At 48.4% G+C, this 57,671-nt stretch carries 59 protein-coding genes (2 of these 59 running past the window's edge); 54 read left to right on the forward strand and 5 right to left on the reverse strand.

Annotated features, from left to right (window positions below; genetic code table 11):
• From AC1DE7_RS17105 to AC1DE7_RS17250, 30 genes are all read left to right on the forward strand, one after another.
• Positions 1–499, forward strand: partial view of a glycosyltransferase family A protein gene (locus AC1DE7_RS17105; RefSeq protein WP_339185834.1) — the 3' end only. It extends 614 nt beyond the left edge of the window; only the last 499 of its 1,113 coding nucleotides appear in the window; its start codon lies off the left edge, out of view; it ends in the stop codon at positions 497–499.
• Complete coding sequence (locus AC1DE7_RS17110; protein WP_047841258.1) at positions 499–1,272, forward strand: glycosyltransferase family 2 protein; 774 nt, start codon at positions 499–501, stop codon at positions 1,270–1,272. The genes AC1DE7_RS17105 and AC1DE7_RS17110 overlap by 1 nt, the downstream gene beginning before the upstream one ends.
• Positions 1,269–2,000 (forward strand): sugar phosphate nucleotidyltransferase, encoded by a 732-nt coding sequence (locus tag AC1DE7_RS17115; RefSeq protein WP_477534852.1) that lies wholly within the window; start codon positions 1,269–1,271, stop codon positions 1,998–2,000. The genes AC1DE7_RS17110 and AC1DE7_RS17115 overlap by 4 nt, the downstream gene beginning before the upstream one ends.
• A gap of 899 nt (positions 2,001–2,899) precedes the next feature.
• Entirely contained in the window at positions 2,900–3,547 is a 648-nt protein-coding gene (locus tag AC1DE7_RS17120; RefSeq protein ID WP_245838402.1) for a GT-D fold domain-containing protein, read from the forward strand.
• A 66-nt stretch (positions 3,548–3,613) separates the two neighbouring features.
• Positions 3,614–5,341, forward strand: a complete 1,728-nt coding sequence (locus AC1DE7_RS17125) for a glycosyltransferase family 2 protein (protein WP_477534853.1) — start codon at positions 3,614–3,616, stop codon at positions 5,339–5,341.
• Between the two features lie 346 nt (positions 5,342–5,687).
• Positions 5,688–6,641, forward strand: a complete 954-nt coding sequence (locus AC1DE7_RS17130; protein ID WP_477534854.1) for an aminoglycoside phosphotransferase family protein — start codon at positions 5,688–5,690, stop codon at positions 6,639–6,641.
• Positions 6,642–6,858: 217 nt separating this feature from the next.
• The gene (locus AC1DE7_RS17135; protein WP_036605813.1) at positions 6,859–7,137 is read left to right on the forward strand and encodes a glutaredoxin family protein; all 279 of its coding nucleotides are present in this window, start codon (positions 6,859–6,861) and stop codon (positions 7,135–7,137) included.
• Positions 7,138–7,460: 323 nt separating this feature from the next.
• Complete coding sequence (locus tag AC1DE7_RS17140; protein WP_477534855.1) at positions 7,461–8,804, forward strand: LLM class flavin-dependent oxidoreductase; 1,344 nt, start codon at positions 7,461–7,463, stop codon at positions 8,802–8,804.
• Positions 8,805–8,974: 170 nt separating this feature from the next.
• Positions 8,975–10,618 (forward strand): ABC transporter substrate-binding protein, encoded by a 1,644-nt coding sequence (locus AC1DE7_RS17145; protein WP_340984317.1) that lies wholly within the window; start codon positions 8,975–8,977, stop codon positions 10,616–10,618.
• Positions 10,619–10,879: 261 nt separating this feature from the next.
• On the forward strand, positions 10,880–11,812 hold the full coding sequence (locus AC1DE7_RS17150) for an ABC transporter permease (RefSeq protein WP_076253262.1): 933 nt from the start codon (positions 10,880–10,882) through the stop codon (positions 11,810–11,812).
• Between the two features lie 60 nt (positions 11,813–11,872).
• The gene (locus tag AC1DE7_RS17155) at positions 11,873–12,790 is read left to right on the forward strand and encodes an ABC transporter permease (RefSeq protein WP_143781287.1); all 918 of its coding nucleotides are present in this window, start codon (positions 11,873–11,875) and stop codon (positions 12,788–12,790) included.
• A gap of 123 nt (positions 12,791–12,913) precedes the next feature.
• Complete coding sequence (ssuE, locus tag AC1DE7_RS17160) at positions 12,914–13,462, forward strand: NADPH-dependent FMN reductase (protein WP_340984319.1); 549 nt, start codon at positions 12,914–12,916, stop codon at positions 13,460–13,462.
• 69 nt (positions 13,463–13,531) lie between these two features.
• Positions 13,532–14,404: a LysR family transcriptional regulator gene (locus AC1DE7_RS17165; RefSeq protein WP_036673424.1), complete on the forward strand. Its 873-nt coding sequence runs from the start codon at positions 13,532–13,534 to the stop codon at positions 14,402–14,404.
• A 54-nt stretch (positions 14,405–14,458) separates the two neighbouring features.
• Positions 14,459–15,520, forward strand: a complete 1,062-nt coding sequence (locus AC1DE7_RS17170) for an LLM class flavin-dependent oxidoreductase (protein ID WP_477534856.1) — start codon at positions 14,459–14,461, stop codon at positions 15,518–15,520.
• 50 nt (positions 15,521–15,570) lie between these two features.
• Positions 15,571–16,797: an amidohydrolase gene (locus AC1DE7_RS17175; protein ID WP_477534857.1), complete on the forward strand. Its 1,227-nt coding sequence runs from the start codon at positions 15,571–15,573 to the stop codon at positions 16,795–16,797.
• A gap of 332 nt (positions 16,798–17,129) precedes the next feature.
• Positions 17,130–17,990, forward strand: a complete 861-nt coding sequence (locus AC1DE7_RS17180; RefSeq protein WP_477534858.1) for a histidine racemase CntK family protein — start codon at positions 17,130–17,132, stop codon at positions 17,988–17,990.
• Between the two features lie 43 nt (positions 17,991–18,033).
• On the forward strand, positions 18,034–18,828 hold the full coding sequence (locus AC1DE7_RS17185; RefSeq protein ID WP_477534859.1) for an SAM-dependent methyltransferase: 795 nt from the start codon (positions 18,034–18,036) through the stop codon (positions 18,826–18,828).
• Between the two features lie 66 nt (positions 18,829–18,894).
• Positions 18,895–20,181 (forward strand): opine metallophore biosynthesis dehydrogenase, encoded by a 1,287-nt coding sequence (locus tag AC1DE7_RS17190; protein WP_477534860.1) that lies wholly within the window; start codon positions 18,895–18,897, stop codon positions 20,179–20,181.
• A gap of 282 nt (positions 20,182–20,463) precedes the next feature.
• On the forward strand, positions 20,464–22,092 hold the full coding sequence (gene cntA / locus AC1DE7_RS17195; protein WP_477534861.1) for a staphylopine-dependent metal ABC transporter substrate-binding lipoprotein: 1,629 nt from the start codon (positions 20,464–20,466) through the stop codon (positions 22,090–22,092).
• A gap of 13 nt (positions 22,093–22,105) precedes the next feature.
• Positions 22,106–23,038 carry a nickel/cobalt ABC transporter permease gene (gene opp1B, locus AC1DE7_RS17200; RefSeq protein ID WP_477534908.1) on the forward strand — a complete coding sequence of 311 codons (933 nt, stop codon included), beginning with the start codon at positions 22,106–22,108 and terminating at the stop codon, positions 23,036–23,038.
• Entirely contained in the window at positions 23,038–23,934 is an 897-nt protein-coding gene (cntC, locus tag AC1DE7_RS17205) for a staphylopine uptake ABC transporter permease subunit CntC (RefSeq protein WP_145151531.1), read from the forward strand. The genes opp1B and cntC overlap by 1 nt, the downstream gene beginning before the upstream one ends.
• Complete coding sequence (gene cntD / locus AC1DE7_RS17210; RefSeq protein WP_076253271.1) at positions 23,915–24,724, forward strand: staphylopine uptake ABC transporter ATP-binding protein CntD; 810 nt, start codon at positions 23,915–23,917, stop codon at positions 24,722–24,724. Before cntC ends, cntD begins: the two co-directional genes overlap by 20 nt.
• Entirely contained in the window at positions 24,725–25,477 is a 753-nt protein-coding gene (locus tag AC1DE7_RS17215; protein WP_315370484.1) for an ABC transporter ATP-binding protein, read from the forward strand.
• Between the two features lie 14 nt (positions 25,478–25,491).
• Positions 25,492–26,685, forward strand: coding sequence for a staphylopine family metallophore export MFS transporter CntE (gene cntE / locus AC1DE7_RS17220; protein ID WP_477534862.1), 1,194 nt, complete (start codon positions 25,492–25,494; stop codon positions 26,683–26,685).
• Positions 26,682–27,947: a staphylopine family metallophore export MFS transporter CntE gene (gene cntE / locus AC1DE7_RS17225; RefSeq protein ID WP_477534863.1), complete on the forward strand. Its 1,266-nt coding sequence runs from the start codon at positions 26,682–26,684 to the stop codon at positions 27,945–27,947. The genes cntE (AC1DE7_RS17220) and cntE (AC1DE7_RS17225) overlap by 4 nt, the downstream gene beginning before the upstream one ends.
• A 235-nt stretch (positions 27,948–28,182) precedes the next feature.
• Positions 28,183–29,379 (forward strand): GTP-binding protein, encoded by a 1,197-nt coding sequence (locus AC1DE7_RS17230; RefSeq protein WP_339195296.1) that lies wholly within the window; start codon positions 28,183–28,185, stop codon positions 29,377–29,379.
• A 53-nt stretch (positions 29,380–29,432) separates the two neighbouring features.
• Entirely contained in the window at positions 29,433–29,702 is a 270-nt protein-coding gene (gene rpsN, locus AC1DE7_RS17235; protein ID WP_036605831.1) for a 30S ribosomal protein S14, read from the forward strand.
• A gap of 116 nt (positions 29,703–29,818) precedes the next feature.
• Complete coding sequence (locus AC1DE7_RS17240; protein WP_127547091.1) at positions 29,819–30,154, forward strand: DUF3024 domain-containing protein; 336 nt, start codon at positions 29,819–29,821, stop codon at positions 30,152–30,154.
• Between the two features lie 206 nt (positions 30,155–30,360).
• On the forward strand, positions 30,361–30,837 hold the full coding sequence (locus tag AC1DE7_RS17245; RefSeq protein WP_477534864.1) for a DUF2975 domain-containing protein: 477 nt from the start codon (positions 30,361–30,363) through the stop codon (positions 30,835–30,837).
• 9 nt (positions 30,838–30,846) lie between these two features.
• Positions 30,847–31,080, forward strand: coding sequence for a helix-turn-helix domain-containing protein (locus AC1DE7_RS17250; protein ID WP_036605834.1), 234 nt, complete (start codon positions 30,847–30,849; stop codon positions 31,078–31,080).
• 80 nt (positions 31,081–31,160) lie between these two features.
• Here the strand turns inward: AC1DE7_RS17250 and AC1DE7_RS17255 are convergent, their stop codons facing one another.
• Complete coding sequence (locus AC1DE7_RS17255; RefSeq protein ID WP_053061415.1) at positions 31,161–32,012, reverse strand: AraC family transcriptional regulator; 852 nt, start codon at positions 32,010–32,012, stop codon at positions 31,161–31,163.
• Positions 32,013–32,193: 181 nt separating this feature from the next.
• Between AC1DE7_RS17255 and AC1DE7_RS17260 the strand changes: the two genes are divergently transcribed.
• Complete coding sequence (locus AC1DE7_RS17260; protein ID WP_477534865.1) at positions 32,194–34,266, forward strand: beta-galactosidase; 2,073 nt, start codon at positions 32,194–32,196, stop codon at positions 34,264–34,266.
• Between the two features lie 143 nt (positions 34,267–34,409).
• On the opposite strand, the gene AC1DE7_RS17265 is transcribed toward AC1DE7_RS17260, so the two are convergent.
• Positions 34,410–35,453: a substrate-binding domain-containing protein gene (locus AC1DE7_RS17265; RefSeq protein ID WP_477534866.1), complete on the reverse strand. Its 1,044-nt coding sequence runs from the start codon at positions 35,451–35,453 to the stop codon at positions 34,410–34,412.
• A gap of 237 nt (positions 35,454–35,690) precedes the next feature.
• Here AC1DE7_RS17265 and modA point away from each other — a divergent pair, with 237 nt between their 5' ends.
• The 21 genes from modA (at position 35,691) to AC1DE7_RS17370 (ending at position 53,006) form a co-directional block, all read left to right on the forward strand.
• Positions 35,691–36,563, forward strand: coding sequence for a molybdate ABC transporter substrate-binding protein (gene modA / locus AC1DE7_RS17270; protein WP_477534867.1), 873 nt, complete (start codon positions 35,691–35,693; stop codon positions 36,561–36,563).
• Positions 36,560–37,246 carry a molybdate ABC transporter permease subunit gene (modB, locus tag AC1DE7_RS17275; RefSeq protein WP_083669918.1) on the forward strand — a complete coding sequence of 229 codons (687 nt, stop codon included), beginning with the start codon at positions 36,560–36,562 and terminating at the stop codon, positions 37,244–37,246. Before modA ends, modB begins: the two co-directional genes overlap by 4 nt.
• Positions 37,247–37,518: 272 nt before the next feature.
• Positions 37,519–37,851, forward strand: coding sequence for a hypothetical protein (locus AC1DE7_RS17280; protein WP_017692504.1), 333 nt, complete (start codon positions 37,519–37,521; stop codon positions 37,849–37,851).
• Positions 37,852–38,166: 315 nt separating this feature from the next.
• Positions 38,167–38,988, forward strand: a complete 822-nt coding sequence (locus tag AC1DE7_RS17285) for a transporter substrate-binding domain-containing protein (protein WP_036673581.1) — start codon at positions 38,167–38,169, stop codon at positions 38,986–38,988.
• A 23-nt stretch (positions 38,989–39,011) separates the two neighbouring features.
• Positions 39,012–39,755: an amino acid ABC transporter permease gene (locus tag AC1DE7_RS17290; protein WP_076253280.1), complete on the forward strand. Its 744-nt coding sequence runs from the start codon at positions 39,012–39,014 to the stop codon at positions 39,753–39,755.
• Positions 39,756–39,759: 4 nt separating this feature from the next.
• On the forward strand, positions 39,760–40,470 hold the full coding sequence (locus tag AC1DE7_RS17295) for an amino acid ABC transporter permease (protein WP_076253281.1): 711 nt from the start codon (positions 39,760–39,762) through the stop codon (positions 40,468–40,470).
• Positions 40,467–41,219, forward strand: a complete 753-nt coding sequence (locus AC1DE7_RS17300) for an amino acid ABC transporter ATP-binding protein (protein WP_477534868.1) — start codon at positions 40,467–40,469, stop codon at positions 41,217–41,219. The genes AC1DE7_RS17295 and AC1DE7_RS17300 overlap by 4 nt, the downstream gene beginning before the upstream one ends.
• 121 nt (positions 41,220–41,340) lie before the next feature.
• Positions 41,341–41,628, forward strand: a complete 288-nt coding sequence (locus AC1DE7_RS17305; protein WP_017692509.1) for a hypothetical protein — start codon at positions 41,341–41,343, stop codon at positions 41,626–41,628.
• A 23-nt stretch (positions 41,629–41,651) separates the two neighbouring features.
• Positions 41,652–41,993, forward strand: coding sequence for an alpha-helical endospore appendage domain-containing protein (locus AC1DE7_RS17310; protein ID WP_017692510.1), 342 nt, complete (start codon positions 41,652–41,654; stop codon positions 41,991–41,993).
• A complete protein-coding gene (locus AC1DE7_RS17315) occupies positions 41,990–42,289 on the forward strand; it encodes a hypothetical protein (RefSeq protein ID WP_017692511.1) in 300 nt (99 codons plus the stop codon). The genes AC1DE7_RS17310 and AC1DE7_RS17315 overlap by 4 nt, the downstream gene beginning before the upstream one ends.
• A 1-nt stretch (position 42,290) precedes the next feature.
• Entirely contained in the window at positions 42,291–42,632 is a 342-nt protein-coding gene (locus AC1DE7_RS17320) for a hypothetical protein (RefSeq protein ID WP_340028451.1), read from the forward strand.
• 250 nt (positions 42,633–42,882) lie between these two features.
• Entirely contained in the window at positions 42,883–43,977 is a 1,095-nt protein-coding gene (locus tag AC1DE7_RS17325) for a CgeB family protein (RefSeq protein WP_083677493.1), read from the forward strand.
• 60 nt (positions 43,978–44,037) lie between these two features.
• Positions 44,038–45,177: a CgeB family protein gene (locus tag AC1DE7_RS17330; protein WP_047841233.1), complete on the forward strand. Its 1,140-nt coding sequence runs from the start codon at positions 44,038–44,040 to the stop codon at positions 45,175–45,177.
• Positions 45,178–45,243: 66 nt separating this feature from the next.
• The gene (locus tag AC1DE7_RS17335; RefSeq protein ID WP_288991212.1) at positions 45,244–46,869 is read left to right on the forward strand and encodes a glycosyltransferase family 4 protein; all 1,626 of its coding nucleotides are present in this window, start codon (positions 45,244–45,246) and stop codon (positions 46,867–46,869) included.
• Between the two features lie 14 nt (positions 46,870–46,883).
• Entirely contained in the window at positions 46,884–47,975 is a 1,092-nt protein-coding gene (gene wecB, locus AC1DE7_RS17340) for a non-hydrolyzing UDP-N-acetylglucosamine 2-epimerase (protein WP_127547103.1), read from the forward strand.
• Entirely contained in the window at positions 47,968–48,954 is a 987-nt protein-coding gene (locus AC1DE7_RS17345; protein ID WP_017692517.1) for a polysaccharide biosynthesis protein, read from the forward strand. The genes wecB and AC1DE7_RS17345 overlap by 8 nt, the downstream gene beginning before the upstream one ends.
• Positions 48,951–49,778, forward strand: a complete 828-nt coding sequence (locus tag AC1DE7_RS17350; protein WP_127547105.1) for a dTDP-4-dehydrorhamnose reductase family protein — start codon at positions 48,951–48,953, stop codon at positions 49,776–49,778. The genes AC1DE7_RS17345 and AC1DE7_RS17350 overlap by 4 nt, the downstream gene beginning before the upstream one ends.
• Positions 49,760–50,701, forward strand: a complete 942-nt coding sequence (locus tag AC1DE7_RS17355) for an NAD-dependent epimerase/dehydratase family protein (protein WP_127547107.1) — start codon at positions 49,760–49,762, stop codon at positions 50,699–50,701. Before AC1DE7_RS17350 ends, AC1DE7_RS17355 begins: the two co-directional genes overlap by 19 nt.
• Complete coding sequence (locus tag AC1DE7_RS17360; RefSeq protein WP_127547109.1) at positions 50,698–51,414, forward strand: glycosyltransferase; 717 nt, start codon at positions 50,698–50,700, stop codon at positions 51,412–51,414. The genes AC1DE7_RS17355 and AC1DE7_RS17360 overlap by 4 nt, the downstream gene beginning before the upstream one ends.
• Before the next feature lie 96 nt (positions 51,415–51,510).
• The gene (locus tag AC1DE7_RS17365) at positions 51,511–52,227 is read left to right on the forward strand and encodes a glycosyltransferase (RefSeq protein WP_282320348.1); all 717 of its coding nucleotides are present in this window, start codon (positions 51,511–51,513) and stop codon (positions 52,225–52,227) included.
• A 248-nt stretch (positions 52,228–52,475) separates the two neighbouring features.
• The gene (locus AC1DE7_RS17370; protein WP_477534869.1) at positions 52,476–53,006 is read left to right on the forward strand and encodes a GNAT family N-acetyltransferase; all 531 of its coding nucleotides are present in this window, start codon (positions 52,476–52,478) and stop codon (positions 53,004–53,006) included.
• Positions 53,007–53,152: 146 nt separating this feature from the next.
• Here AC1DE7_RS17370 and AC1DE7_RS17375 read toward each other — a convergent pair whose 3' ends face one another.
• Positions 53,153–53,323 carry a hypothetical protein gene (locus tag AC1DE7_RS17375; protein WP_179086550.1) on the reverse strand — a complete coding sequence of 57 codons (171 nt, stop codon included), beginning with the start codon at positions 53,321–53,323 and terminating at the stop codon, positions 53,153–53,155.
• A complete protein-coding gene (locus tag AC1DE7_RS17380) occupies positions 53,320–54,558 on the reverse strand; it encodes a glycosyltransferase family 4 protein (protein ID WP_340984330.1) in 1,239 nt (412 codons plus the stop codon). The genes AC1DE7_RS17375 and AC1DE7_RS17380 overlap by 4 nt, the downstream gene beginning before the upstream one ends.
• 186 nt (positions 54,559–54,744) lie before the next feature.
• Between AC1DE7_RS17380 and AC1DE7_RS17385 the strand changes: the two genes are divergently transcribed.
• Positions 54,745–55,104, forward strand: coding sequence for a hypothetical protein (locus AC1DE7_RS17385; RefSeq protein WP_076253288.1), 360 nt, complete (start codon positions 54,745–54,747; stop codon positions 55,102–55,104).
• Between the two features lie 218 nt (positions 55,105–55,322).
• Positions 55,323–56,852 carry a DHA2 family efflux MFS transporter permease subunit gene (locus AC1DE7_RS17390; RefSeq protein WP_477534870.1) on the forward strand — a complete coding sequence of 510 codons (1,530 nt, stop codon included), beginning with the start codon at positions 55,323–55,325 and terminating at the stop codon, positions 56,850–56,852.
• 82 nt (positions 56,853–56,934) lie between these two features.
• On the opposite strand, the gene AC1DE7_RS17395 is transcribed toward AC1DE7_RS17390, so the two are convergent.
• A protein-coding gene (locus AC1DE7_RS17395) for a glycosyltransferase family 4 protein (RefSeq protein ID WP_307720256.1) crosses the window boundary here: on the reverse strand, positions 56,935–57,671 show its 3' portion. It continues 346 nt past the right edge of the window; 737 of the gene's 1,083 nt are visible here — the last part of the coding sequence; the start codon falls outside the window, past its right edge; its stop codon occupies positions 56,935–56,937.

Below are 57,671 nucleotides of genomic sequence, written 5' to 3' on the forward strand. Positions count from 1 at the left end.
TGTGGATGGAGATATGGTCGTATCGGCTGAACAGCTTGCACCCTTTCTGTTCGCGGTTGATCGGGGACAGGATGTGGCGTTGAATAATCTGACGTCTTTGCTGCCTGCGTTTGCAGGGCAGGATGAGGTAAGCCGGATCAAAGCATATCTGAACCGAACATTAGGCAGGGCAGATCTTGGTTCCAATTCCATGACAGCCGTGCCTCATGCATTATCTCGTCGTATGATTCAGACCGTGAAGCCAGCATCACTGGCCGTTCCACCTAAGGCACAAAGTCTAGCTATTCAGCATGGAATGAACGTCTCGGCACCAAGTCAGGTGGATGTTATTCGTTCCAATCGGTTGCGTCCTGGTAACACGGGAAGTGGGAATGATGTCGCCAAATTGATCATCGGAGATCATCTGGAGGCACTGGCTACATTGCTGGGTACAGGTTGGAATCCAGCCCAGGCACATACACTCTCCCGTGTAGAAGTCGCTTACAGGAGGAACGCCTAATGACACTGACGAGTATGATTATCCCAACATACAATGGTCTGGATCTGATCAGGCCCTGCATCGATGCCATACGGCAATACTCGGGCGATCCTGCGTCATATGAAATTATCGTGGTAGATAACGGTTCGACGGATGGAACGGCTGAATATTGTGCGCTGGAGCGAATTCGATTTGTAAGGTTCCCGGACAATCGGGGGTTTCCGGCAGCGTGTAACGCTGGACTTCGTGCAGCTTGCGGGGATGAGTTGTTGCTGTTGAACAATGATGTTACGGTCACGCCCCGTTGGCTGGAGAACCTGCGAACGGCTCTGTACAGTGACGCAAGTATTGGGATCACGGGTCCTGTTACGAATTATGCAAGCGGCATCCAGCAGATTAAACTGCAGTTTCGGGACATGGAACATTTTCAGGAGTTGGCCAATTCCAATAATGTTGCGGATTCTTCAAGGTGGAGGGAAGTACGCCGGATCGTCGGTCTGTGCATGCTGATGAAACGAGATGTCGTGGAATCAGTTGGGCTGCTTGACGAGGCATATTCTCCGGGACACTATGAGGATGACGATTATTGTTATAGAGCAAGATTGCAGGGATATCGCCTGCTGGTATGTGGAGATGTTCTCGTGCACCATCAGGGAAGTGCCAGCTTCCAGAAGACAGATCCGGTAGCGTGGAAACAGCTGCTTGAGCGTAATCGTTCGATTTTTATGAACAAATGGCATGTCGATCCGCTTGAATATATGGACATATCCGATGAAGGAGGGAACGTGGAATGAAAGGTGTAATTCTTGCCGGCGGAACAGGAACTAGACTGTATCCGCTGACCCGGCTCATTAACAAACATCTGCTTCCAGTCGGTAAACATCCGATGATTATGTATGGCATCGACAGGCTCCGCCAGGCAGGCATTGATGAACTATTGATTGTGATCAACAAACATTCCGCCGGGTTATATACAGAGTATCTTGGTGGCGGAGCAGATCATGGCGTGAAGTTGACTTATCGCATTCAGGAAAAGGCAGGCGGGATTGCGGAAGCGTTGGATCTGGCAACTTCTTTTATTCTTCCTGGCGAAAAATTCGTTGTGCTTCTCGGTGATAATCTCTTCAGCGATGATCTGAAGCCTTATGTGGACCGTTATATGCAGCAACCTGCTGGTACAGCACGAGTTCTGCTCAAAGAGGTGGATGATGCACGACGTTACGGGGTGCCTGTTTTTGATTCAAAGCATCCAGAGCGAATCTCGTACATTGAGGAGAAGCCAAGCCAGCCGAAAACCTCTTATTGTGTGACGGGCATATACATGTATGACGATCATGTATTTAACCTGATTCGCAATATTGCGCCGTCTGCGCGCGGAGAACTTGAAATTACGGATGTGAATAATCACTATGCGTCTGCCGGTGGACTGGAATACGACATTTTGCAGAAATACTGGAGTGATGCAGGTACATTTGAATCGCTCCAGGAAGCAGCTGTCCGTATGAAAGGACAATTGCCCTAAAATATATGCGACTGATGCTGCCGCTGTGCGGTGCCCCATGGGAGCAGAACACTCTGCGCCGGAGCTGGAAGGATGCTCCGGCGCTTTGCGCAGCGACAATCCTCGTGCATGCCAAAGGAGGGAATGGCGTGAGAGTAGTGACACGCACCGGGGCCGCTAGGGTCTCCGTGTCGGGTAAGCCCCGGGGCATCCACCCGGCCGTATTTATGGGCAGTGGCACTCCGGCAGCAACAGATACAGGGTCTGCTGGAGTCAGAGGTGTGAAGTCAGGGAAACGGAGTACCCTGACCAAAGCGGGTACATCTGCCGGCGCATCGCATAAGGTCCGTGCAAGGAAAGCGAGCAGCACAGGCAGTGTTGTTGGCAGAGCAGGCAAAGCTGGCTCTGCGAGTGCGAGCAAAGCGGCAAAAGCCAGCCGCACCGGCAAAGGCAAAGCCGGCCTGCGCCAGGCCACTGCTGGGCGCAGGCCGGCATCCGCGCGGGGCCGGCGTGCCGCTGCCCGCGCCAAGCAGCGCACGGCGATGCGCCGTGCGCCCATGCCAGCACCGCAAGCGAGCACGCCACAGGCGATGCCTGCCAGCGGTGCTGGCCCCGCCCCGCGCCAGGCGACACACCCGAAGGGTGTCGCCCCCGCGGGGCGGGGAGGCGCTGCCGGCGCGAAGGCGGGCAGCGCGAAGGGCTTGCCGCCTCCGCCCGCGGAGCACGCAGTGCAGGCGGAGGCCGTGCCCGGCGGCTACGCCGAGGGCTACCGCGACGGCGTATTCGCCGGCGGGGAGGCGCTGGTGGCGCAGCACATCCCGCCGGATCACATTCTGCCTGCCGTGGCGGCGGCAGATCTGATCGCGGCGGGATTCCGCCAATACGCGCCCAGCCTGGCCCGGCTGTCCAGCCCGCATGAGATGGCTGGACACATCACGGCGGCGCTGGATGCGCAGCGCCCTTTGTCTGTCGTTCGCCTCGGAGATGGCGAACTGCTCACGCTGGCAGCCGATACGGTGCTGCCAGGCCACGAAGTGCAGGAGCTGGCACCGTTTCTGCCCTATGCAGGGGTGCCATGCTCAACCCCCGACATCCGCGCGATGCTTGCGGAAGCCATACAGGCCGCCGACTGGGTTGGCGTGCCGATCTCGCGGGCACCGACATTCCAGGGGCTGTTATTCCCGGTATTGCGCCACTTCGGGATCGACTGGTCCCGGTTGAAATTGACCAGCTCCACGATCAATTACAGTCTGCATCAGTCCGGCCTGGTGTTGCCCTTACTGCAAGGACGGCGGGTTCTGCTCATAGGCAGCCAGGCACCAGAGCTTGCGGCACTGCTGCATAACCGGGGGATTCATGTCACAGGCATCATTGGTTCTGTGGCGGGAGTCATGGATATTCCAAAGGTGATGCAGCAAACCGCAGAACATGCTTTTGATATCGCGTTGGTGGCGGCGGGAATTCCGGCGGTCATTCTGTGTCGGCGAATTGCAGGTGAACTCGGCAAGGTCGCTCTGGATTTTGGACATTTGGCTGACAAACTGGTAACAGGAGAGCTTCAACTCTAGTGGACCGTCCGGGGGCTGGTTATGTGCGTGTTGGCCTCACGGACAAGTGGAAATGGAGGGAGCAACATGAACACACCCGATCAACAGCGCGGGGAAGGACGTCATGGTCGTAACAACAAGGTTAATGCTCGAAATGTTGTCCGTCGAAAAGGTCACAGTCATCACAACATCACTCCAAATATCAGCACTCACAGTGACAACAGCCGCAGTGAAAACAACAGGAATGGCAGCATAAGCAGCGAAAAAAAAGCGGCCTGCCGTGCCACACAACACGATGTCTCGCGATCTGACATGGCAGTCCTGCATGTAGCAGGTCGTCGCTCAATACGGAAATCCAGACGTAAAGGCAAAAGCAGGCGCACACCCAAAGGCGCCAGGCTCTACAAACAGGGGTATACCAGAGGATACAACGAAGGTGTCCGCCAGGGACAGAGCTCGTTTGGTCTTGTTTTTGAAGGAGTTAGCATCATTATCCCCACGTACAATCAGCGGGAGTATGTGCTACAATGTGTGTCCAGTATCGAGAAACATACCCCTGCCCCTTTCGAAATCATTGTTGTGGATAATGCCTCCAAGGATGGAACTGCCGAGGCCATGCTCCGCAAAGGCGGCATGGTGAGGGTGGCATCCCTGGATAAGAACCGGGGGTTTGCCGGAGGTGTCAATCATGGGCTGATGATGGCGAGAGGACGACATATCATCGTGTTGAACAACGATACGCTCGTTACTCCAGGCTGGCTGGATAACATGATGACTTGTCTTGCCAGTGATCCGAAGATTGGTGTAGTGGGTCCGGTGACCAACTATATTGGCGGGGATCAGCAGATTCAGGTTCCGTACCGTGAGGTAGAAGAGATGTGGCCTTTTGCCGCCACACATAATCGTCCGGATGCAGACAAACATCGAATAACCGATCGCCTGGTCGGATTCTGCTGGCTGTTCTCACGGGAGCTGCTGGAACGGGTAGGTTATCTGGACGAAGGGTACGCGGTGGGCAATTTCGAAGATGATGACTGGATCATCCGGGTGAAGCTGGCAGGATACCAACTTGCGGTAGCCGGGGATGCTTTTATCCACCACTTTGGAAGTGTCAGTATGAAAGCCTTGGGTGAGCAAGATTTTGCTGTAGTGAATAAGGATAACGAGCAGTTTTATAGCCAAAAGTGGGGAGATCCCCATGCGCTGGTTGCCGAAACCTCCCGCTTGGCTAGACAACAAACCTCTGGTACCCCATCCGGTCAACAAGAGGATGGTGAAACACACCCAATGGATCCGCGTCAGCGAATCTCAACGCAGGGCAGCCAAGATCCGACATTACAGTTCAGACACAGTTATGACTTCTACCCGGAAGGTTCGTTCCTGTCCGATGCCAAAGGAGAGGTCTATACTTTAACCGGCGGTCGGCGGCGGAAGCTGAACATCCCTGTACCGCGTGGAATATCTCCTGTTCAGGTTGCCAAGCCGGATCTGCTCGCCATTCCTGCCGGAGAAGCACTGATATCAGCGGGGGACGTGCAAGGATGGCCGAGGGAATCACAACAGGTGCATACGACAGCGGTTCATGGTTCTCACCATGGATGGGCAGAAGGAAGTATTGTTGCCGCAGTGGATGCACCCGAGATTCGATATCAGATCAGTGGAGACAAGCGGAGACGATTTGTATCGGTCTATGCGGCAGAACGTTGGGGTGTACATTCTGGGCATATTATCAGCGTGTCTGCGGACCAACTGAATTCGATGGAAGAAGGCTGGCCCATTATCGCCCCACCTCAGCTCTTGAACCCAGATCTGTAATGTCAGGCGATCTGTTTATGCGAATCAGCAGCATGATGCGGAATGGAAAATGTAGCGGTACCCTGTGTAATCGCTCTGATTCATTCCGCATCCGAATATTACATATGAGATGGTAACTATATAATTTGAACCAAAGATTATTTATACTGACACTACGATGACAGAATAACCTTCCAATCGCTGTTATCCCCAGATTTTTTCGATTCCCCTTTCTCAAGGGAAAATCCGGGGATAAAGGCGAACGCTACGCTTTTTCAGGTTTTTTCTGTCCTCTCCGTTATCGTATAAATGATTAGTTCAACTTATATAGATCACTTAAAGTATAGAGATTGAGGGAGGATGCGGGATGAAGAATTCTGTAGTCAGACAAGCCGAACAGATTGCCAGTGAGTTTCTGCTGGAACCAGTAAAATGCTCACATCATATCATCGGTAAAGGCTTTGTTAATCAGGTCTGCTTGGTGGAGACAGCAAGTCATAAAGTGGTTGTACGCATGAACGATCCAGATACATATTCTACCTTTGTGAAAGAAAAATGGTGCATCGAACAAGCGGCGAGTGCCAGTATTCCTGGGCCAGAGACATTGTCCGTTGGGGTCAACGCTGAACATGCCTATATGATTCAAAAGTATGTGGAAGGGGACAACGGGTTGGACACAACAGTGCCCACGTCCGTGATCTGGAGGAAACTTGGAGAGTACACAAAACAGTTTCAATCCATCCCGGTGAATGGTTTTGGAAGGGAAATGCACGATCACGTACAAAACGAATTTTACTCTCCCCCTCATGCAGGATCAGATGGCAGTTGGCAAGGATATGTGCAATACAATATCAATAGTCTCACGGAGCAAGATTCATTGATTGAGCTTGGTGTCATTACGATGAAGGAATCACAGCTCGTAAGGCAATGGTTCGAACAATTGAAATTGCAAAAGTTCCGCTTTGGTTTATGCCATGGTGATCTCTCCTTGAAGAATACAATCGTAAGTTCAACGGGTGAGATTACCCTTCTGGATTGGGGGAATGCGGAGGTCACCGTCGTACCGTATGGCGATATCATTCAACTCATGCAATGCCAGCTACGGGGTGAGGGCCCTGATAAGGAAGGATTGAAAGCGTTTTTAGAAGGATATGGGACAAGTACACAAGAGCAAGAGCGCGAACTGAATCAAGCGAGCCATATGTTGTTATTGAAAGCTTTTGATACCCTGAGGTGGGCTATAGATCGAAGTCCGGATCAGATCGAGTTCTACACTGATTTAGCAAAACAAGCTTTTAACCAGGTTAGGAGGGGCCAATAGCGATTCATTCCTGTAAAATAAGCTATCTTCCAAATTTATAATTTAATCTTTCTATTTGGTTATAGGTTTATTCTATTAGCAGATCCATTGACGCAGGAAGGGTACGGGAGTACATTTAGAGCCATAATTCTTATTTAACAGATGGGAATTGAAGGTCTAGGTCGTTCATAGTTAATCGCCCAGATCTTGATCTTAAAAACAATCAGGAGGTATGTCGATGTCATCATCAACCAAAAAAGTCGTGCTGTGGAGCAAAACAGGCTGTCATTTCTGCGGGGAAGTGAAAGCATTTTTGACAGAGCGAAACCAGCCTTTTGAGAACATTGAAGTGCAGGGCAATGACGTGCTGCGTGATGTGCTTGAAGCAAAATATGGCATTCGGCATGTACCCGTTATTGAAGTGGGAGGGGACGGCAAGTTTGAAGCCTTGCTGGAACCTGATCTGGAGAAGCTGGCTGAACTTCTGGCACGAGCGGACGAAGCGGCAGCAGTCTAACGGGAGTTGATATATACCTTTGGAGCAAGCCGTTCCGGTTGCTGCATGATGCAAGATCGCATTTGTACAGTAGCCGGAACGTTCAATAAGTTATAGCTCTCTTGGGATGTAAATGGTCTTATTTACATCTTCAATGTTCATATAGAAAAAATCTATTAGTCACGCTGTTGACCCTTTTACGGGGCAGTGATAAGATTTGTGAAATTAAAACAAACCAAACTCATAGGAATAGTTAACTTTTAAGTTATTTTGCATACGTAATCAGTTCAGTTGGCCCTTGATCATTCTTTTGAAGATTCTAATCCAAGGAAGGCGGAGTGCATATGACAGCGAAACGCAGTTTGAAATTTGGAGCCATTATTCATGGGGTTGGAGGAAGCAACACCACATGGAGACACCCGGAGGTTCTATCGGATGCCAGCGTTAACTTTGGATTCTACAAACGTCAGGCACTGAAAGCGGAGGAAGGCAAGTTCGATCTGGTCTTTATCGCAGACGGTCTGTATATTACCGAGAAATCCATTCCGCATTTCCTCAATCGCTTCGAACCAATCAGTATCCTCTCCGCTTTGGCTGCCGTTACTTCACATATTGGACTGGTAGGCACCCTCTCGACATCCTATAGTGATCCGTTCACCGTAGCCAGACAGTTCGGTTCCCTCGATCAGATCAGTGATGGCCGTGCAGGCTGGAACGTCGTGACTTCTCCGCTGGAAGGTACAGCGAAGAACTATAGCAAGAGCAGTCACCCTTCGCATCCGGAACGTTATCGCATTGCCGCGGAATATTTACAGGTAACCAAAGGGTTGTGGGACTCTTGGGAAGATGATGCCTTTGTGAGAGACAAAGAGAGCGGTGTATTCTTCGATCCATCCAAGCTGCACACGCTTAATCATGAAGGAGAGTTTTTCTCCGTACAAGGTCCGCTCAATATTGCCCGTTCACGGCAAGGACAGCCGGTGATTTTCCAGGCAGGTTCATCGGAAGATGGCAAAACGCTGGCGGCGCAAGAAGCGGATGCTGTCTTTACCGGACACGATACGATTGAAGATGCACAGGCATTTTATAAGGATGTGAAAACACGGGCGGCTTCCTATGGACGTTCTGCACAGGATATTGTTATTCTGCCAGGCATCAATCCCATTGTTGGACAGACCGAAGAGGAAGCTGAACAGAAGTATCAGGAGATCGCGAGCCTGGTTACCATTGATAAAGCGCTGGATTATCTGGGACGTTTCTTCGAACACCATGATTTTTCCCAATATCCGCTGGATGAACCGTTCCCGGAGCTGAATGGCATTGGAAGCAACAGCTTCCGCAGTGGAACTGACAAGATCAAGAAGGATGCCAAAGAGCAAGGATTGACCTTGCGTGAAGTGGCTCTGCGGGCAGCAACACCACGCAGCAAATTCCTGGGCACACCGGAGCAGGTTGCTGACAAGATTCAGGAATGGTTTGAGACGGAAGCAGCGGATGGTTTCATTATTGCTTCGGAACTGCCGAGTGGATTGTCTGATTTCGTGGAACTCGTTGTGCCTATTCTGCAAGAACGCGGCCTGTATCGTACGGACTATGAACACGATACATTGCGAGGTAACCTTGGGGTACAGATTCCGGTTAACCGTTATATGGCTGCGAAGAAGCAAGTTGTATCTGATTTGGCATAACGGATAGGGAGCGAACGAGCATTTGATTTTGTCTGTTGTGTTCTCCAAACGGTAATAAAGTAATTACTACGTTTCGTACTATATTAAAACCGACTTAACTCATAGGATATATAGAGTATTGGTATAAACATCAATTTAATGACACCTGTATACACAGAGGGGGAAGCGATATGAACAGGTCTATCTCATGGATGAAATATATGGCATTGGCAACAGTATTGGTGATGGTATTATCCGGTTGCGGAGCGGCGGGAGGCAGCACGAACAGTACGGCACAGGCATCAGGTGGGGGGCAGGCCGGGCAAGCTGAAGGAGGCAACCTGACTTTTGCACTCGCCACTTCACCGGATACGCTTGACCCTCATCGCAGTGGGCTTGCCGTAACGGTACGCGCCATCCGGACGATCTACGACAATCTGGTCGTGCAGCTGCCTGATGGTTCCATCAAACCTTGGCTTGCCACGGAATGGAGCGTATCCGAGGACGGCAAGAGTTATACATTCAAGCTGCGTGAAGGTGTGAAGTTCCATGATGGTACACCGTTTAATGCGGAAGCCGTGAAATACAATCTGGACCGGGTGATCGACCCGGCCACCAAAGCTGCCAATTCTCTGGCCCTGATTAGACCGTATAGCTCCTCCGAAGTCATTGATGAATATACGATCAAGGTAAATCTGGAATCACCAGCGCAAGCCTTTCTCGGTAACTTGAGCCAGGCACTTCTGGGGATCGTATCCCCAACAGCTGCCCAAAAATATGGTGACCAGCTAGGTAAAAATCCGGTGGGCACAGGTCCGTATACCTTTGTAAAATGGGATGAAAATGCGGATATCGTCGTTGCCAAAAACAAGGATTACAACTGGGGACCTGAGACGGTTGAAAATAAAGCCGCGCCCCATGTGGATACGATCACATTCAAGATTGTACCGGAAGAAGCAACGCGTATCGGAAGTGTACAGAGTAGTCAGGTACTCGCTGCCGAGACGGTTCCACCGCAAAATATCGCTGCATTAAAAAACGATCCGAACCAGCAATTGTTACAGGCCAATACGGTTGGACTGCCGTACACACTCTTTTTCAATCTGCGCAAAGCGCCTTGGGATGATGTGAAAGTAAGGCAGGCAATACAATCCGCTGTAGATGTGGAATCGATTGTCAAAACATTGTATCTGGGTAACTACGAACGTGCGTGGTCCGCACTGTCTCCTGGAATCCTGGGTTATGATGCATCGCTGGAAGGAAGCATCAACCCGGACATCAACAAAGCCAATCAACTGCTCGATGAACAAGGCTGGGTGAAAGGCGCTGATGGAATTCGTGCCAAAGACGGCCAGAAACTGACCCTGCGGTATGTCGATGGTTCGCCCAATCGGGAGAAACGCAATGACATTGCCGCCATTATCCAGCAACAGTTGAAACAGGTTGGCATTGCGGTTGAAGTGGAAATTACAAAAGACGTAGCAACGGTCATCTATCAGAACTGGGATTATGATCTCTATGGCAACAGTCAGGTCAATTCTGATCCAAATGCCTTGTACGCTTTCTACCATACGAGTGCAGAGGGCGAGCGTCCCACATTGTCCGGTTTGTCTGATCCAAAGATCGATGAACTGTTAGAGCAGGGAGCGGTCGAGACGGATCCTGATAAACGTGTTCAGATCTACAATCAAATCCAGCAATACCTGATTGAGCAAGCGGTAATTCTGCCGATCTATGTATTCCCGTATACCGTCGCTGCATCCAAAAAGGTCGAAGGCATCAAGTTTGATTCATTGGGTTATCCACTCTTTAACGACGTCCGCATTCAGCCCTAACAGAGGTTGTTCAAAAAGTCCACTTTTGATTACGAGTCATGCCTAATGGCATGATCAGCATCGAATATGAAATTCAGCCGAAATAAGCGGGGGGCTTACGAAGGATGTTTCCTTCGGAAACATTTCAGTTGCTCACGTAGTTTCCTACGCTCCGCTACTCCATTTCTAGCTTCATTCCATCTTCTCGGTACTGAAAACTGGTCTTTTTGAACACGCACTATAGGAACGGCCAATCCAGATTGAGGAAGGAGATATCCCGGTATGGTTCAAACGATACTGTCACGACTTGCAACATCGCTTCTGGTTATTTTCGGAGCTTCGGTGCTGGTGTACTGCATCATGTATCTTCTGCCGGGTGATCCGGTTCTGCTCATGCTGGACCCATCCTCGGCTACCCCGGAGATGATCGAAAATCTGCGGGTTCAGCTTGGACTGGATCAACCGTTTTACATCCAGTTTGCGAACTATTTCGGTGATATGCTGCGTGGGGATTTCGGTAAATCAATGATCAATTCCGATCCAGTTCTGCCAAAAATACTGGAACATTTTCCAGCCACACTGGCTTTGACCGCACTCAGCTCAATCATTGCCATCACGATTGGGATTACACTTGGTGTATTGTCTGCAATTCATCGCAATGGCGTGATTGATTTTGTCGCCCGGCTCGTTGGACTGTTTGGCATCTCCATGCCAACCTTCTGGACGGGGATTCTGCTCATCCTTTTATTTTCAGTACAGCTTGGCTGGTTCCCGGCGATGGGTTCCGACGGATTCAGCTCACTGGTTCTTCCGGCAGCTACGCTGGGTCTCGTGGGTGCAGGGTTTATCGTACGGATGGTGCGGAACAGCATGCTGGAAGTCATCAATGAACCGTTTATCGTGGCATTACGGGCCAAAGGACTTTCGGAGCGTGCAATCATGTATAGCCATGCACTGCGTAATGCGCTTATTCCTGCTGTAACGGTAATCGGCATGCTGATCGGTGATCTGCTTGCGGGAACCGTTGTGGTGGAGACCGTCTTCTCCAGACAGGGGATCGGCCGAATTATTGCGGATGCGCTAATGGCCAAGGATCTGCCAGTGGTGCAAGGCGTTGTTTTCTTTACATCCATTATCTATGTGGTCTTGAACCTGCTGGTGGATATCTCGTATTCGTACATTGATCCCCGGGTTCGGCGTGCAGTCCGAACATGATATCGGATAGAACAGTCAGAAGTGTCCTGACACGGAGTATGAAAGGAGGAGTTGTTGCTCATGAGCATGAAACCTTTGGCTGGTGACAAAAAAGCATGGGCCGGCAGTGTAGGACGTATCCATCTGTGGAATCGCCGCCCTTGGCGTTATCGCGTCTCATTCGCGGTATCCCGATTATTCTTTTATGCAGCATTGCTGGTGGTGGTGTTTACCGTGGCATGTGCGATTGTACCGGGCTGGATTGCGCCCTATGATCCAACTCAGATGATGACGGATGCCATACTGCAGGCTCCTTCTGCTACGCATCTGTTCGGGACGGACTACTTTGGCAGGGATATCTTCAGTGTGGTTGTGCATGGAAGCAGGGATTCGCTGCTCATTGGATTTGCTTCCGTTCTAGTGGGCGGTATTGTCGGTAGTGCGCTTGGTATTATCTCCGGTTATGCCGGAGGAATTGTTGATACTGTCACGATGCGGGCTGTCGATATTCTGATGGCTGTACCCGGCGTGCTCCTTGCATTGTCTGTTGCAGCTGCTCTTGGGCCAGGACTGATGAACATTGCACTGGCTGTTGCGGTTTCCTCCATTCCGGGCTACGCACGGGTGATGCGTGGGCAGGTCATATCAGTTAAAGGTCTGCCTTTCATTACAGCGACACGTTCACTGGGCGGTTCCAATACCCGTATTTTTTGGAAACATGTACTGCCACATTCGTTGTCACCCTTGCTGGTCATGGCTACGCTGGGCGTAGGGACATCAATCCTGACGGGCTCCGGACTCAGTTTTCTGGGACTTGGGGTGTTGAAGGAAATACCGGATTGGGGCGCATTGCTCTCACAAGGTAGAGGTTATCTGACGGTTGCCTGGTGGATCTGTACGTTCCCGGGTCTGGCGATCACGTTGTTTGTACTGGCGGTTAATCTGATTGGAGACGATATTCGCGATCGGCTGGACCCCAAAGTAAAAGGAGCGGCTTGACCGCTATTCCAAAATATAAGAATTTATAAGTTTCACCCTATCCATTTTTATATTTCACTGCGAAACGGTAGCTGTGCCACCAAAGGACGGCGACAGCCGTTTACGCTTGAGGAGGAGATATTCATGTCACATGTTGTCATTATTGCCGGATCACCTTCCAAACGTTCGCGTTTGACAGGTCTGACGGATTACAGCAACCAAAAATTAACGGAGGCAGGCATCACTGTTGAAGTCATTCATGTTGTGGACCTGCCCGCTGAGGATCTGGTGCAAGCCCGGTTTGACAGCTCATTCATTCGTGATGCACTCGCTGTCGTGGAAGCGGCGGATGCAGTTATTGTGGCTACACCGGTATACAAGGCATCGTACTCGGGAGTGCTCAAGCTGTTCCTGGATCTGATTCCGCAAGAAGGGTTGCGGGGCAAGTTGACACTTCCGCTCGTTATCGGTGGCTCTATAGCTCATCTGCTCGCCATTGATTATGCATTGAAACCTGTTCTGGCAGCCCTTGGTGGAAGACATATCTTGGGTGGCGTGTATGCTGTGGATCAGGGAATTGAGCGATTGGATGATGGAAAATTTGTACTCTCGGCAGATGTGACTACACGTTTGGATCGCTCGCTGGATGAATTGATATTGACACTGGAAAAGGATGGGATTACGATATCATAAAACCAAGTAAGTGTATTGGATAAATCAATATAAGATCAAACGTCTGAGGACGTGGATACGGAGGCGCTCATGAATATCGAGAATATTGAAGCATTTGTATATATCAATCATTATGGAAGCTTCAATAAGGCTGCCGAAGTACTCTTCTTGTCCCAACCTTCGGTCACAGCTCGCATTCAGTCACTGGAAAGGGAGCTGGGCTGCAAGTTGTTTGATCGGCTTGGCAAACAAATTGTGCTGACAGATGAAGGTCGGAAATTCCTGCCATATGCGCAGCAAGTGCTGCAAGTGATTCAGAAGGGCAAGCAGAAGATTCAGCAACGGCGATCAACACCGGATGCTCTTCGACTTGGTAGTACAGTATCGGTATCCAACTATGTCATTCCCGATTTTTTACCCAAGATCAAGGAAGCTTACCCCGAAATTAATATCAAATTGACGACCGCAACGACGGATCAGCTGATTGCCAAACTGCTTGGTCAGGAGATCGATCTTGCTTTTGTCCGCAAGGTCATGCATCCTGCGATCCGTACGGTTGCTTTTTATGAAGATCCGATCCAGCTCTATGTGTACAAAGGGCATCCATTCATTGAGAGCGGGCATGTCAGCATGGAAGCTATCCGGAATGAGCAACTGGTCTTTTTTGAATGTGGTTCACTGGACTGGCTTCGCATTCACCGGGCTTTCGACTCGCTGGAACATCCGCCGAATATTACATACCATGTCGATAATTCGGAGACGGCGAAGAAACTGGTTATGCAAGGGGCAGGCATTGCCTTTCTCCCGGGACTCACGGTGAAGAAGGAAGTGCAGAATCAGGAGCTGTTCCCCATTCAGGTACATGAGGTAGCAGGTGTATCGTTGCAGATCAGCGTCGTTACTTTAAAAGAAGAATATTCGCCATTGGCAGAGCCCTTCGGGGAACTGCTGCGGAAGTTATAGATTGTTTGTAAGATTCAAGAACAGTGGTTCAGCACAATCAAGGAGGAGAAGGATATGAGTATTCGTGTTGGCATTTTGGATCAGACTCCCATCTATGAAGGGGAAACGGCGGTGGATGCTTTTCGGCATACGATTGAGCTGGCACAGCGGGCAGAGCAGCTTGGATTCCATCGATTCTGGGTGTCGGAGCACCATGATTCAGGGCATGTTGCAGGTTCCTCCCCAGAGGTACTCATCTCCCACTTGCTTGCGCATACAAAGCGGATTCGGCTGGGGTCTGGTGGAGTAATGCTCCAGCATTACAGCCCATACAAAGTCGCCGAGAATTTCAATATCCTCGCAGCGCTTGGACCAGGAAGAGTTGATTTGGGAATTGGTCGTGCACCAGGTGGGTTACCCCGTTCGACACAGGCGTTGCAGGAAGGTATTCAGGAAGTGGCATCTCTTCAAGAGAAAATTGTTCAGGTGAAACGATACATCCACAATGAGCCGCTTGAAGATCAGTCGCATCCACTTGCAGGTCTCAGCGCTTCGCCAGTGTCGGACATTCCAGCGGAGCTGTACGTACTTGGAGCAAGTGTCGATAGTGCAGGCATGGCTGCGGAACTGGGACTCCCATATGTCTTTTCACTGTTCATTAACAGTAATATAGAGGTAGCGCTTCAAGCGATCCGTGTATATCGTGAACAATTTGATCGTTCCCAGGGACGGGAGCCCTACGCTGCACTAGCCATATCGTTAATTGTGGCCGAAAGTGAGGAAGAAGCGGAAGGACTTGCAAGCGAGCATATGCTGGTGAAGATCCATCTGGAGAGTGGGAAGGTGCTGACGGTCGGTTCTGTGGAACAGGCGGAAGAATTCGGCCGTCAATCAAACGAAACCTATCGGATCGAAATTTTGGAGCCAAGTGTAACCCGAGGTACGAAGGAAAGCGTAGGTCAGGCGCTGCTGAAGTTCCAGCAGGAGTTTGCTGTGGAAGAGTTCATTGTGACTACAGCTACACGGGACTTTACCAAGCGAATTCGTTCATTCGAATTGTTGCGTGAGATTCTGGCAGAGCAGGGACTGAGTGAATTTGCACTGGAATCCAAGGAACAGGAAGCTGCAATCGGATAGAATTAGGCAGTTAATATAACAGTGAATATATACGAATGGGAGGCCATGTGATGAAAAGTGATCTGGAACAGCCCAAGCAGCATTCTGAGCAACAAGTACAGGGCCCCGAGCATGAACTTCATGGTGAACGGGCGGAAGAATTTGCGGAACGTATAATCACCATTCGACGACATCTGCATCGTAACCCGGAATTGTCCGGCGAGGAAAAGGAGACGACAGTTGCCATCCGAGGTTGGCTGGAAGAGGAAGGTGTCCGTATTGCAGACGAATATGTGTTGCGGACAGGGCTTGTCGCTGAAGTGGGTCAAGGGGACGGTCCTGTTGTTGCCTTAAGAGCGGACATTGATGCGCTGCCCATTCAGGAAGAGACAAAGCTGGAATTTGCCTCCCAAGTAGATGGAAAGATGCACGCTTGCGGACATGACGCGCACACGGCAATTCTGATTGGTGCTGCACGATTACTGAAACAGCGCGAGTCCATTCTACCGGGAAAAGTACGGTTGATATTCCAGCCATCGGAGGAAAAAGCAACGGGTGCTCGGCAAGTGATCCAGAGCGGCGCATTATCCGATGTTCGGGCCGTATTTGGTTTGCATAACAAGCCTGATCTCCAGGTAGGTACGGTGGGCATTCGAGAAGGCGCATTGATGGCAGCAGCAGACGGTTTTGTTGTCAAAGTGGAAGGTGTAGGCACCCATGCAGCTGTGCCTGAAGCCGGCATTGATCCAATTGTGGTTGCCGCACATATTGTTACGGCATTACAGGCCATTGTGAGTCGCAATGTGGGAGCACAGGAGAGTGCTGTAATCAGTGTCACCAAGCTCCACAGCGGCACAGCCTGGAACGTTATTCCGGATGAAGCGATCCTCGATGGCACAGTGCGTACCTTTGATGAGAAAGTGCGTGCACGGATTCGCGAACGTTTCAATCAGGTAGTCGCCGGTGTGGCGGCAGCCTATGGCACACGGGCTACGGTCCGTTGGATTCAGGGACCACCTGCCGTGGTCAACGATGAAGCTCTGGCATCTGCGGCGGAGCAAGTTGCAAGTCAGATTGGGCTGAATAGCATCAGACCGCTGCCTTCTCCGGCAGGAGAGGACTTCTCTTTTTATCAAAAAGAAGTTCCCGGCCTGTTCCTCTTCCTGGGCACCTCTGGCCCGCATGAGTGGCATCACCCTGGCTTTGATGTGGATGAACGGGCTCTGTCGCTGGGAGCACATCTTCTGGCTGCACTGGCTGAGAGAGCACTGCACAATGTGCAAGCACATCAAGAGTGATGAGTACAGTGAATCACTGGATCATATCCAGATCGAAACGGTTCCGTTCGACGGCAACCGTTTTTCGTATTCCCTTTTTTAGTGAGAGCGAGGTAGGAACGACGATTCGTTGAATCTTATCAGATGGTGTAATTATGGCTAGGGCTGGCGCAGAAGCGTCAGCTCTGTTTGGGTTTTCTTACAGGAGGTGCAGCTAAAGGTATTATGAAATTTTATTTTTTTAAATGGAAATATTTGTTGACGCTCCCCAAAAAGATGTGCTATATTTTTCTCGACCTTTTAATCGTAATAATTACTATTAGATAAAAAGAAGAACAGGAGTAGTCGCTGCGATGAAACAGGAGATCGATTTTATCAAGTTCAGTCCCACCCAAAACATGACGATTCTGGTTAAAACGGATCATGCAGCCGAGAAATACAATCATATTGCAACTCGTCTAATGTCGTATGATAACGTTTACGCTGAACAAGTGGGATTCATTGAACCAACGAGGAGACCGGAAGCTGCTGCCCGTCTGGAAATGGCCGGAGGAGAGTTCTGTGGCAATGCCTGTATGGCACTTGCAGCACACCACGCATCTGAAGCAGGACTGGCACATCAGGAGTCTATGGACATCATGCTGGAGGTTTCCGGAACCGATCAATTGATCATGTGCCATGTGAAGAAGCAGCAGAACGAATATGACTGTGAGGTAACCATGCCGATACCAAAGCAGATCGAACAACGAACAATCCGATACGAAGGCATCGAGCTCGATATGGTGATCATCCGGTACGCTGAGTTCATCCATATCGTGATCGAAGTTGATGACTTTGACGATACGATGAAGAAGAGGGCACAGACCCTTGCAAGATTACTGGGATTAACCCTGGGAGATAAGCTGATCGGTATCTTGTTATATCAATCACACTTGGAAGAAATGGCCCCACTCATCTATGTTCCGGAGCTGGATAGTCTGATCTGGGAGAGAGGGTGTGGTTCGGGTACGGCCTCCGTCGGAGCGTATCTCGCATGGAGCCAGCAGAGGCAGATTACGCAGTACATCAAGCAGCCTGGTGGTGCGATCAAAGTGGTAGCCCAGTGGAATGGCGCAGAACTTGGGAGTATTACGATTGAGGGATCTGTTGGCATCGTGGCTCAGGGCAAAGCCTTCATAGATGCTCCAGCAGAATGGAGCGTTGTAAACGCATGAGGTACATGATACATGATCGAGACAACGTATAGGGGGAAAAGAAATGATCACATTGGTCCATTTTCAGACATGTTTGAGTGAATTTGCAGAGAAATTCGATAAGCTCGCGAGCAAGTATGATCATACGATTCAGCATAGTGCAGAGCTGGAGGCTGTGATCAATGACTACTCCCGCTTTGTGACCGATCAGGACAATAAGGCAGCCTGGGAACAGTTGGAGCATTCGGAGCTGGAAGAACTGGATTCGCTTGTGTGGGAGTTAAGAAATAAATCCGCCCAGTGTGTAGCGATCATGGAGAAATATCGTGCATTAAAGTTAGAGAGTGGGGATGTGCAGATTGCCGATTATTTCAAAAACATAGAAGAGTGCATCGATAAAGAATTCGGCAGCTTCCATGTCACCTTCGATTCGAAAGTGTTGTTGGTAGGCTCGGGTTCCTTCCCTATGACACCATTACTCATCGCCAGGCGAACAGGTGCACAGGTCGTCGGGATCGATATTGATGAAGAATCCATTAGACTCGGACAGAAGGTGGTGGAGACACTGGGAACGGACTTGGAGATTCGTTTGGAGTCAACATTGCTTGAGGATCTGGATTATACCAGGGAAGCAACCCATATCATTTTCAGCTCTACGGTGGCCCCTAAATATGAGCTGCTTGATCAACTGCATGCCCTGACGAATGCACAGGTGGTTGTAGCCATGAGATACGGTGATCAGTTGAAGTCCTTGTTCAATTATCCTATGAGAGAGACGGACAGCAGCAAATGGAAGCTGGTGGATACGATCCTGCGCTCGGATGATGTGTTTGATATTGCGTTGTATCAAAAAGCATAGGTATGCAAGTGCATCCAAGTGTGTCCAAATGGATTACAGATTGAACATTGAATTAAGGAGGCTTATATGAGCAATCTTCAGCGAATTCTGATACTCGGAACCGGACCTGCATCCATTCAGCTTGCGGTAACGCTCAAAGATCATCTCAACTGCTGTATAGGCATTACGGGGAGACAATCGGTTCGTTCAGCGTCCGTATTCGCAGCCCTCGAACAGAGCAATGGGCGTATTCAGGTCAGCATTCAAAATGAGAAACATCAATCGCTCGCAGGTGAGTGTTACGTTGATCATGTGTTCAAGGGATATGACACCATTGATGGTAAATGGGATACACTCATTTTGGCGGTTACCACCGATGCGTATATCGATGTACTGGAACAAATGAATGATGAATTCATCAAACAACTGGAATGTATTATTTTGATTTCTCCAACGTTTGGGTCCAATCGACTGGTAATCCATTATATGAGAGAGCGGAATGCAGCGCCGGAAGTGATCAGTTTCTCTACCTACCTCGGAGATACTCGTTGGATGCACGAGCATCCGTCGAATCATGTGATTACTACAGGGGTCAAGAAAAAGGTTTATATCGGTTCCACTCGTTACCCGTCTGAACAGGTTAGTAAGCTACGCCAAGGTTATGAGCGTTTGGGTGTTGCGCTGGAAGTGATGCGATCCCCACTGGAGGCGGAAACGAGAAATATCTCGTTGTACGTACATCCACCCTTGTTCATGAATGACTTCTCATTAGAATCCATCTTCGGAGCTCCAGATACTCAGAAATACGTATACAAGATGTATCCTGAAGGTCCGATTACACAAGTTTTAATACGGGAAATGCGGGCACAGTGGCAGGAGATTATGAATATTACGAACCAACTTGATATTCAGGGAGTCAACCTGCTTCAGTTCATGACGGATGACAACTATCCGGTTCGATTAGAGAGTATATCACGCCAGGATATCGAGAATTTCAATCAGCTGCAGGTCATTCATCAAGAGTATTTATTATACATACGGTACACCTCATTATTGATTGACCCATTCTCGGAACCCGATTCGGAAGGGAAATATTTCGACTTTTCAGCAGTCCCATTCCGTCAAACGTTCATGAACCGCGAAGGGGAACTGGACATCCCCCGTATGCCCAAGGAAGATTACTACCGCATCAAAATCATTCAGGGCATAGCCGGACATCTCGATGTGAGCTGTCCAACCATTGATCAATTTATCGCCAGATATGAAGCGAAGCTTCAGGAAGTGGCTGACGCACACCCGGATCAGCGCTTGTCCAGCGCCTTTTCAATCCAATCCTTTGAAGAGGATATCCGCATGATCTGCACTGGACTTTGACTTTGAGTAATAGGGTTAATTACATCTCAAATTAATCAAGTTGAACCTGATGTTTACATCATAACGGAGAGTGCAGAACCAATCTGAAGAAGCGAAGCGGTCGCCTAAAAGCTTTCTGAAAGAAAGCTACTTCGGAAGCATATGCTATCACCGGATTTTCTCTTTGGAAAAGAGATCAAAAAAATCTGGGGATAACAGCGATCGGAAGATGGTACTGCAATCGGAGTGGTCCGATGTAACCTACAAGGTCTGCTTGTAACTTAATCATCAGGAGGAAATGTTGTGAAAAAGCGTCTTACTTTTACATCTATATTATTGCTGGTATCAGCCATTGCGCTGCTCGCCGGATGCGCTCAGAACACAATAGAGAAAGAGGGCGCCCAAACGGAGCCTGCCAATAGCCAGGTAGAAACAGAACTTATCTATGCTTCTGCCAAAGATATTAATGATATGAACCCCCATCTGTATACAGGTTCCATGCCTGCGCAAGGGATGATATATGAGTCTCTGGTGGAAAACACACCTGACGGAATCAAGCCATTGCTGGCTGAATCATGGGATATTTCCGAGGATGGCAAGACCTATACCTTTCATCTGCGACAAGATGTGAAATTCCATGATGGAGAGCCGTTCAACGCAGAGGCGGTTAAACAAAATATCGATGCAGTACAGGCGAATGCCGAAAAACACGCTTGGATTAAGCTGTCTACCAAAATCACAGGTGTAAAAGTTATCGATGAGCACACGGTGGAGCTGACGCTATCGGAAGCCTATTATCCGGCACTTGTGGAATTATCTATGACAAGACCTTACGTTTTCATATCACCCAAGGATTTCAAAGATGGCGGAACCAAAGACGGAGTGAGTGGTTTCCACGGTACAGGACCTTACAAGCTTACAGCTCATAAAGTTGAAGAGAATGCCACGTTTGAAGCTAATGAAGACTATTGGGGTGGTGCACCTACAATCAAGAAAATCACATCCAAGGTTCTTCCGGCTGGAGAAACAACATTCCTGGCATTGCAAAAAGGAGAAATCAACTTTGTGTTCACCGATGACCGGGGAGCAGATAGTATCGATGTCGAAGCCATGGACCAATTGGCTGAATCCGGTGGTTATCAAGTGGTTCGAAGTGAAGCGATGAATACCAATATGATCGTAGCCAATAGCAGTCGCGAGAATAGTCCGGTTCAGGAAACGTCAGTGCGGGAAGCGTTATGGGTTGGCATTGATCGGGAAACGATCAGTAAAGATATTTTCAACGGAACACAGACTGTAGCGGACACGCTATTTTCAGCCAATGTCAATTACGCCAAAGTGGACCTGAAGAAACGGGAGTATGATCCGGAAATGGCTAAAAATCTTCTGGAGCAAGCTGGCTGGACATTGGCAGATGGTGAAGGGGTGAGAACGAAGAACGGTCAGCCTTTGGCCATGAAACTATACTATGACAGCAACTCGTCTTCACAGAAAATACAGGCTGAATTGATCCAGTATTCCATGAAAGAATTGGGTGTTCAGCTTGAAATCGTGGGCGAAGAGTCTACTTCCATCGCGAATCGGAGAGCTACCGGGGAATATGATCTGCTCTTTAATCAAACCTGGGGACTGGCCTATGATCCACAGAGTACCATTGCTGCATTTACATCAGATTCGGCATACAAGCATACAACAAGTGGAATTGCCCAAGCAGATGAACTGTACAAAAAAATCGATGAGGTAATGGTTTCCACGGATGAGGCTTCAAGGCAAACCCTGTATGCCGACATTATGAAGATTGTCCATGATGAAGCAGTCTTCATCCCAATTACCAATGGACGTGTCACCGTAGTCGCTCCCGAGAATCTCGAAGGAATCTCATTCAAGCAGACTCAATATGAACTACCTTTTGAACAAATGAATTTTAAATAGAGCGGAGATGGATATGGGAAGTTATATCGTCAAAAGGATTCTGTTAACCATCCCTTTACTGATTATCATTTCATTTATAACGTTTGTCCTGATTAATCTATCTCCCTTGGACCCGGCGGTTGTTGTGTTACAGGCACAGGAAGTTCCGCAGATCACAGAGGAATTAATTGCCCAGACCAACAAGGCATTGGGGTTCGATCAGCCGTTCATGATCCAGTATGTGAACTGGATCTTGGCTGTTGTACAGTTGGACTTTGGCAACTCTTATGTATCTGGTGAACCCGTATGGTCATTGATGGGGCCGGCTTTTATGAACACATTGAAGTTAACGCTCGTCTCATCGGTATTTATTATTGCGCTGTCCATCCTGCTTGGTGTGATCTGTGCCATGAGAGAAGGCAAGTTGCTGGATCGATCGGTCAGAGGTATTTCCTTTTTCCTCACAGCCATGCCATCCTACTGGCTTGCAGCCATGATGATCTGGTATTTTTCCGTCAAGCTGGACCTGTTACCTACCAGTGGTATGGACTCGTATCGAAGCTACATTCTACCGGTGATTGTGATCACGGTGAGTTATACAGGTATTTATTTCCGAACGGTTCGAAGTTCCATGCTGAGCAATATGAATGAGGACTATGTGTTATATGCACGGGCAAGTGGTCTGAGCGAGAAGAAAGTTACCCTGCATATTCTAAGAAATTCATTACAGGTGGCCGTGTCCATCTTTTGCATGGCGATCCCGATCGTGTTGGGCAGTACGGTGGTCATCGAAAATGTATTTGCCTGGCCGGGGCTCGGTAGGCTCAGCGTGAAATCCATATTAAGCAGGGATTTTCCGATTATTCAGGCGTATGTTCTGATGTTGGCTGTCACCTTTGTGTTGTTTAACACGATATCTGACATCATTAATGCGGTGATGAATCCCCGGTTGAGAAAGGAATTCTGATGCGAATATTGAAAAATCTGAGCAAAGACAAGCTTGCGATGACCTCTTTGGTAGTAATTATCGCTACGCTTATGGCGGGCATTTTGGCTCCGCTTATTGCGCCGCATGATCCTGGACAAGTGAACATGAAGCTTCGTTATGCCTCCTCGTCCTGGGAGTATCTATTAGGCAATGATCATCTGGGCAGATGTGTATTATCCCGGCTTATCTATGGCATCCGTCCAAGTGTGTTATGGGTTCTGGTTGCGCTCAGTCTATCTGTTCTGATCGGGGCTATTGTTGGATTCATCGCAGGTTACTTTAAGGGGAAAGTGGATGCATGGATCATGAGAGTCTGTGATATCATGCTGTCTTTTCCCGGATACGTGATGACACTGGCGGTGGTTGGCATTTTGGGTGCAGGACTGGAGAATATACTGATTGCCTTTGTGTGGATGAAATGGGCCTGGTTTGCCCGTGTTATTCGCACATCTGTGATGCAATTCTCTGATATGGATTATGTAAAATTCGCCAAAGCCTCCGGCACACCCAATCTGAGAATTATAACCAAACATATTGTTCCGGTTACCTTTGCCGATATTGCCGTCATTGCGAGTGGTTCCATGTGTTCAATGATGTTGCAGATCTCCGGCCTTTCCTTTCTGGGGCTTGGCATTCAGGCTCCGCATGCGGAGTGGGGGATGATGCTCAATGAGGCGAGGGAAGTCATGTTCTCCAGACCAGAATTAATGTTGGCACCGGGCCTGGCCATTGTGGTGGTCGTGTCTGCTTTTAATTTTCTATCGGATGCCCTTCAAGTGGCTCTGGACCCCAAATTGATGACCTCTCAAGGTAAGTCTGACAAGTCTTACGAAAGTGAGGTGAGAAAGGCCACTTATGAATATAGTCGAGGTTGAACATTTGAAAGTATGGGATACCAATACAGGTAAAGTGATCATTCATAACAGTTCATTCGAAGTTAAGCAGGGAAGCTGTATGGCCATCGTGGGGGAAAGTGGTAGCGGGAAGTCCGTTACGTGCAGGGCTATCATGCGACTGAACAAGCCATGGATTCGCCAATCGGGCAGGATGTTATTTCAGGGCGAAGACCTGAACCAGCTTTCGGAACCGGAGATGCGGCGTAAGCGGGGCAAGCATCTATGTATGATTTTGCAGAATGGCATGAGTGCATTTGATCCTTCCTGTGTCATTGGTGTTCATATTCGGGAGACGCTTCAGCAGCATTTTGGCTGGAATACCCGCGAGAGTGAACGGAAAATCATCAATGCCATGGAAAGCGTCATGCTCAGACATCCGCGCGAGATTCTGAATCAATATCCACATCAGCTGTCCGGTGGAATGCTGCAACGAATCATGATTGCACTGGCATTAGTGCTTGAGCCTGATCTGATTATTGCGGATGAGCCGACAACGGCGCTGGATACGATCTCTCAATATGAAGTGGTGGAGCAATTGATTCATTTACGCGAACGCATGGGCTGTTCCATGATGTTCATCTCCCATGACCTCGGCGTTGTTCAGAAGATTGCAGATGACGTGATGGTCATGAAAGACGGAAACATCGTAGAGCGTGGCAACATGCATTCTGTTTTGACGGAACCGGAGCATGCCTACACGCAGTATCTGGTCTCTACCCGATTGGAGTTGAGCAATCATTTTAAGGCGTTGATGCAGGGGGACTTATAGATGCTAAAGGTGGAAGGTATCGAAAAATCATATAACCAAGGCGGACTGTTCTCCAAGCACAAACAACAAGTTTTGAAACAAGTTACCTTTGAATGCCAGCAGGGCGAGTGTCTCGGTATCATCGGTGAAAGCGGAAGCGGTAAATCGACGTTGGGCCGTCTGATTCTGGGCATTGAACGGCCGGATCGTGGAACGATCTCGCTGGATGGTAAAGACGTACAGGATCGACGTGTACGGATGGGTAACCTCAGCGCCGTTTTTCAAAATTATACGTCATCCATCAATCCATTTCTTACCGTGGAAGCTGCCATTATGGAACCGATGCAAGCACAGCAAAAACTGCGAAAGCATCAGGGAAACTCAGAGAAGGTAGATCTGTTGCTGAACCAAGTTGGTCTGGACCCTTCTTATAGATCCAAATATCCGCATGAACTATCCGGCGGGGAGGCTCAAAGAGTGTGCATTGCCAGGGCCATCTCCACCGCTCCAAAATGCATCGTGTTTGATGAAGCGATCAGCTCACTGGACGTGTCTGTTCAGATTCAGGTACTGCAATTGTTGAAAGAGCTGAAGGAAATTTACAAGCTGAGCTATGTCTTTATCACACATGATATACAAGCGGCAGCTTATATCTGTGACAGGGTGATCATTTTCAGAGAGGGGCAGGTTGTAGAGATCGTTCCTATTGAGCAGCTAAAGGATGTTCAGTCAGACTATGCGAAGAAATTATTGAAGCATTTAATACCATTTTAGGGGGAACACCCATTGTGAGTGGAGCGATGTCTTGGCCTTTTCTGCGCTTGTACATACTGGTTCTTCTATATTTCAGTGCCAATGCCATTCTTAACGTGATCATCCCATTACAAGGGGAGTCTTTGGGTGCGAGCGGTACAACGATTGGAATGATCATGGGCGCTTATATGTTCACAACGATGTTTTTCAGACCCTGGGCAGGTCGGATTATTCAAAAGCACGGTCCGATCAAAATATTGCGTTTGATTCTGATCATCAATGGATTTGCGCTGATTTTATATACCTTTACGGGACTCGGAGGTTATTTGGTTGCTCGTATTTTACAAGGTGTATCGACAGCGTTTTTCTCCATGGCCTTGCAGATTGGCATTATTGATGCACTTCCGGAGAAAGATCGGTCACAGGGGATTTCGTATTATTCGCTATTCAGTTATATACCGGGGATCGTGGGGCCTGTTATCGCATTAGGAATCTGGCAGACGGGTGGCATGGATTACTTTACAGTGGTTCTGATCGGCATTGCCATCTGTACGGGCGTTTTCGGATATACCGCCAAAATGGAACCAAACAAGGAGCAACCTGCTGAGAATCTTTCGGAGCAGAACGTGAGCATGTGGGAATCCTTTGGTCAGTTGGTGAAGAATCCACATTTATTTCGTTGCAGTGTGTTAATGCTCGCCGCTTCCGTTGTATTTGGCGCGATTACCACCTTTATTCCGCTGTATGCGAGCCAAGTACCAGACGGGAATGCGGGTGTATATCTGATGCTTCAGGCAGGAACGGTGGTGCTGGCTCGAATTATGCTTCGAAAAAGGATTCCTTCCGATGGCAGTTGGCATTCTCCTTTCATGATGGGCACCATGTGTCTGCTCGCCGTAGCTGCGCAATGTGTCAGTTTTGCCGTGACAGGCGGGGTGCTCTTTTTCTATGTGGGCGCTGTATTCATGGGAATCGGTCAGGCGATCCTGTATCCGACACTCACGACCTATTTATCTTTTGTCTTGCCTAAGCTGAACCGGAACGTCCTGATTGGGTTATTTATCGCGATGGCGGATCTGGGGATTTCTCTGGGTGGTGTGATTATGGGACCCGTCGCTGACTTCTCTTCCTATTCATTTATGTACATGATGTGTGCTATCCTAGGAGCGGTAATGATCGTTTTTGCCTATGAACGGCGGAGACCCGTTACAGGTACATCTGTGAGTTGACTGCCAGAAGAGAAAGTGGTGACGAACGTTTGAAGTCTTCGATGAATGCAACATCCAATGGGAAATTAAATCCGGTATCCTTTTCGTTTATCCGGTTTTATATGCTGGCTTTTTTATTTTTTGCGGCGAATTCAGCTTTGACAATTATTCTGCCTTTGCGAAGCGAAGCCGCCGGATTGAACCAGGCTGAGATTGGTCTGATGATGGGAGCATATATGTTCACTTGTATGCTCTTGAGACCTTTTGCAGCACAGCTGCTGGGTAAGCATGGGCCACTTCGTGTGATGCAATGGTTATTGATTTTGCATGCCGGAACGCTGCTGCTGTTTGTTGTTTTTGGTGTGGAGACGTATCTGTGGTTGCGGGCCCTGCAAGGGGTGGCTACGGCTTTTTTCTCCATGACGATGCAGGCAGGCATTGTGGAAAAGCTGGAGGACAAGGACCGGGCACAAGGGCTGTCCATGTACACCCTGTTTACGATGGTTCCTTCTCTGGTCATTCCGATCCTTGCCATACAAATCTGGGAAAATGCCAGTGATCTGGCGTTTACGCTGCTGATGATCGGACTGGCGGCGCTGCCACTTCTGATTGGATATAATGTGGATCTGCCACGGAGTACCGTGCAGAACAAATCGTACACCTTGGGTGACATGTTTCGTTCATTCGGCGGCATCTGGCGCAGTACGCCACTGCTGATTAGCAGTGTGGTGATGTTGTTTGCGTCCTGCGTTTTTGGGGCAACAGCGACCTTTCTTCCCCTGTATATGGTATCCACTGGACTGGCGAGTGCAGGGGTATTTCTGACGATACAGGGATTGGTTGTGATCCTGTGCAGGTTTATTTTGCGTAAAAAAATTCCGTCCGACGGTAGCTGGAATACTTGGCTGATGGCAGGGTTAATGCTGTGCGCAGCACTGGGAACCCAGTTACTCAGCCTGATGGAGATCATCGGGCCGCTAGTGTATTTATCCGCGGTGTTTAGCGGTTTTGCCCTGGCACTGTTGTACCCGACATTAACCACATATCTGTCCTTTGTGCTGCCTGCGGATTCCAGATATGTACTCATGGGGATCTTCATGTCCTCGTATGACCTTGGATTCTCTCTGGGTGGACTGGCAATGGGGCTTATTGTGCAAGCGAGTTCGTATTCGACCATGTTTATGATCTGCACGTTGCTCTCTGTTTCAGCGATGGTACTGGTGTTGGTGTTCAGGCAACGGATGGAAGCGGGCAATAAGGCCAGATCTGGGGTGGCTATATAAATTGAACTAAAGAACATTTACAGAGGAGGTTTATGACTCACTTCTTGCCAAAACGTATCCTCAGGATGCGAAAGTGCAAGGGCTGGTCGTCAACCTTTTTTGTTTTTTTTGCAGGTTGAAATCAAAAATAGTTTGACAATGACTGTCTAACAGGATTATAGTCATTGTTGTTAATCGTAATAATTACTATTAAAGTCTGAATTACACAGACTGCACATATAAGGAGTAGATTTCTATGACACAAAAGCAAGTTCCGGTAACCGTACTGAGTGGTTACCTCGGTTCAGGGAAAACGACGGTTTTGAATCACGTGTTGAACAACAGACAAGGGCTTAAGGTTGCCGTAATCGTTAACGACATGAGTGAGGTCAATATTGATGCAGCGCTGGTTAAGGGGGAGGCAACCTTGTCTCGAACCGAAGAGAAGCTGGTGGAGTTGTCGAACGGCTGCATCTGTTGCACCTTGCGGGATGATCTGATGCAGGAGATTGAGAAGCTGGTGAACGAAGGCAAGTATGACTATATTTTGATCGAATCCACCGGCATCAGTGAACCTGTTCCAGTTGCACAGACCTTTACATACGCCGATGAAGAGTCGGGTATTGACCTGACTAGTCTGGCCCGATTGGATTGTTTGGTAACGGTAGTAGATGCCAATCGATTCTGGCATGATTTTGGATCAGGTCAGAGTCTTCTGGATCGTAATCAGGCGACCGGAGATGAGGACACCCGTGACGTTGTAGACTTGTTGATTGATCAGATCGAAACCTGTGATGTGCTGCTACTGAACAAATGTGATCTGGTCGATGACACCGAGCTGAACAAGCTCGAAGGTATCATCCGCAAGTTACAGCCTAACGCCAAGATCATTCGGACCGAGAATGGACAGGTGAATCCGTCCGAGATTCTAAATACAGGCCGCTTTGATTTTGAGAAAGTGAGCATGTCCGCTGGATGGATTCAGGAGCTGGAGAAGGAGTCGCATACACCGGAAACCGAGGAATATGGTATTGGTTCCTTTGTCTATCGCCGTAGAAAGCCATTCCATCCTTCCCGTCTGGCTGAATTCATGAGTTACTGGCCGGAAGAAGTGGTACGTGCCAAAGGTTTAGTATGGCTTGCGGCTGAAGGGGATGTTGCGGCAAGTCTCAGTCAGGCAGGACCATCCATTCAATTTGGTCCTGCGGGACATTGGGTCGCGGCGTTGCCGGAAGCGGACAAAGAAGAGATTTTACGTAACGAGCCGGATGTTCTGGAGAAATGGGATGCCCAGTGGGGAGATCGTCAGACGGAGCTTGTCATGATTGGGATCGAAATGGAGCGTGCAAGCATTGAAGATGAGCTGGACCAGTGCCTGCTCAGTGATGAAGAAATGCTGGGCGACTGGGGCCAGTTCGACAATCCACTGCCATGGCCTGTGGAAGCGGTATAACTCGGAAGTTGATGTTCTAAACATAAATTTAATGGATAAAGGAGCTGTATTTCATGGCTAAAAAATCAAAAGTGGTACGTGAGAAGCAACGTCAGGCGATCGTGGCAAAATATGCGGACCTGCGCCGGGAATTGAAGGAAAAAGGGGATTACGAAGCATTGCAGAAATTGCCGCGTAATGCATCTCCGACCAGACTAAAGAATCGTTGTGAAGTGACAGGTCGCCCGCGGGGTTATCTACGAAAGTTCAAGGTATCTCGGATTAAGTTCAGAGAACTGGCTCATCAAGGACAGATTCCTGGTGTAACAAAATCCAGCTGGTAAAATGATCAAGGGATGTAGCTGACCACCATTGCATGAAGGCAGGTTGTTGTGTGTTTGGAGCTGCATGTGGTGCGTAGAACAGAGGTGGTATTTTGCTGAAAGGATGTTCATACTTCATGCTGGACTTGTTTACGTTACGAAGAATTCAGTCCGTAATGAACGGATATATTCACGAGAAGGTACCCGCGCCACTACGTACGATGGTGAAGTTGACGTATGTGATGAATGATAATGAATTGATCCTGACTGAAGAAAGACCCGCCGAGGAACGGTATCAATGGGATAAGATGCATATTGCCCGATTTTACTGGGAAGAAAATCAGTGGAAAGTGTATGCCAGAGATGAACAGAGCAGCTGGAACCCGGTAGATGTTATTACACCTTGTTCCGATTTTGAGAATGTGCTCGAGCAGGTGGAACGGGATGAGGCGGGGTTGTTCTGGCGTACGTGAGCGAGTTCGAAGCTAGCGAAACAGTGGCTAGCATCGGGCTTTTTTTGTGTCAAAGAATCATTGAAGCAAAGAGGGGGGCGATCTTTTGGTCTGCCTTCCTTAATGGGAAAAAGAATAAATAAAATCTGTTTTACAATAAAAATTTATTGTAAAACGATAAATATTATGATAAATTCATATCACTTAAAACAAGTGAGGTGCTTTTTGTGAAGCGAGGTACAACCATCTTTTTAAAATTGGCTGTGTTGCTTATTGGTGTTCCCATTCTTGCCTTATGTATATTCGGCATACCCTGGTTAGCAAACAATCCGGTGAATCCGAATTATGCAGGTGCACTATACCCCATAGTGATTATTATGTATGTGTCCGTTATTCCGTTTATTGTTGCACTGTACCAGGCATTCCGTCTGCTGAGCTACATCGACAAAAATGAAGCGTTCTCTCTAATGTCAGTGAAATCCTTAAAAACAATAAAATATTGTGCTATTGTAATCAGTAGTTTCTATTTTGTGATGTTGCCATTTGTTTATGTTGTAGCAGAGAAAGATGATGCCCCAGGCCTCATTCTTATGGGAATGGTTCCTATTTTTGCTTCATTGGTCATTGCAGTGTTTTCAGCAGTGCTCCAAAGATTGTTACAGGAAGCGATTGATATCAAATCAGAAAATGACCTAGTGGTCTGAGGTGAATATATGGCCATTATAATCAATATTGATGTGATGTTGGCAAAGCGGAAAATGACGGTTACCGAGCTTGCAGAGAGAGTTGAGATCACAATCGCCAATATTTCCATATTAAAAACAGGAAAAGCAAAAGCGATCCGTTTATCCACTCTGGATGCGATCTGTAAAGCACTGGATTGTCAGCCTGGAGATATATTGGAATATAAGGCTGATGAGGACGAAGATACAAATGAACTTATATAAAAAATGAACGAAGAAGACTCTGCATGTTATATGCAGAGTCTTTTTTTACATCAGCTTGTTCAAGGAATACGTCCCGTGCCCTATAACGAATGATTGTGCATCATACGGAATTGCATAGGTGTTACGTTTTCCTGGGTTTTAAAACAGCGGATGAAGTAGCTTGACTGTGAAAATCCCGTTTCCAGTGTAATTTGTTTAATGGAAAGGTTGGTTGTTGCGAGCAGCTGTTTCGCATGTAGTAGCCTGGATTCCAAGAGGAATTCCGGGAAGGAGATGCCAAACGTCTGACTGAACTTGCGGCTAAAGTATGTTGTACTGTATCCGGCAATCCCGGCAGCATGGTCAAGTGTGATGTGCTCATTACTATGAGAGCGAATATAATTCCCTGCTTCACGAATTCGCTCTGAAGTGTGATTTAAAGAAACATTGATTTGACTCGCTGCGGATTGCAATCGGGTCAGAAGTTCATATAATGTTGCTGCCACACTGTGCTCGTCCTCCACCTGATAGCCTCTGCCTAGCTCCAGCAATCGATCCATGAGCGCGGTAACCACCGGAAAGTTGGAACATTGAAACAGCCAGGGCTCGTCAACGCCTTTTCCATTTAACAGTTCTTCGAGACGAATACCGTAGAAGTGAATCCAACGAATACTCCAAGGGTCATCCAAATCTGAATAGTAGGTTTGTCTGAGACCGGGACCATAGAGGAATCCCTGCCCTCGTGTTAGCTCATAACGAGTGGTTCCCGTGTCCAGGAATCCTTTACCTTCAAGTACAAGGTGCAAATTATAGCATTGATCCAAGTTGATTTCGGTTGTGCCATATTCTCGATGTACACGATGTTTCGGAAAGTCACTGTACCCTCCAATAAAATCGGGAAAGCATACATGTCTGGGGAAAACCGGCTTGGGGAGAAAGATGTGTTCTTTCATGTGCATCCTCCATTTAAACGCAATATTTTTATGTAGTGAACTGAAATAGATTCAGCCTACTGTTATTTGAATCTTGGACAATGACAATATTTTATTATAAGTCGCATAATCTTGTCATTTATTATATGTGAAGGTTCCAATAGAATGGAGGCAATATGGCAGGTTAAGGGGGCAATTAAAGGTGGCAAAATCAATCCAAATGGATGAATTAAAAATGGGGGTCTGTTATTACCCTGAGCACTGGTCGGAAGCGTTGTGGGAGGACGATTTCCGTAGAATGAAAGAGATGAATATCACAGTTATTCGGATGGCTGAATTTGCATGGTCCATCTTTGAACCGGAAGAAGACCAGTTCGATTTTAGTTTTTTCCAGAAGGCACTGGATCTGGCGCATCAATACGGTTTAAGTGTTATTTTGGGAACACCTACTGCAACTCCACCAGCGTGGTTAACATCCAAATATCCTGAAGTATTAAACGCAAATAAGGACGGGGTGTTGTATCAACACGGCATGCGGCGTCATACCAACTACAGCAGCACAATCTTCAGACAGCAATGTGAAAAAATCGTGCGCAATATGGTGATTGCCTATAAAGATCATCCGGCTCTTATTGGATGGCAGATCGATAATGAATTCAATTGTCATATGGATGTTTTCTATGCTGAGGCAGATCATGTCGCCTTCCGTGAATGGCTCAAGAATCGTTATGAATCGTTGGAGAATCTGAACCAGGCATGGGGGACTGTTTTTTGGAGTCAGACCTATACCGACTGGGCGCAAGTTCACCTTACCCGAAATATGGTCAGCCAATCTCCAAATCCTCATTTGGCATTGGATGAGAAGAGATTTATCTCAGCCAATACGATTTCTTTTGCCAAGCTTCAGGTGGACATTATTCGCGAATTGGACCCTGAACATTGGATCACAACAAATGGTACGTTTGGACATTTGGATAATCATGAAATGACAGAAGACCTGTTGGATTTCTTCTCCTATGATTCGTATCCGCAGTTTGCCACGATCTTCCCAGGGACAGACGATAACTCATTACAAGATCGGGCCTGGAGCATGAAACTGTCGAACGTACGTAACATGTCACCGAACTTCTGTGTCATGGAACAACAGTCTGGGCCAGGAGGCTGGGTTGACAGTATAGGCATGGGTACGCCAAGACCGGGCCAGATCCGATTATGGTCGTATCAATCTGTTCTTCACGGAACAGATCTACTCGTCTACTTCCGCTGGCGGACAGCAACATTTGGCACCGAGATGTACTGGCATGGCATCAATGATTACCATAATCAACCTAACAGAAGAGTACGCGAGGTTGCACAAGTAGGGAAAGAGTTTGCCAAGATCGGGCGTGTTATTGCGGGCACTACATATCAAGCCGATGTTGCGATCCTACAGGATTACGATAACATCTGGGATGGAGAGTTGGATGAGTGGCACGGCCCGCTTCAGCAACAGAGTGTACGCTCCTGGTATAAACAGCTCCAGTATCGTCATATTCCGACGGACATGGTTACACTGCAACCAACGACAACACTGGAAGAGTTATCCGATTATAAGGTGATCATCTATGCTCACCCGGCCATCATGACAGACGAGACAGCAGAACTTCTGCAAGCCTATGTCAATCAAGGAGGCACGCTGTTTTTTGGTGCTCGCACCGGATATAAGGATCTCAGGGGGCATTGTTATATGAGACCGTTCCCTGGGGCTGTCGCTGAGTTGTGTGGTGTAACCGTAGAGGACTTTACCTTAATCAAAGGAACCATTCCAGCAGCTGAGCTGCAATGGAATGGGGCGAGTGAGCGACTTCAGGAGGGAACGTCAACGGCCGGATTTAACGAAGTTCTTTATGTGGAGCATGCTGACGTGCAGGTCATGGCTGAGTATACATCTGAATATTATGCAGGTAGTCCTGCATTGACCAAACGTACGGTAGGTCAGGGGCAAGTATGGTATTATGGAGCGGCTTACAATGAACCGGTCGTAGATGCTCTCCTGGATGAAATAGAGCTATCTTCACCTGTGGGTGACCTGGTAGAGGTACCGTCCGAAGTTGAGCTTGGTATCCGTTCTGGTAAGGATAAAGCTTATGTCTTTTTACTCAACTACTCGGATCAACAAGTCCCCATTAACCTTAAGAAGCAAGCAAAAGAGTTACTGTCAGGTACAACACTTCAGAATGAGATCAACATGCCCGCGTATGGTGTATTCATCCTGGAGATTGATTTGCCACATTAAGAAATTCATTCATCCATATCATGCATTATTTATAGAAATAACACCAAAAACGCCATGCAGCCCTTGCAAGGCGTTTTGTATATGCATGATGTAATGTGTAATACACGTTGAGCATGGGCTGTTATTGTCTAGATTTGGTATAACTATGCTTCGTACAAAATCTCACCTGTCCGGGATACGTCATATCCCTCGAATGATTGCAGTTCCTGCCTGAACTCCGGCGATTGGAGAATTCGCAGGACAGATTCTGTCCAGGCTTCATTACCTTGCTTCCTCAGCATGACCAGATCATAACGTTCCTGAATGAGCGGGATAAAATCAACCTGTCCCACAAGTCGCGCAGCCTTCTCAATGCCAACTCCGACATCAGCTTCTCCTGAACTGACTTTGGCCGCCACGCCCATGTGGCTGGTTTCTTCGACTTGATATCCGATCAGACCTGCGGCAGGAATTCCATGCAGTCGAAGTTGCTCATCCAGCAATACTCGCGCGCCAGAACCTATCTCCCGATTAGCGAGTCGAAGCTCAGGCTTGCTCAGATCGGTCCAATTCTGTAAGTTCTGCGGATTACCACGCTGTACGTACAGTCCGGCAGGACGTGATAGCAGGTTCACCACAACATAGGACCGTCCTGTCAGAATTTTGCGAATGTACGGCAGATTATACTCACCGGTATCTCCGTCGAGCAGATGGGTGCTGACCAGATCGGACTCACCGCGATACATCGAGATAAGCCCATCCAGACTACCCATGAACGAACGTAGCGGACGAATGTCCCGAGTTTGTTTTTCCATATGGCGCATTAGAATATCCAGACTGACATCCTGACCTGTTATGACCAGATGCCGTGGTACAGCAGTCATTGCATGAGCAGAACTCGCTGGAGTAATCGCATGCGCAGACCCAACGGGTGTAGTCGATTGTAAGGAAGTTGCCTGAAAATCACCCGGAATTGGCTGAGTCCCTGATGCCGAGGTCTGATGAGGAGTCGGGATACGCTGCCCTGAGGACTGAAGTTGCTTGGAGCGACGTTTATATGCCTCCAGATCGGTTGCATCAATTCGCATTTGTTTACCTACACGGTATGCAACGAGGTCTCCTTTTTTGATCAGGTCATAGACCGTCAGTTTCGATATTTTGAGCAGCTTGGATATTTCTTCGGTTGTGTAGGATTGCTCCTCCGTCATAAGTGAAGATCCTCCTTCAAAGGTATAGAGCAATTATGGTTTTATTATGAATGTTTCTTGTACTATATCATTAATTGAGGGATGCCATAAACCTGAGAGCACGCAATATACGCATAGGACAGATAACAAAAATCAAATGTGATCTTAATCACCTTCCCATTTTTTTTGTCTTGTGTATAATTAGATATAATCAATTATAACTAGTTATATCTAAAGATAACGTTGGGGGAGAAAAGAATGAGAAAGAGAATCGGATATGTGCTGGGAAGTATGTCACTGGGACTGACTCTTATATTGGCAGGTTGTGGCGCAAGCACGGGCACTACGGATACATCCACGGGTGCAGAACAAACGACCTCAACGCCAGCGGCATCAGGTGAAAGTTCATCAGCAGGAAATACCGATCCACAGGAAACGGTAGATCTGACGATCTCTGCGGCGGCCAGCCTGACCGATGCGATGAAAGAGATTGAAACCAATTATGAGCTAGCTAATCCTTATATAGAACTTAATTTTAACTTTGGCGCCTCGGGTGCCTTGCAACAGCAGATTGAACAGGGTGCCCCGGCTGATGTCTTTGTATCGGCGGCAACCAAAAATATGAATGCGCTAGTGGATGAAAACTTGATTGCATCGGGCGATCAGAAGAATCTGCTACAGAATTCACTGGTGGCCATAGTGCCAGCAGATGGGACCCACACAGTAACCAGTGAAACGGATCTCACCAGCGACTCCATCAAGACGGTAGCCATTGGGATTCCGGAAAGTGTTCCTGCAGGAACCTATGCCAAGGAAGCTCTGACCAATGCCAAGCTGTGGGATGAACTGGAAAGTAAACTTGTGCAGGGGAAAGACGTTAGACAGGTTCTTCAATATGTAGAGACAGGCAATGCAGATGCAGGATTTGTATATAAAACGGATGCTCTTACTTCGGATCAGGTGAAAATTGCGTTTGAGGTGGACAAGAACAGCTATACACCAGCCAACTATCCAATAGGCATTATTGAAGGAACCAAACACCGTACAGAGGCCGAACAATTTTATGCGTATTTACAAACCCCTGAAGTGCTCGATATCTTCGCGAAATACGGATTCACAATTCCGGAATGAATGTGAACGCCATAGACTGGTCCGTATTCTGGTCACCGGTGCGCCTATCGCTTCAGGTTGCGTTATTATCCAGCGTAGTGGCCACTGTGCTCGGAATTGCGATAGCCTGGAAGATGTCACGTTCTTCATTTCGGGGAAAAATTCTGCTGGAAACGGCATTTATGCTGCCGTTAGTCCTTCCTCCGACGGTGGTTGGATTTCTGTTACTTGTCATACTGGGGCGTAAAAGTCTGTTTGGACAATGGATTGAAGCCATATTCTCCGCACCGGTTATTTTCACCTGGTGGGCTGCGGTGATTGCTTCGGTGGTGGTTGCTTTTCCACTGGTGTATCAGACGATGAAATCGGGATTCAGTGGTGTGGATCGTGATCTGGAAGATGCGGGTCGTTCGATTGGGGCGAATGAATGGCAGGTCTTTCGTTACATTTCCTTGCCGCTCGCAGGCAGAGCATTGATGACCGCCTTCATCCTGGGCTTTGCCCGGGCACTCGGCGAATTCGGAGCGACACTGATGATTGCAGGCAATATTCCGGGCAAAACACAAACGGTACCCACGGCAATCTATGTCGCTGTAGATTCGGGCAATCAGACCATGGCTTGGGCATGGACTGTTTCCATTATTATCATCTCATTTCTCATGTTACTGATGACCAGACAGCAGCGAGATGGAAAAAATGACTGATTTGATATGTGTTGATATTATATATAAATGATGAAAAATCCGTTTTGAGGAAAGAACTTTTTTCCTTAACGCGGGTTTTTATTACCAATTTCATATGTACCAATATCAATATCCTGCCAAATTGGTCTTAATGGAAATGTAAAGCTGTTTTAACATAAAAAAATAAAAATTTTCCCGAAATTTAATCGTTCAGTACTCGCTTTCAGTGGGCTTGTTCCTGTAAGATAGAAGTAATGGATTCCAGCCAAGTACTGAAATAAGGAGAGACGACGATGAACACTAAATCTGATTGCGGCGTTTCGTTGCAAATTGATGACTATCTGGATCTTTTGCATTTTGCCATCCAAATTCAGGATCAGGAATGGCAACAATCCCTTATCCGCCAACTCAAAATATTTCAGACGGCGACGGAGCAGCAACGCACACCTGAAGAGGAACTATGGACACGGTTTGATTACATCAACAGCAAACTGACAGGTCTGTGCCACCAGATTCATGCCGCTCATTCCATGGACGAACGCAAGAAGTTCGAGGAACGGATCGGTCTCTTACAATTACAGCGAGTGGAAGTTGCACGTAAAATTAAATGGGCGAGTCGCAGATAGATGAGTAGTGTACACACCAAGTGATGCACCGCCAAAATGGTATAATCAATGAGAGTCATACAAGAAGAAGCCATCCGCCAATCGATATGGGGGATGGCTTTTTCTTATACTATAGAGAAGTCCTATAACCATATCAGGATGTCCTATTAGTTTAGTTATTGCCCTAAGATGACTTGTAATGATATTCTTTGTTCAACCTAATTCCGACTATACAAGTAAGAATGGTTTGTTAATAGGAAGAGGAATGGGAGTACACATCATATTTGCTGTGATAACAGCCTGTGGAGGAGATTGGGAATGGTTAAAAAACGGGGGATTCAAAAATTCCGGACAGCACTGCTGTTCATTACAATGCTGGCGGTACTGGCTGGATGCAGCACAGGAACTGCAAGTAATGATTCAGAATCTGCTTCGGCAGCAGGCGACACCAAAGTGAAAAAGATCATTGTAGGAACAGGTACACAGTTCCCAAATGTCTGCTTCATTGATGAGAATGGCAAGTTAACAGGTTATGATGTGGAACTGATCCGGGAGATCGACAAACGTTTGCCTGAGTATGAATTCGAATTCAGCACCATGGATTTCAAAAACCTGCTGCTGAGTCTGGAAACAAAAAAAATTGACCTGATCGCTCACCAGATGGAAGTGAATGATGAGAGACAGGCCAAGTTCCTGTTTAATGATGAAGCCTATAATATTTTTCCAAATAAAATTGTCGTAAGTCAGAAAAATGAGGAAGTAAAATCGATTGAGGATCTCAAAGGGAAAAAACTGATTGTTGGTGCTACAAGTAATGCGGCTGTACTTGCTGAGAAATGGAATGCAGCGAACGGCAACGGGATTGATATCGTTTATTCCGGAGCGGGTGAGGATACCATTACCCAGATCAAAACAGGCCGGGTGGATGCCACCATCAGCACGCAGTTTGCCATTGATTATCAGAATAAGGCGGTTGATGCTCAGCTGAAAACGGTAGGAGATGCCCTCTCCAACTCCAAAGTATACTTCATTCTGAACAAAGATGAGCAGGAGCTCAAAACCAAAGTGGACGAAGCGCTCAAAGCGATCAAAGAAGATGGAACGTTAGGCAAACTGAGCACAGAGTGGCTTGGAGCTGACTATACGGTTGAAGAGTAGTCTGAGAAAGGTATGCAGCGGTAATGGGAAAATCATTTGATCTGTCATTGGTTCTGGATTTCATCCCGGAACTGCTACGATATTTGCATATAACACTGATTGTACTGGGTGGTTCCATCGTGCTCGGACTGGTGGGCGGCGTGCTTCTGGCCGTTCCCCGGCTGTATCGGATTCCGGTACTAAGCCAGTTGGCTACTCTGTACGTCTCATTCATGCGGGGCACACCGATCCTGATCAAATTGTTCCTGGTGTATTATGGACTTCCCGAGTTGCTCAAACCCATTGGCATCGATCTGTCGAGAACCGACCCGTTGTTATTTGTCATAGTGACCTATGCGCTTAGTGACGCGGCATCCTTTGCCGAGATCTTTCGCGGAGCGGTGCGCAGTGTGGATAAAGGTCAGACGGAAGCAGCCTATGCTGCGGGTATGACCACATTCCAGTCTTTTCGGCGGATTGTTGTTCCGCAGGCACTGATTGTTGCTTTTCCGAACATGGCTAACACGTTAATCGGTTCATTAAAGGATACGTCTTTGGCTTTCTCCATTGGTGTCATGGATATGGTGGGCAGAGGGCAGACGTTAATTTCGGCTACATCGCACGCACTTGAAGTGTATATCAGTCTGTCTGTGGTCTATTATGTCATTGTTATTGTGCTTGAAAAAGGATTTGCCTTTGCAGAACGCAGACTCCAGCGTCATGAACGCAAGAGAGTTGTACACAAGCCGGCAATTCGAACCAAACGCCTGAAACGAATAGCGGGGTGAGCATATGTCGATTGATCTCCAGTTTATCTATACATCTTTTTTTCAAATCCTGAAGGCATTGCCACTGACACTCGTCATTACGATTGTTCCGTTGATTGCAGGCTTCGGAATCGGTCTGGCTACGGCTCTGATCCGTATCTATCGCGTGCGGTGGATTCACCGCATTGCTGACTTCTACGTTTCATTCCTGCGTGGAACACCGATGTTGATGCATCTATTCCTCATCTATTACGGTATTCCGATGATTATCGATAGGCTGGCGGAACGTTACGGTTGGGCTTTCCAATCCTCGTCGATTCCAATTCTCGTATTTGTACTGATTGCTTTCTCCCTCACTGCGGGCGCCTATATGTCCGAGATTATCCGTTCAGGCATTCTTGCTGTGGATATCGGCCAGATGGAGGCGGCTCACGCTGTAGGCATGAGCACATTCCAGGCTTTAAGGCGTATCATCATCCCTCAAGCGATCGGGGCTGTATTGCCTAACCTGTGCAGTATGTTTGTTGGGTTCCTGCATGGATCAACACTCGCTTTTACCGTGTCTCAGATGGACATCCTCGGTAAAGCGGATGTGGTGGCATCCGTCAGTCTGAAGTTTCTGGAGGCCTTTATCGCCGCAGCGTTCATCTATTGGGGGCTGACCATCATTGCCGAGCGGATCACTGCTCTGCTTGAGCGTCGGGTTGCCGTGTACAGCAAAGGAGGCGTGTCATGATTACACTAACCAACATACACAAAACTTTTGGCAAGCAGGAAGTATTGAAGGGAATTGATCTGACCGTGGAACAGGGCGATGTCGTAGCGATCCTTGGACCGAGTGGATCAGGCAAAACAACGCTGCTGCGCTGCGTCAATTTTCTGGAACGTGCCGATGAGGGCGAGGTTCAGATCAGTGGATTAACCGTCGATTGCAAGCATGCACGCAAACATGACATTGTGCAGTTGAGACGAAAAACGGCGATGGTGTTCCAGCATTATAATCTGTTCAAACACAAGACGGTGCTGGATAACGTCACGGAAGGTTTAATTATTGCCCAGAAAATGTCCAAAGCCGATGCCCGCACGCGTGCCTTGAGCGTGCTTGAACAAGTCGGACTGTCTGCCAAAATCAATGAGTATCCAAGTATGTTGTCAGGTGGACAACAGCAACGGGTGGGCATCGCCAGAGCATTGGCACTGAATCCCGAAGTGATTTTGTTTGATGAACCGACTTCTGCGCTGGACCCCGAGCTTGTGGGTGAAGTGTTGTCTGTCATCCGCTCCATTGCTCAAGAGGGGATTACCATGATTGTAGTCACCCATGAAATGGGGTTTGCCCGTGAGGTGGCAAATCGGGTTGTTTTCATGGATGGAGGTTCCGTTGTGGAGGAAGGAACCCCGGAAGAGGTGTTTGTACGTCCAAAGCAGGAACGTACTCGCCAATTCCTCAGTCGATATTCTTCCGACTGGAGTTATGTCATCTGACGATATAGGCGCAAGCTGTAGTAACTGACGATCCCGGCCCGGCATATGCTGTAACAGGCAAATGCTGATAGGCCGGGTTTTTCTATGGGTGAAGCAGGCCGTGACGGTAAGGAGGAGGACCATGCAGAGCAAAATCGATGAAATCATCACACATATTGCACACTCTCACCAGCAGATCGCACGTGTGCTGGATGCCAAACGCCAAGTCGCTGTACGCATGTCTGAAATCATCAATCATTTGCCAGATATCGAACCGGAGTTGGACGGCGTTGACGGTCTGCTGGATAGCTCTGGGCAAATCAACAAAAGCATTATCTCTTACTTGGGGGGCCTTGCAGATCTGGAAGAGGCTGTAGCCGAAACGCTGACCCAAGTCATGCGGGAGATCGCGGTTCAAGAGGAAGAATAAGCCCGGAAGGCGGGTGAAGGAACATGAGTAGAGAACAGAGCCTCATTCTGATGCTGGACGCAGCAGCCAAAATGCAGTGGAATATTGCCCTGATCCTGGAGGCAAAAGCGATTGAGGCCGAGAAGGTACGGAACTGGACGCTGAATCATTTGAATGGGGATACCTTTCTGACGCATGGGGATCAGGTAGGCGAGCCGCTTAAAATGCATGATCAGCTGGTGGAATTGCTGGAAGGATTAACCCGGATGGAGACCGGACTGTGCAACAATCTCAAAGCGGTGATGGTGCAGAACGATAGCGAAGATGGCGGCGGTATGGACGGTGGCATGTTTGGCGGCATGGATCTGGGAGACATGGGAAAATGAGTCTGATGCGGCGTGAGCAGGAAGCCAAACTGGCGCTCATTGAATCCATTGCACACAGTCAGCAGGCGCTGGCACGCATTCTGGACAGTGTAGCCAGTGTAACCGCTCATTCGGAAGTATCCGCCCGCAGTCTGGCCGAGAACATTCGTTTGCTGAGTCGCTATCAGGCAGAAATGTCTCGTATGGTTACGGGAATCAGGCTGGCCCGAATCCAGCATGGGGAGCCTGGCTTGCCGTGGCTCAAAGACCCCGGGTGTGCAATTCGTATCGTTCGGGACATACAGGAGGAATGTTGACATGTTAAAGAAGAAGAAAATACGACTGAGAACCAAAAGAGCTTTGTTAATCCGTGGAGCCCGTCTGCGCAAAATTCGCAAACTGCGTGCGCTCAGAGCCAAACGTGTTCTTCACAAACGCCCACTTAAAGGACGCAGTGCGTGGCTCAAAAAAAAGAAACGTACGGTACGGCGGCACCGGAGTCCAAAGCCCGTACAACCAGTCGTCCCGGCTACCCCTACCGATCCGAACCCGGACGGTGCGTACAGCCAGGGATACAACGAGGCGTACAACGAGGGATTCAACGCGGGTTTCGCCAAGGGATTCGAGGACGGACATCAGCTGGCTTACAAAGCACAGTAACCGAGTAGAGAGGATTATTCCTGCATGGAATGATACCTGTATACAGTTAGCCCGGGGGGACAGATCCTCCGGGCTATTTGCATCGCCGCAAAAGCGGACATGCCCGTACAGGCGGATGTGGAGGGCATGCGCCAATTTTGCGCCTTGCAGGACACCCGTCCATGATGCATCTGACCCCGAGGCATATCCTTTAGAGGGAAGACCAATCTCGGGGAGAGTCTGGAAGTGAGATCTCCTGAAGGAAGACAGGGTGAATAATGTGGCAAAACGAAGGCACCGTCCGCTGACCGAAGCGGAAACGGCTTACCGCGGCGGATATGCAGAAGGCCGCAGATTTGGCGGCTGTCAAGCCATGATGGAGCGGGTGCAGATGTTTGAACCGACCCTGCGGGACATGAAGGTGTTATATATCCCGCAAGGATTCGATGCCATCGATGAAGGTGTCACCTTGGCTCTGCAGCAATCTGTACGTGAATGCGTTGTTGGATCGCCAGCAACGATGTTGCAGGAAGCCAGTCAGCATCGGCCCGATGTTGTGCTCGTCATGAATGGTCTGCATGTATTTCCCGCAGATCATGTAGAGCAGGTGAATGGCATACGTGCACTCGGTATCCGAACTGCCGTGTGGTTTGTGGATGATCCGTATTTCACCGAAGATACAACGTCCCTTTGCCAGCACTATGATGTCGTCTTCACGCATGAAGAGGCCGCCGTACCCTTCTATCTGGGACATGGAGCGAACCAGGTCATCTATATGCCACTCGCGGTGAATCCAGGCATGTTTCAACCGCGGCGCGCCGCACCGCAGCATCAGCACGACATTTGTTTTATCGGTACCGGATTCTGGAACCGGATTGCCTTGTTTGATGAGCTGGCCCCTTTTCTAGCGGACAAAAAGGTATTCATTGCGGGTAGCCAGTGGAATCGGTTGACACGCTATGATGTACTAGGCCGTTTCATCCACGAAGGATGGATTGCTCCTGGAGAGACAGTAGATTATTACAATGGCGCCAAGATTGTCATTAACATTCACCGGACTTGCGAGAATGGGGAAGACAATCGTAATACACATCATCTTAAAGGTCACTCGATTAATCCACGAACGTATGAGATCAGCGCCTGCGGCACAATGCAGATTACGGATGCACGTGCAGATTTACCCCGTTATTATAAGCCGGGATATGACATCGAGACGTTCACCAACGCAGCAGAACTTCAGCGCAAGATCCACTATTATCTGAAGCATGAAGAAGAACGACAGGCGATGGCGTGGCGTGGACTTCTCACCACGATGAACCAGCATACATTCACTCGCCGGATCGGTCAGTTGCTGGAACATTTGTAATCCCCGTCTGAAGTGCAGCATCAACAAGAACACTATCCCAAAAAATAAAGGAGTGGCGGTATGTCTCTCAAACACCGTAAAACCAAAAAGGTTCATGCACCCGTACTGAGCCTGGCTGATCAAGCACGCAAAAATGGGCAACATGCCGGATATGACGCAGGTAAGGAAGAAGGATATCTGCGCGGTCGCGCCAACTATATAGTGAATTGTGCACAGGAACCGTTGCCTTTCCGACAGCTTCACGTGCTGTATGTATCCTCGGGTAAAGGCTTCCCTTACTCCCCGTTGGATGAGGCCATTATGGCCACGCTACAGGGTATGGTAGCTCAAGTAACCCTCTCTGATCCGCGTCAACCGGTTTCTGAAATTGCACTGCAGACGCGTCCTGATCTTGTGCTTGTGCTGGACGGAATGGATATCCCCATCGAGCATATCGATGCGATTCGCCAAGCGGGCATTCAGACGGCGATCTGGCTCACGGATGACCCGTACTATACAGATATGACGCTGGATATTGTGACACATTTTGACCATGTCTTCACGTTGGAACTAAACTGTATCGATCTATATCGACAAATCGGCTGCGCGTCCGTTCACTACCTCCCTTTTGCCGCATTCACTAATCATTACTTTCCAATTACAACTCCTTCCCCGTTAAAACGGGATGTCAGCTTTATCGGCTCGGCCTACTGGAACCGGGTATACTTCTTCAATCCGATCATGCCTCAGTTGATGTCACACAATACGGTATTTAACGGAATCTGGTGGGACCGTCTGCCTGACTATACTGCCTATGGCGAGAAGATTGAACTCGGTCGCTGGATGAGTCCGCCGGAGACCAATGATGTGTACAATGGCACCAAAATTGTCATCAACCTGCATCGATCCCACGAAGATGATTCCGTTAATAATAATCACCTCAAAATCGCGCCAGCTTCACCAAACCCGAGAACGTTTGAGATTGCCGCGTCCACGACGCTACAGCTGACCGACGCGCGGGATGACATTGCACGTTTCTACAAACCGGGTGTGGAGATTGAGACATATTCCTCGCCGCAGGAGTTACTCGACAAAGTGGAATATTATCTTACTCATGAAAAGGAACGCCGTGAGATTGCACTTCGTGGACTCGAACGTACACTGAAAGACCACACGTATGGCAAAAGAATTAATGAAATGTTAACCATCATATTCCCTTAATTCTGGCTGGGAGGAGGTGTGCACAGTACCCTGTATCGGATACCCGTGTACAGGGTCCGTGCGGCCATGGCAACGAAACCAAAGCTGATGTTATTTTCACATGTGTGTAATACTCGCAGCATTACAGGTGCCGAGAAGCTGCTACTTCATTTTATGAGAGAGATCGGTACGATCTTTGAATGTGTGCTCGTAGCCCCTCAGGAGGGGAAGCTTGCGGGCCTTGCGCGAAGATTCGGCATTCAGGTCAAAATATGCACTCTGCCGATGCTTCACGGTGTGTACACACCTTACCTGGGCATTGCAGATGATGCGGAGCATCTTCGTCATACACCAGCGTATCAGGAAGCAGTCTCCCTAATACGGGAGACTGCTCCCGATATGGTGTTAACGAACACCTGCGTTAATGTGATGCCGGCTGTAGCGGCAAAGTCCCTTCAGATTCCGGTCATCTGGAAGATTACCGAGATCATTCATACGAATGAACATACAAACGAGGCAATCCAGATGATTGGGCGCTACGCGGATTGGATTATCGGTATATCCGAGACAGCGGTAGCCCCATTCCACGAAGCCGGCATAGGTGACAAAGTGACCATTATCTCCCCAACTTGGGAACCCGCGCTACCAGCACCGGACCGCTGGGTTCATCTGCGCGAACGCAAGCGTAAGGAGCTCGGTTTCAAATCATCGCAGACCTGTATCGGTTATATTTCTTCATTTATATATGATGCCAAAGGGTTGAAACCTTTTGTGGATATGGCCTTGAGGATCTGTGAAACACATTCGCGTTGTCGCTTCTGGATCATCGGGGCACCATCGGATAAAAAGTATTACGACGAGTGTGTATCACGGGTGAAAAAATCCGGGTATTCACGCCGGTTTACCTTCACTACGTTTGAAGAGAACGTATCTCTGGCATATACCGCGATGGATATCCTGGTCATCCCAAGCATGGTCAAAGAAGGATTTGGCATGACCGCACTGGAGGGTCTCTATTTTGCCAAACCGGTCATCGCTTTTGCTCAGGGTGGACTGAAGGAATTAATGGAATCCGTAGGCAGTGATGCATTTCTGGCCCCACCGGGTGATACCGAAGCGCTTGTCACCTTGGCAACAACCTTGCTGAATGATGCAGAGCTGGCCTCGAATACGGGGTGGAGTAATCGGACAGAAGCGGAAAGGCTCTACGGCGTTGAAACCTACCGAACGAAACTGCATACGATGGTGACACAGTGGTTATTGCGTTTTCCCGGATGGTTTGCTTATATCCAACCTCCGAATGGACCTGTGTATACCCATGGGGAGGGAGGACTGCGCACTGTACTGGTTCTGGAGCCGACTACGGTTCGGGCACTATTATTCCCACTGACCGTCATACAGGCGTTGCCACATTCCTCATTACCTCCAATCGCATTGGGTCACGATGCTCCTGTTGCCTCAGGTACTGTCCCGGCTGCAAAGCCGATTCAACAGAGGGGCAAAACGCGGAAACGTCGTCGCAAGCCACTTGCACCTCATTCTCGCCGAGACCGTGAGGGGCTGAAACGTACTTCCGGAACTGGCAGACGTAAGGGGAGAACCCGTACAACGAAGGGACCGCGTCCACATATGGGGAAATCGGCTAGTCGCAGACGCAAATCTGCCAAGGCAGGACGTAGCCGAGCAGGGCGCAAGGGTTCCAATACAAGATGAAGGCAGGGATTACGATGAAGATCATGACGGTGCTGGGTACGAGACCTGAGATCATACGGCTCAGCCTGATCATCTCCAAGCTGGACCAGTACGCGTCCAAACATATTCTGGTGCATACGGGACAGAACTTCACGGAAAGTCTCAGCGGTCTCTTTTTCAAGGAAATGGGCCTGCGCGCACCGGATTACGTTCTTCAGGATGAAGCGGCCACTCTGGGACGACAGCTATCCTCGATGTTTACGCAGATGGAAGATCTGATATTGCAGGAGAAGCCCGATAAATTGCTGCTGCTCGGCGATACCAATAGCGCATTATGTGCAATATTGGCTGAGCGCATGGGTGTTCCTGTTATTCATATGGAAGCAGGCAATCGTTGCTTCGACCTGGATGTGCCTGAAGAGAAAAATCGTAAGGTTATTGATGCCATCTCCACCGTTAATATGCCTTACACGGAACAGAGCAAGAAACATTTGGTCAGTGAAGGGGTACCAAGCAGGCGTATCGTGCTAACGGGCAATCCCATCTATGAAGTAATGCAGCACTACGACGCGCAAGTAAGTTGCAGCAAAATACTCAAAAAGCTCAAGCTGAAGTCCGGGCAATACTTCCTGGTTACTGCCCATCGAGCCGAGAATGTGGATCATGCCCCTCATTTGCTGGAGATTATGAAAGGGCTGAACCAGGTCGCAGAGGAACACGGGTTGCGTGTGATCTGCAGTATTCATCCGCGTACAGCGATCCGGATTGCGGAGCATCTGCATCTGGAGATGAACCCGCTGGTGGAGTTTCACGAGCCGTTTGGATTCTTCGACTTTGTAATGCTTGAACGTCATGCACGCTGTGCACTTACGGATAGCGGTACCGTGCAGGAGGAGTGTTGCATTATGGGCGTGCCGACCGTAACGATGCGTCGAACTACCGAGCGGCCGGAAACGGTCGATTGCGGCAGCAATGTAGTCTCCGGTCTGGATGCCGCGCGCATCGCTGATTGCGTGAAAGTCATGACAAAGATGTCTAGCGACTGGGATTGCCCGCAAGGTTACAAAGCCACAGATGTATCCAGTAAAGTGGTTAAATTTCTGCTTGGAGGGAAAATGCATGTTTGAAAATAAGCGTATACTCGTGACTGGCGGTACGGGATCATGGGGTTATGAACTTGTGGCTCAACTACTGCCCCAGCAGCCCAAAGAAATTATTGTATATTCCCGGAACGAGTCTAGCCAAGTAGCTATGAGTCGTGAATTTGAAGACCCGCGTCTTCATTTCCGGATTGGAGATATTCGTGACAAGGACGCTTTGACGGCGGCTTGCCAGCATGTGGACTATGTATTTCATCTGGCAGCGCTCAAGCATGTTCCGGTGTGTGAAGACCAGCCGTACGAAGCACTCAAAACCAATGTGATTGGTACACAGAACGTAATCGAGGCCGCTATTGAGAACAAGGTGGAAAAAGTAATCTATATCTCGACTGACAAGGCTGCCAATCCGTCCAACTTTTATGGCATGACAAAAGCGATCGGCGAGAAATTAATTGTATATGCAAACTTGTTACACAGCGATACCAAGTTTGTTACGGTACGGGGTGGGAATGTACTGGGAACAAATGGAAGTGTGGTACATCTGTTCAAGAATCAAATCCGCCAGAAAGGGCAGGTCTCCATCACGGATATGAGTATGACTCGATTCTTTCTTACGCTGAAGGACGCAATTACCTTGCTGTTCAAAGCTTCGGTGGAAAGTGTCGGCGGAGAGATCTTTGTCATGACGATGCCTACCTGCAAAATCGTTGATCTCGCGGAAGTACTGATTGAGGATTCCGGTGTGGAGAATGTGAGCATTGTGGAACGGGGCATTCGTCCAGGGGAGAAAATCCATGAAATATTGATGAGTGAATTCGAGAGCATGACCACCGTTGTTTACGATGAGCAGTACCTGGTAATTCTTCCTACCCTGGGCATACCGGGCCTGCGTGAACATTATACCAATTGTCCTCCGGTCTCCTTTAACAGTTTCAGTTCTGAACACCAACTCATGACCAAAGAGGAGATTCGTGAAATTCTGAAACGCGGAGGATTCTTGTCATGAAACTGCTGATACTTGGTGGAAACGGAATGGCCGGCCATATTTTGGTCGACTATTTCCGCCGTCAAGGTGTACACAGCGTCTTCTACACATCTCGGGATGTAACGGACCCCAATGGTCTGCTCCTGGATGTGAACGACAGCTTCATGGTTGATCGATTGGTAGAAGCTGTGCACCCGGATGTGATTATTAATGCTGTAGGTGTGTTGAACAACTTCGCAGATGAGGACAAAATTACTGCATATCATATTAATGGTTTCCTGCCACATCGTCTGCGGCGGGTTGCAGATACGATTGGTGCACGCCTGATTCATATCAGCACGGACTGTGTGTTCAGCGGAGAACGGGGAGCATACCGGGAAGATGATGTTACGGATGGGACTTCAGCTTACGCTATCACCAAAGCACTTGGCGAAGTTCAGGATGAAGGTCATCTGACGATCCGTACGTCCATCATTGGACCCGAGATTCGCCAGGGCGGCATTGGTCTGATGCAATGGTTTATGTCCAGCACAGGTGAAGTCGGGGGGTATACCCGCGTATTCTGGAACGGTGTGACCACACTTGAGCTGGCCAAATGGGTAGACCATTACCTGTCCTCATCGGTTAGTGGTCTGATCCACCTAGCTCATCCGGCACCTGTCAGCAAGCATGACCTGCTTATATTGTTCAAGCAGACCTGGGATAAGCAGGATGTGACGATTGTGCGTGATGACAGTGTGGTGCAGGACCGTACGCTGGTGTCCACTCGCGAGGATGTGAAGACAGACCTGCCGGATTATTCTACAATGCTGAAGGAGTTGGCATTATGGATGGAGCAGAGCTGAGAGACAAGAAAGTGCTGATTACAGGCGCCTCCGGTTTTACCGGGCGACATGCCGTATCTTATTTTCGGGAAGTTGGTGCAGTGGTTGCGGCTGTAGTCCGGAGGCCGGATGTGTATTCATTCGGAAAAGGTGCACAAGTCCATGTCTGTGATCTGAACGATAAACAGCAAGTACGTCATCTGATCGGCGAGGTGCAGCCCGACTATGTGCTGCATCTCGCTGGCAAAAATTCAGTGCCTGATTCGTGGTCTGATCCGCTACTGGTCCTGGAGACCAATGTGATGGCCGTGCTGTATTTGCTGGATGCGCTTCGCAGTTGTCCGACAGCACGTACCGTTATTGTAGGATCGCGGTTAAAATATACGCCGGAACCTGGCCGGATTCCCCAGCCTCCGCATCCATACAGCCTCAGTAAAGCGCTGGAAGAGATGGTGTCCTTGTCGTGGATGTCGCTCTTCGGACAACAGATCATGCTGGCGGAGCCAGGCAATCTGATTGGTGCGGGTCCTTCCACAGGCATCTGTTCACTGCTTGCACGCCATGTTGTTGCCTGTGAGCAGGCGGGAAAAACCGAGGCATTCCGTCTGTCCGGACGGGACAATACCCGTGACTTTCTGGATGTGCGGGATGCCGTCAGAGCGTATGCGACCCTCATGGTACACGGGTCCAGTGGTACGGTATACCCGGTGGTGTCTGGAGTCGAGCGCAGTCTTGGTGAAATTGCAGATCTGCTGTTGTCCATGACAGAAGCGGAAGTACCTGTTCGCTGGGATGGGGCATCTTCTGGTCCGGATGGTTCGGGGAAACAGGAGGAATTATCACTGCTGCGCAAGCTTGGCTGGCAGCCGATGATTCCATTTGCCACATCACTTCAGGATATCCTGAGTGATGTTCGTGTCCAGCAAGGGAGGACGACAAGTTGAATCCGAGAGTATCCATTGTCATTCCATTCTACAACTGCCCTTATGTGCCTCAGGCGATTCAGAGTGCGCTGAACCAGACGTATCCCCATGTGGAGATCGTTGTTGTGAATGACGGTTCAACCCGGCATGCAGAGTTGCTTCAACCCTATCTTCCTTATATTAATGTGCTTGGCAAAAGCAATGGCGGGACGGCTTCGGCACTTAATCATGGCATCCGCCATGCCTCTGGTGATTATGTAGCTTGGCTCAGTTCGGATGATTATCTGTACCCGGATAAAATTCGTTATCAGCTGGAGTTTATGCAGCGTGAGAATGTGCTCGTCTCCCATACGAACTTTCATTATATCAACGAGCATTCGGCAGTTACCAAAATGCATGGTGGGCCTGAACCGATGTCGGATATGGATTTACTACGACGGTTTGTTAACGGCAATCCGGTGAATGGCTGCACGGTCATGATTCGCAAGGATCTCTTTAGCGGAGTGGGGTTGTTCGATGAACTTCTTCCCTACACCCATGATCTGGATCTCTGGATGCGTATTGTACTGAACGGTCATCGGTTCCCATACCTGAATGAACCGCTTACTGCCTATCGGTGGCATGGGGGAATGGGATCGGTACGTCATGCTGATGTCATCGGCAGAGAGGCATCCATGGTATGGTCCAGATATCGGGAACCGCTGTTGCAGCGAATAGCGACGCTTGGCGGGTAGCGTAGGGAGGGCAGTTATGAAAGCCAAAAGATGGCTGATTAACGCCCTCTTTGCGCAGCATTTTACCTAAGACAGTAAGAGGAGGGGAAGGCCCGAATGGAGCCAAAAGTATCGATCGTCATTCCTTTTTACAATTGTGCTTATATCGAGCAGGCTGTTCACAGTGCCATTCACCAGACGTATCCGCATATCGAAGTCATCGTGGTGGATGATGGGTCAACCGAGCACGTGGAGCGGCTACAGCCATTCATGGATTCCATCCGCTATATTCGCAAGGAAAACGGTGGAACCGCGACAGCATTAAATGAGGGCATCAAACATGCAACAGGGGATTACTTTGTCTGGCTCAGCTCAGATGATGTGATGCTACTTGATCGGGTGGAGAAACAACTGACGTTTATGCGAGAGGTCAAGGCTTCATTCTGTCATGGTGCCTACCATTATGTGAATGAGAAGAGTGAATGGTTGGATACGGTGCATCCGGAAGTGGGAAGTCGTCTGGAAATGTTGCAGGTACTGCTGGAAGGTTGTCCGATCAACGGCTGTACTGTCATGTTAGAGATGGAAGCATTTGAGCGCTTCGGACTGTTCGACACTGATTTTCGCTACACCCATGACTATGAGATGTGGATGAGGCTGTTTCCAATGTATGAGCTGTTCTACTACAATGAACCTCTGATGTGTTACCGATTGCATGAATCGATGGGGACCAAACGCCATTTCAAGGCACTGGTTGCCGAGATGGAACAGGTTCAGGCGAAGCATCGGCCTATTCTGTTCAACTTACTTCAGGTTGGCGGGTACTGGAAGTAGATGGTTTTGGTAATGATGGCTGAATGAAATAGGTATTAAATGGACAGGAGAGCACCCTTATGAAGCACTTTTTAAGTGTTATAAGTGGAAGCTCTTTTTTTGCTTTATGGACAGATACGTGGACACAAAGGGTGATCGATTGCTGAAGTCTCTGTATAATGAAATGATTCATACACGGAAGGGACTGGACTATGCGCAGAATCAATATCTTAAACCCAACTATTAATAAACTAATGGAGGTAAGAGTATTGATTACAGAGTTACACACAGAACGGTTATATTTGCGACAAATGAACGTATCGGATGCGGCCAGCTTGTTTAAAATTTGGTCTGATCCGGATGTAACTAGATTTATGAATATCACTCATTTTACGGATGAAAATCAAGCTATAGCCATGATTAATCTTCTGAATGATCTTGCTCAGGAAAACAAGGCCATTCGGTTCTCTATCCTTGTGCAAGAGTCCAACGAAATCATAGGTTCCTGTGGTTATAATTCACTGGATTTTGACAATCTCAAAGCAGAAATCGGGTATGACATTGCCAGATCAAAATGGGGGAAAGGATATGCTACGGAAGCGATCTCTTCTTTGTTAGCTCATGCATTCTCGACTATGAAGCTGAATCGTATTGAGGCAAAGGTTGACCCCGATAATGTGAATTCTATCAAGCTATTGCAAAAGCTCAATTTCACATACGAAGGTACTCTCAGAGCATACGAGAGGGTAGGCGAAACGTTCAGTGATCTGAATATGTATTCCAAGTTGGCGACAGATTAAAACGATCTGTAATAGCGTGTTCTCGGTCCGTTAGAACACATTTGAAGCGAACAAAAGGGGTGTCCTCAGTCATTCATATGACAGATGGGACACCCCTTGTTTGATATTTCGGCATGTTATATGAAGACGGCATATCATTGGACAACTCAATCTTTTGAATTCATGATCACCATGGATGCAGGATCGGGAAATACATATCCTTTAGGCAGCTTCTTCATCAATTCATTCATTACAGCGTAATCCACGTTGATGTGAGGTGTGGAAACTGGAGTCGAAAACCAGCGATTGTATAGATCACTTGGTACAAGTAACGTCATATTGTATGTCCTCCTCTGTAGATGGCTTCTTGGTAGACTTGAAATGTACGAAATCCCATCACTTCCAGTGAACGATTTTGTTCAGCCCAAGCTTTCGCCGCCGCCCCCACTGTTCTTCGGGTAACATCATCCTCAAGTAGTGCATCCAACAGTTCACGGAGCGAGTCGACATCCTGCGGAGGAACAACCCATCCCGTACGTCCAGATTCAACCATCTCAGGCATGCCGGCTGTGCCACTGACGATAACAGGTACACCCGCCAGTTGCGCTTCAGTAACGGAGAACGGCTGGGTGTCCTGCAGACTGGGCTGGACATAGATATCTGCATGGCGCAGGAAGGAAGGAATATTGTCCAGCTTGCCCCAGAACACAACATCGGCTCCAATCCCCGTTGACGCGGCCTGTGAACGCAATTCATCGGTTAGATTGCCTTCTCCTGCGATCCAGCAGACCCAATCGGAACGTTTATTTTTCAGACTGGCTAAGGCCTTGATTAACACATGAACGCCCTTGATGTATTCAAGTCGTCCGGTAAAGGCAATGACTTTCTTGCCCGCAGGTGGTCGCTGGCGGAACTTCACAGTTGCTGAGGCACGGTAGGCTGGGAGATCTACAGCATAGGGAATCTGTCTGAACTTTGATTCAGGAACGGCAAGCTCTGTAAGCGTACTCTTGATCCAGTGGCTTGACACGAGAATGAGCTCGGACTGTGCTGCACTTCGCTCTTCCAATGAGAGAAAATAACGTCCACGCTTGGATTGCAAATATGAAGGGAGAGTAAGCTGTGGGTTGGAATTTTGAGCATCGTAAAAGGCTTCGCGTGCAAGAGCGCCATGATAGCTTGTAACCAGTGGGATATTGCGGTTCAAGATGCGTTTTATGGCTACGGCAGCTACCGGATCTTGCGCATGAATAACGTCGTAGTGGTCCACCCCCAGATAAGCGGCTGCCATCTCGAAGGCATATCTATTCAGTTCATAATAAGCGAGGAGAGGATCAGCAGTGAATTGTGGCAGATCAGTCGGATTGAGTTTGGCTTGCAACATGGGCCACACCTTATCCTTGGAGAAAGCTCGGTTCAGATTACGAACATATACTTCGTTATTGGCACCATTTGTGCCCATGATATCAACCTCTACACCAAGTGCGATTAACCTGTCGGCCAGTTGTTTAACATATGTCCATATGCCTCCCATATGTGTAAGCTCCCAATACGTAACGAGCAGAACTTTCATAGCTACCTCCTTGTCACGGCCTGCACCGGCCGAGCTTCTATCCTTTTATTCTATGAAAAAAGAGGACCGGAAGGTCGGGCATTTCCGTGTAATTGGTCGAAAATGGGTGAATGCAAATGGCAATGGACGAGAGGAAGCATATCCTATGTACAGGAAGGTTCGTGTGCTCCGAAGGAGGGATCTACAGTGGCGGTATATTTACTTGAGATTCATGAGAATCTGTTACAGACATTTGTTCCCGTCAAGTACATGGATGTGGAGTTGGCCTATGTGGGCGGCGAGGAAGGGACGGATGTATTTGTTGGTGGAGCCAGTATTCACGGAGAACTGTATCGACACCTTTTTCACCTAACGTCAAATTCGGGGGGAGCGGGCGGTAATCAGGTCATTCATAATCTGGATGTGTCATCCGAGCCTTATGAACTGAGGATCATCAGCAACAGTTCTTCACCGAAGCATCTGGTTATTCGAATATATTGCAGAAGTATTCACGGTCAGACATTGGGCATACTGTCAGAATATCAGATGATGAAGCTTGCAGATTGATATGGACATCATTGCATAATCATGATTAACCAACGTGTGGAGCAGGGAAGGTGCCTGTTCCATTTTTTTGTGGTGCATCCATAGTAGAATTGTCTGAAAAAATAGCTTGACAGCAAAGGTATTTTCATTAGAATTAGATCAGTATTAAACGAAAGTTTAAAACGACGATTTAAAACGGTAGTTTGAAATTGGTCGTCAATATAGGCTGAGTGAGACGCATGGATAAGCCTGCGATCTACTGGCTGGAAAAGAGTGTGGAGAACGTGAAAGAACAAACAGCAGTACCCCAGGAGCCGGCAGAGTTTTCGCTTAAAGCCATTATACTGCCACTCCTGGCAATTATCGTCGGAATGATTATGGTTATTCTGGACAGCACGGTGGTGAACGTGGCCATTCCAAATCTGGTTCAATATTTTGAGACGGATCTTAAAACGATCCAATGGACGGTTACGGGTTACACCTTGGCTTTGTCTGCAGTTATTCCACTGGCAGGCTGGTTAACGGACCGTTTTGGTGCCAAAAGAGTATTCCTGTTCACCATTGCCATGTTTACCTTGGGTTCAGTGTTATGCTCGATCGCTCAATCACCTGAGCAATTAATCATTTACCGTATCATTCAGGGTCTCGGTGGAGGCATGGTTGCTCCTATTGGTATGGCGATGGTCTTTCGTCTGGCTCCGCCTGAGCGAAGAGGTTCCATCATGGGGATGCTGGGAATTCCCATGCTGCTTGCCCCCGCATTGGGTCCGGTGTTGTCCGGGTGGTTTATTGAATCACTGAGCTGGCACTGGATCTTCCTGATTAACTTGCCCATTGGTATTGCAGCTTTCATTCTATGTATCAAGTTTTTGCCGGATACAGATCGTGGACGCACACCTGCACTGGATCTGCTCGGCATGATTCTGGCGCCAATTGCGTTCTCGATGCTGGCTTACGGTGTGAGTGAGGGTGGAACGAGCTGGACGTCTGCAACAACTTTGACGGGTGTCATTGTGGGTGGTGTAGCGCTCATTTTGTTCATTATTGTGGAGCTTCGTCATCAAAATCCATTGCTCGAACTCCGGGTATTCAAATCATCTGATTTCTCACGGGGAATTATTCTCGCATGGGTGTCACAAGTGGCGCTGTTCGGTGCGATGATCCTGATCCCGCTCTATCTGCAACAGATCAAAGGGTACACTGCACTGGAAACAGGATTGATTCTACTGCCACAGGCATTGGCTTCCGGAGTGGGTATGCCGCTTGGTGGTCGATTGTTTGATAAAATCGGTGCTAGACCTCTGGCCTTTGTGGGTCTGGGTATTATCTCGGGAGCATTGTTTATTCTGTCCTCCATTACGGCAGAGACAGGTCTTGGCCTGATTATAACGGCTCTGGTCATGATGGGTCTGGGTATGGGCTTGTCCATGATGCCACTCAATACGCATGTATTAAATGCTGCACCGCGCAAGTTGGTTGGACGGGTTACACCGCTCACGGCTGCTGCACAGCAAGTAGTCGTGTCCTTTGCGGTTGCAGGGCTTACAGGCTTCCTGACTTCAAGAATCGCAGACAATACAATGAGTACAGAGCCGACCGCTATCGTGCATGGTTTGGTGGCTGGTTTCAATGATACGTTCTTCCTGGCCGCTTGTATTGCATTGTTCGGATGTTTGCTCAGTCTGATTCTGCGGAAACCAAAACCGATGCCGGAAGAAGAACTTCAAAATGGTGACAAGCCTGATCCCGCGATGATGATGGGTCACTAAGATTTTATAAAAACCATAAAAACCATAAAAATCATACTAAGGCAGTTCAGAGAAATTTTGCTGAACTGCCTTTTTTCTATGCTCAATGGAAAATTCGTAGTGCTGTCATCATTTCACGGAAAGAAATGGCATATCGATCTGGTGAAAAAGACAAGCTCATATGCTGTCTGCCCTGAATGCGAATATACTCACGCAGTTTCTTGTTATTCATGAGGTCCCTTGCTTCGGCTACAGCGGCCTCTACATTTCCAATTGGATAAAACTTACCAGTCTTATTATGTGTGATAAATGAACGAACACCATCCGAATCCGTGCTGAGCACCGGGCAGCCACAACTGATGGCTTCAGCGACGGCATAACCGAATCCTTCAAGCAGGGAAGTGGATAACATGATGCCCCCTGAAGCGGCAATCATGGAATAATATGCAGGCATCTGAGAGTGAGGAACATTGATGAAGATCCCAATCCGATCCTCAAGCCCGTATTCTGCCAGCATGTGCCGGAACATGACTTCATCTTCTGGATTAGCCAAAGTTGGATCGTGGAACAACCATAGTCTGGCTTCCGGATTTTTTTTGACGATTTCACTCGATATGATTAGATATTCACGCCAGTTTTTGTTGTGTTCAAGTCGTCCTACCCAAGCCAGCACCGGATAGGGTGGGGTATCCACCAAGATTGGTGCGAAGGTGTCTGTATCCAGCATATTGGGAATAACAAACCGATGAAGCCAGGGACAGATATGAATGAACATATCCAGCAGGTGGTCTGTGGGAGGTATAACGGCAGCATCACAATGAGCTTGGAGGTATGGGACAC

This window comes from Paenibacillus sp. 10L310, assembly GCF_056395745.1.

Coding starts and splice junctions, on each gene's coding strand:
- cntC (WP_145151531.1), top strand. CDS start 23,038: ATGCGAATATTGAAAAATCTGAGCAAAGACAAGCTTGCGATGACCTCT.
- AC1DE7_RS17180 (WP_477534858.1), top strand. CDS start 17,130: ATGAAACAGGAGATCGATTTTATCAAGTTCAGTCCCACCCAAAACATG.
- modA (WP_477534867.1), top strand. CDS start 35,691: ATGAGAAAGAGAATCGGATATGTGCTGGGAAGTATGTCACTGGGACTG.
- AC1DE7_RS17135 (WP_036605813.1), top strand. CDS start 6,859: ATGTCATCATCAACCAAAAAAGTCGTGCTGTGGAGCAAAACAGGCTGT.
- AC1DE7_RS17310 (WP_017692510.1), top strand. CDS start 41,652: ATGAGTAGAGAACAGAGCCTCATTCTGATGCTGGACGCAGCAGCCAAA.
- AC1DE7_RS17355 (WP_127547107.1), top strand. CDS start 49,760: ATGGATGGAGCAGAGCTGAGAGACAAGAAAGTGCTGATTACAGGCGCC.
- AC1DE7_RS17320 (WP_340028451.1), top strand. CDS start 42,291: ATGTTAAAGAAGAAGAAAATACGACTGAGAACCAAAAGAGCTTTGTTA.
- wecB (WP_127547103.1), top strand. CDS start 46,884: ATGAAGATCATGACGGTGCTGGGTACGAGACCTGAGATCATACGGCTC.
- AC1DE7_RS17380 (WP_340984330.1), bottom strand. CDS start 54,558: ATGAAAGTTCTGCTCGTTACGTATTGGGAGCTTACACATATGGGAGGC.
- AC1DE7_RS17330 (WP_047841233.1), top strand. CDS start 44,038: ATGTCTCTCAAACACCGTAAAACCAAAAAGGTTCATGCACCCGTACTG.
- AC1DE7_RS17125 (WP_477534853.1), top strand. CDS start 3,614: ATGAACACACCCGATCAACAGCGCGGGGAAGGACGTCATGGTCGTAAC.
- AC1DE7_RS17350 (WP_127547105.1), top strand. CDS start 48,951: ATGAAACTGCTGATACTTGGTGGAAACGGAATGGCCGGCCATATTTTG.
- AC1DE7_RS17140 (WP_477534855.1), top strand. CDS start 7,461: ATGACAGCGAAACGCAGTTTGAAATTTGGAGCCATTATTCATGGGGTT.
- AC1DE7_RS17215 (WP_315370484.1), top strand. CDS start 24,725: ATGCTAAAGGTGGAAGGTATCGAAAAATCATATAACCAAGGCGGACTG.
- AC1DE7_RS17390 (WP_477534870.1), top strand. CDS start 55,323: ATGGATAAGCCTGCGATCTACTGGCTGGAAAAGAGTGTGGAGAACGTG.
- AC1DE7_RS17295 (WP_076253281.1), top strand. CDS start 39,760: ATGTCGATTGATCTCCAGTTTATCTATACATCTTTTTTTCAAATCCTG.
- AC1DE7_RS17240 (WP_127547091.1), top strand. CDS start 29,819: ATGCTGGACTTGTTTACGTTACGAAGAATTCAGTCCGTAATGAACGGA.
- AC1DE7_RS17190 (WP_477534860.1), top strand. CDS start 18,895: ATGAGCAATCTTCAGCGAATTCTGATACTCGGAACCGGACCTGCATCC.
- rpsN (WP_036605831.1), top strand. CDS start 29,433: ATGGCTAAAAAATCAAAAGTGGTACGTGAGAAGCAACGTCAGGCGATC.
- AC1DE7_RS17335 (WP_288991212.1), top strand. CDS start 45,244: ATGGCAACGAAACCAAAGCTGATGTTATTTTCACATGTGTGTAATACT.
- AC1DE7_RS17115 (WP_477534852.1), top strand. CDS start 1,269: ATGAAAGGTGTAATTCTTGCCGGCGGAACAGGAACTAGACTGTATCCG.
- AC1DE7_RS17315 (WP_017692511.1), top strand. CDS start 41,990: ATGAGTCTGATGCGGCGTGAGCAGGAAGCCAAACTGGCGCTCATTGAA.
- AC1DE7_RS17130 (WP_477534854.1), top strand. CDS start 5,688: ATGAAGAATTCTGTAGTCAGACAAGCCGAACAGATTGCCAGTGAGTTT.
- AC1DE7_RS17165 (WP_036673424.1), top strand. CDS start 13,532: ATGAATATCGAGAATATTGAAGCATTTGTATATATCAATCATTATGGA.
- opp1B (WP_477534908.1), top strand. CDS start 22,106: ATGGGAAGTTATATCGTCAAAAGGATTCTGTTAACCATCCCTTTACTG.
- ssuE (WP_340984319.1), top strand. CDS start 12,914: ATGTCACATGTTGTCATTATTGCCGGATCACCTTCCAAACGTTCGCGT.
- AC1DE7_RS17250 (WP_036605834.1), top strand. CDS start 30,847: ATGGCCATTATAATCAATATTGATGTGATGTTGGCAAAGCGGAAAATG.
- cntD (WP_076253271.1), top strand. CDS start 23,915: ATGAATATAGTCGAGGTTGAACATTTGAAAGTATGGGATACCAATACA.
- AC1DE7_RS17170 (WP_477534856.1), top strand. CDS start 14,459: ATGAGTATTCGTGTTGGCATTTTGGATCAGACTCCCATCTATGAAGGG.
- AC1DE7_RS17305 (WP_017692509.1), top strand. CDS start 41,341: ATGCAGAGCAAAATCGATGAAATCATCACACATATTGCACACTCTCAC.
- AC1DE7_RS17120 (WP_245838402.1), top strand. CDS start 2,900: ATGGCTGGACACATCACGGCGGCGCTGGATGCGCAGCGCCCTTTGTCT.
- AC1DE7_RS17230 (WP_339195296.1), top strand. CDS start 28,183: ATGACACAAAAGCAAGTTCCGGTAACCGTACTGAGTGGTTACCTCGGT.
- AC1DE7_RS17300 (WP_477534868.1), top strand. CDS start 40,467: ATGATTACACTAACCAACATACACAAAACTTTTGGCAAGCAGGAAGTA.
- AC1DE7_RS17150 (WP_076253262.1), top strand. CDS start 10,880: ATGGTTCAAACGATACTGTCACGACTTGCAACATCGCTTCTGGTTATT.
- AC1DE7_RS17365 (WP_282320348.1), top strand. CDS start 51,511: ATGGAGCCAAAAGTATCGATCGTCATTCCTTTTTACAATTGTGCTTAT.
- AC1DE7_RS17255 (WP_053061415.1), bottom strand. CDS start 32,012: ATGAAAGAACACATCTTTCTCCCCAAGCCGGTTTTCCCCAGACATGTA.
- AC1DE7_RS17110 (WP_047841258.1), top strand. CDS start 499: ATGACACTGACGAGTATGATTATCCCAACATACAATGGTCTGGATCTG.
- AC1DE7_RS17155 (WP_143781287.1), top strand. CDS start 11,873: ATGAGCATGAAACCTTTGGCTGGTGACAAAAAAGCATGGGCCGGCAGT.
- AC1DE7_RS17375 (WP_179086550.1), bottom strand. CDS start 53,323: ATGACGTTACTTGTACCAAGTGATCTATACAATCGCTGGTTTTCGACT.
- AC1DE7_RS17280 (WP_017692504.1), top strand. CDS start 37,519: ATGAACACTAAATCTGATTGCGGCGTTTCGTTGCAAATTGATGACTAT.
- AC1DE7_RS17145 (WP_340984317.1), top strand. CDS start 8,975: ATGAACAGGTCTATCTCATGGATGAAATATATGGCATTGGCAACAGTA.
- AC1DE7_RS17185 (WP_477534859.1), top strand. CDS start 18,034: ATGATCACATTGGTCCATTTTCAGACATGTTTGAGTGAATTTGCAGAG.
- AC1DE7_RS17265 (WP_477534866.1), bottom strand. CDS start 35,453: ATGACGGAGGAGCAATCCTACACAACCGAAGAAATATCCAAGCTGCTC.
- AC1DE7_RS17345 (WP_017692517.1), top strand. CDS start 47,968: ATGTTTGAAAATAAGCGTATACTCGTGACTGGCGGTACGGGATCATGG.
- AC1DE7_RS17175 (WP_477534857.1), top strand. CDS start 15,571: ATGAAAAGTGATCTGGAACAGCCCAAGCAGCATTCTGAGCAACAAGTA.
- modB (WP_083669918.1), top strand. CDS start 36,560: ATGAATGTGAACGCCATAGACTGGTCCGTATTCTGGTCACCGGTGCGC.
- AC1DE7_RS17290 (WP_076253280.1), top strand. CDS start 39,012: ATGGGAAAATCATTTGATCTGTCATTGGTTCTGGATTTCATCCCGGAA.